We start from the raw sequence: 56600 nt of genomic DNA, 5'->3' as shown, positions 1-56600 counted from the left end.
CTGGGTGCGGTAGAAGTTGCGCATCGAGTTCGCGCCGGGCGTGTCGTCGAAGAACATCTTCTGGTAGAAGTCGCGGCTGAAGTCGCTCCGCCAGTAGGTGTGCGTGTCGTCCGCGCCCGGCTGCTGGATCTGGTTGTGCTGCGGGCCCGGGGTGCCGCCGTAGCGCGGCTTTCCGTTGTACAGCGTGGAGTTGTCGACCTGGTCGCCGAACTGGGCCAGGATCACGAACACCTTGTCCGTGCGCTGGTGCGCGAGCTGGACGTAGTCGTTGCCGATCTTCACCTTGGCCGGGGTGGTGCCCTTGTCGCTCTTGGCGACCTTGCCCTGGTTGACCTGCTCCATGGCCTGCGTCTTCAGCGCCTGCCGGGCCTTCTCCTGGGGCGGCAGCGGGGACGGCGGGGCCTCGCGGCCCTCAGTGCTCAACGGCGTTGCGGGGGAAGACGGTTGGGCGAACGCCGGGACGGCGGTCAGCGCTATCGCGCCGGTGGTCAGCGCAGCCAGGAGGGCTGTGGGGAGTCTGCGCAAGAGACCCGCTCCTTAGCGGAAGGAAAGGTAAAGGGATGGTCGGTAATATTTCACATGTCATGCTTCAGGTGGAAGAGGTCATCCCCAACTCCCCGCGCAGGAAGTCCAGTTCCACCGCCGCCACCCGCTCCAGCTCCCCGTCCGGCAGCATGTGGCTCACCCCCGGCAGCGGCAGCACCGCGTGCGGTCGGCCCGCCCGGGTCAGCGCCTGCGACAGCAGCATCGTGTGCGAGGGGTGCACGTTGTCGTCGGCCAGCCCGTGGATCAGCAGCAGCGGACGGGTCAGCGACGGCGCGTCGGCGAGCAGACAGTCCGCCTCGTACCCCTGCGGGTTCTCCTGCGGCAGCCCCAAGTACCGCTCGGTGTACGCCGTGTCGTACAGCCGGAAGTCGGTCGGCGGCGCACCCGCGCTCGCCGCGTGGAACACGTCCGGACGGCGCAGCACCGCCAGCGCCGCGAAGTAGCCGCCGTACGACCAGCCGCGCACGCCCACCCGGGACAGGTCCAGATCCGGGTGCGCCGCGGCCAGCGCGTGCAGGGCCGCCACCTGGTCGTCGATCGCCACCTGCGAGAAGCGGCGGAAGATCGCCCGGGTGAACTCCGGTGACACGAAAGGCGTTCCGCGGTTGTCGACGGTCACCACCGCGAAGCCCTGGTCGGCCCACCACTGCTTCAGCTGCCAGCGGCGCGGCTCGTTCGCGACCGCCTGGTAGCCCGGGCCGCCGTACACGTCCAGCAGCACCGGCAGCCGGCGCCCCGCCACGTGCCCGCGCGGGTACAGCACCGCCGTGGGCAGCCCGTGCTCGGTCACCCGGGCCAGCAACGGCTCCGGCCGGTAGGGGAGTTCGGCCGTCAGGGCGGGCAGCTCGCCGGTGCGGACGCCGTGCTGGCGGAATTCACGCCGGACGCCGTCGAGGGTGGCCGAGACGAGCAGCAGCACGCCCTCGCCGTGTGCGGCCACCGCGTGAACGCCCGGGCCCTCGGTGAGCCGCTCCGGGGCGCCGCCGTCCGGGTCCAGCAGGTACACGTGCTGGTCGGCCGGGTCGCCGTCGCCCGCCTCGACCAGCAGGCCGCCCTGCCACGGTCCGACCACCCGGCGCACCTGCAGCCGCTCGTCCGTCAGCGGCTTGCCGTCCAGCGCCAGCCCGCGCGCCGCCGGGGTGTCCGCCGAGGTCAGCACCCGACCGTCGGGCAGCCGCAGCGGGGTGCCCGGCAGCGGGTCCACCCAGAACTCGTCCTCGGTGCACGAGAGTTTACGCGTGATGCCGGTGGCCGGGTCGGCGCTCAGCAGCAGCACCCGCTGCTGCAACCGGTCCGCGACGGTCAGCAGGATCTCCCCGTCGCCCTCCCAGTCGGCCGCCAGCAGGTACGGGAACTCGGCGTCGTCCCACCGCAGCTGGGTGCGGGCGCCGGACAGGCGCAGCACCCACAGCTGGACGTCCGCGTTCGGGCCGCCCGCCTGCGGGTAGGCGAACGAGTCCGGCGTCCGCTCCGGGTGCGCCAGGTCGCCCAAGTGCCGCAGCGGCAGCGCCGATTCGTCCACCCGGGCGGCCAGCAGCGCGGTGCCGTCGGGCGACCACCAGTGGCCCCGGGAGCGGCCCAGCTCCTCGGCCGCCGCGAACTCCGCCACGCCCCAGCGCGCCCCGTCCGCCGGACTGAGCCGGCCGCCCGGCGCCAGGTACAGCGCGTCGTCGGCGACGTACGCGACCAGCGAACCGTCCGGGTTCGGTCGCGGGTCGAACGCGGGCGCCGAGACCGGGAGTTCGGTGCAGGCGCCGGTCGCCGTCTCGCAGCGGAAGAGCCGGCCGTCGAGGGCGAAGACCGCCGTGGCGAGATCGGCGGTGGCCGCGAACGAGCCGATGCCGGGCGCCCACAGCCGGATCCGTTCGCGCAGGCGACGCTCCAGCGGAGGCAGGTCCGCGACCGCGCCGGTGCGGGCGGGAGCGAGCGCCAACGGGTCTGCCACCAGGCGCTCTTGATGGGTCGTCAGGTCATAGCTCCACAGTCGCTCGACCGGGTCGGTCGGGCCGGTGGAACGCAGGAACAGGGCGCGGCTCGCGTCGGCGGCGAGGGTGACCGCGCGGGGCGAGCCGTAGCTGAAGCGGCCGGTGGCGGCGCTCAGCGCGAGGAAGGAGTCGGTGTGGGTCACCTGCCGATGGTGGCCGGGGAGGGCGCGATTCGGCTAGAAGTATGACGTGTGAAATGTCACACAGCATCAGTGCTCGCGGCGTTCGGCCCAATCCGGGGGCGGTTCCTGGAGGTGTACCCGGAGGGCGGAAGAGGCCGAGCCGAACGACACGGTCAGCGTGGTGTGCCTGCCACTCGCCCTCGCCGAGTCCTGATCCGGGCGGACCGGGCGGACCGGGCGGACCGGGCGGGCCGGGCGGACCGGGTGGGCCGGGCGGACCGGGCGAGCCCGGCGGGCCTGGCGGGCCTGGCGGGCCTGGCGGGCCGGGCGGGCCGGGCGAACTGCGTGACCGAACACCACTGACGGGCCATCCGGATGGGAGCAGGGTGGCCCGTCGGGGGGTGGTCAGTGGGACGCGCGGAGCTCCTCCAGCAGCATGCCCTGGTCGGCGAGCAGCTCGGTGAGTATCCGGCGTGCGGTGCGCAGCAGTTCGGCGACGTCGGCGCCGGCCAGCGCGTAGACCACGGTGGATCCCTCGCGGGTGGCGGTGACCAGGCCGGAGCGGCGCAGGATGGCCAACTGCTGGGAGAGGCTGGACGGTTCGATCTCGAGCTCGGGCAGTAGGTCGCGGACGGGCGTCGGCCCCGCCTGGAGCAGTTCGAGCACTCGGATCCGGACCGGATGGCCGAGCATCCGGAAGAACTCGGCCTTGGCCTGGTACAGCGGTACGGGCATGCTTCCTCCCCTTTGTCGCCGGCGGCCCGCAGGCCGCCGCCCGCGCTCAGACCTCCAGGGACGCCTCGATCCGCTTCAACTGGTGCCGGGCCATTGCCAGGTTGGACCGGCTGCGGTTGAGCGCGAGGTAGAGGAACAGTCCTCGCCCGCCGGCCGTGGTGAGCGGGCGGATCAGGTGGTACTGCCCGGTCAGGGTGACCAGAATGTCCTCGATGCCGTCGTCGTGGAGGTTGAGCATCTCCATCGCCCGCATCTTGGCACGCACCAGGTCGGTGTTGGCAGCGGCGGCGACATTCAGATCGATCTCCCCGCCGTCGCCGAGAGTGCCCAGGGCCATCCCGCTGCCGTAGTCCACCAGGGCCACCCCGATGGCACCTTCGATGGTCATGGCTTCCTTGAGCGAGGTCTCGAGATTCGCCATCGCCTGTCCTCCTGTCGTGGGGTTCGGTGGCACGACTGTAGGAACCGGATCGCACTGCGGCCATCTGCTGATCGCAATCGTCCGACTCTGGTCGGAAGTCGATCGAGCGAGGCCGATTCGCTGACCACATGAAGACATTTGCAACTCTGGATGTGAACAGTTCACGTGAGTGCGATTTCCGCAGCGGCTCCGGCTGATCACGTTCGAAACCGCCGACCAGATCATCTACGCGCGGATCATCTCCGCATAGATCAACTCGTGGGAGCCGCCCGAACCGCTCACCCCGTGCGACGCGGCCGCCCCGAAACGAGACGCACCCGCGCCCGAAACGTGACGGCGCACCTGGCCCGCGAAACGTGACGACGCGCCCGCCCCCGCGACGTAACGACGCACCTGCGCTCGAAACGTGCCGGCGAACCCGCCCCCGCGACGTAACGACGCACCCGCGCCCGAAACGTGCCGGCGAACCCGCCCCCAAAACGTGACGGGGCCCGGGAGCGGTATCCAGCTCCCGGGCCCCTGCGGTGCCACCCAATTGCTCTGCGCCGGCACGTTTAAGGCCGAGGGTCACTCTCACAACGTCGTGCTTTGCCATTGAAGCTACCGCGCCGCGGAGAGGCGCAGGCGGGAGTCGAACCCGCATCCGACGTTACCGGCCCTCGACCGGTCGATCCGGCGCTCGGCGGCGAATGCTGAGACTTGAGCGAGAGTCTGAGATTGACGGGGCTGCCTCTGCCAAGTTGGGCCACCCCGACGCGTGTTGGTGCCGGGGGGAGGACTCGAACCTCCACCTTGTACCCCGAAGTCAGCTTCAACTTCAGTGTCAGCTTGCGCTTTTCGCGCCACCCCCGGTCTCACCCGGGGGGCTCGTGGGGCTACCCGAACAGGTAGCCGAAAACGGCGTCGCCGACCCGGCGGTCGGTGACCTCCGCGGCGTTCGCCTCCTCGCGGGCGAACTGCACCGCCTGCTGGAGCTTCTCCACCCGCTCCAGCAGCTCGTTCACCCGCCGCGCGGGCAGTGCGCCGGAGAACTTCACGGTCGTCCAGTACCCGATTGCGACGTCCTCGTAGTAGACCTCGACCTGCGCCGGGTGCTTCTCCGTCGCCTCCGCCTTCACGTGGTTGCGCGGCACCTTCTTGGTGCGGATGGTGCGCACCGCCTCGGTCTTCCACGCGTCCGAGGACGGGTCGTGCGACCAGGACTCGGCGGCGTCCAGCACCGGCAGCTTGCGGACGAACGTCCGCAGGTCGGTCAACTGCTTCTCCAGGAACAGCAGGTAGGTGACGGGCGCACCGGCCACCAGCGTCCGCCCGTCCACCACCACGTCCGCCCGGGCCTCGGTGTTGGCCCAGTCCTTGGTGGCTGTCACGTCGAACAGCCGGGTCAGCGTGGTGGCGGTGGCACGCAGCACGTCCTCCGCCTTGACCTGCACCCGCGTCGACTCGGGCGGCAACTGCTCGCCCTCCTCGTCCTTCGGCTGGTACGACCGGGAGATACCGGCCAGCAGCGCGGGCTTCTGCAGATCCTGGTGAGCCTGCGTCAGCTCCTGGAACGACTTCGACTTGACGCCTTTTTCCACGGCGATGATCTGGTTCAACTTGGCCACGGCGAGGACGCTAGCGGAACGTGAGTTCGACCCGCACCCGGTTTTCCGAACCCGCCGGGACACCCCGCCGGAACCCCACCAGGACCCCGCCCCGCACCCCGTACAGCCCGATCCGCGCGCCCCGCCTGCATTCCACGCCACCCGATCCGCGCGCCCCGCGTGCATTCCACCCCATCCGATCCGCGCGCCCCGCCTGGATTCCACCCCATCCGATCCGCGCGCCCTTTCCCGATCACCCCCGGCACCCGTCCGATCACGCTTCGCACCGCCCGCCCGCAACCCGTTTCAGCTGCCGGAAAAGTCTGATGTTGATGTCACTCCAGACGGGTAATCTCAGGCTGAGATGCTCGATCACCACACCCCAAGCACCCGCCGCGCCCCGTCGCCGTCCCAGGCCACGGCCCCGCAGCCGCAGGCGTCGCCGTCTGCGCCCCCGTCCAGCCACACCCACGGGAAGAAAAGGTGACGCCAGTGCACGGCAACCCCATGCCCGAAGAGCAGCTCAGCCCCGCCGAGCGGTACGCGGCCTCCCGCGAGCGCGCCAAGGAGCAGGCAACGGCCCTCTACGGCTTCCAGCAGTTGTACGACTTCCCGCTCGACGACTTCCAGATCCGCGCCTGCCAGACTCTGGAGAGCGGCAAGGGCGTCCTGGTCGCCGCCCCCACCGGCAGCGGCAAGACCATCGTCGGCGAGTTCGCCGTCCACCTGGCGCTGGCCGCCGGCCGCAAGTGCTTCTACACGACGCCGATCAAGGCGCTGTCCAACCAGAAGTACGGAGACCTGGTCAAGCGCTACGGCGCCGCCAAGGTCGGCCTGCTCACCGGTGACAACTCCGTCAACGGTGACGCACCGGTGGTCGTGATGACCACCGAGGTGCTGCGCAACATGCTGTACGCGGGGTCCAGCGCCCTCGACGGCCTCGGTTACGTGGTGATGGACGAGGTGCACTACCTCGCCGACCGGTTCCGCGGCGCCGTCTGGGAGGAGGTCATCATCCACCTCCCCGAATCCGTGATCCTGGCCTCGCTGTCCGCGACCGTCTCCAACGCCGAGGAGTTCGGCGACTGGCTGGACACCGTGCGCGGCGGCACCGAGGTGATCGTCTCCGAGCACCGCCCCGTCCCGCTGTGGCAGCACGTGATGGCCGGAAACCGGATGTACGACCTGTTCGCCAGCCCGGACCGGGACGGCCGCCCCAAGGGCAGCCTGAAGAACCCCGCCAAGGCGGTCAACCCCGAACTGGTGCGCCTGGCCCGCTCCGAGAGCGACCGCGGCCGGGACAGGTTCGCCCGCGGCCGCGGCCGCTCGATGCCCGCCGGCCGCCCCGGCCGGGTCTGGACGCCGGGCCGGGTCGACGTGATCGACCGGCTCGACGCCGAGGGCCTGCTGCCCGCGATCACCTTCATCTTCAGCCGGGCCGGCTGCGAGGCCGCCGTCCAGCAGTGCCTCAACTCCGGCCTGCGGCTGAACCGGGAGGCCGACCGCCTCACCGTCCGCCAGTTCGTCGAGGAACGCTGCCGCGACATCCCCGACGAAGACCTCAACGTGCTCGGCTACTTCGAGTGGCTCGACGGCCTGGAGCGCGGCATCGCCGCCCACCACGCCGGCATGCTGCCGCGGTTCAAGGAAGTCGTCGAGGAACTCTTCGTCAAGGGCCTGGTCAAGGCGGTCTTCGCCACCGAGACGCTCGCCCTCGGCATCAACATGCCCGCCCGCTCGGTGGTCATGGAGAAGCTGGTCAAGTGGAACGGCGAGACCCACGCCGACATCACCCCCGGCGAATACACCCAGCTCACCGGCCGGGCCGGCCGCCGCGGCATCGACATCGAGGGCCACGCCGTCGTGCTGTGGCAGCGCGGCCTCGACCCGGAGGCGCTGGCCGGCCTGGCCGGCACCCGCACCTACCCGCTGAAGTCGTCGTTCCGCCCGTCCTACAACATGGCCGTCAACCTGGTCGGCCAGTTCGGACGGCACCGCTCCCGCGAACTGCTGGAAACCTCCTTCGCGCAGTTCCAGGCCGACCGCTCGGTCGTCGGCATCGCCCGCCAGGTCCAGCGCAACGAAGAAGGCCTGGACGGCTACCGCGAGTCGATGACCTGCCACCTCGGCGACTTCGGCGAATACATGTCGCTGCGCCGGGAACTCAAGGACCGCGAGAACGAACTCGCCCGCGAAGGCTCCTCGCAGCGCCGCGCCGCCGCCATCGACTCCATCGAGCAGCTCAAGCCCGGCGACATCATCCACGTCCCCACCGGCAAGTTCGCCGGCCTCGCGCTGGTCCTCGACCCCGGCCTGCCGCCGGACGTCCGCGGCCGGCACGGGCGCAGCGGCCCCCGCCACCCCGACTACCAGGACGGGCCGCGCCCCGTCGTGCTCACCGCCGAACGCCAGGTCAAGCGCCTCGCGATGATCGACTTCCCGCACCCGGTCGCCGCCATGGACCGGATGCGCATCCCCAAGTCCTTCAACCCGCGCAGCCCGCAGTCCCGCCGCGATCTCGCCTCCGCGCTGCGCACCAAGGCCGGCCACCTCGAGCCCGAGCGTTTCCGCAAGGGCCGCGCCGCCGCCGCCGACGACCCCGAGATCGCCCGGCTGCGCGCAGCCCTGCGCCAGCACCCCTGCCACGGCTGCGACGAACGCGAGGACCACGCCCGCTGGTCCGAGCGCTACCACCGCCTGCACCGCGACACCGAACTGCTGGAACGCCGGATGCGCTCCCGCACCCACACCATCGCCCGCACCTTCGACCGGGTCTGCGGCCTGCTCACCGACCTCGGCTACCTCAGCGGCGACACCGTCACCGACGACGGCAAGCGCCTGGCCCGGCTCTACGGCGAACTCGACCTGCTCGCCTCCGAGTGCATCCGCGAAGGCATCTGGGACGGCCTCGCCGCCGCCGAACTCGCCGCCTGCGCCTCGGCGTTGGTCTACGAGGCCCGGCAGTCCGACGACGCCACCGCCCCCCGGGTCCCCGAGGGCGGCGCCAAGGACGCGCTCGGCCGGATGGTCCGGATCTGGGGCAAGCTCGACGCACTCGAGGAGCAGCACAAGATCTCCACCGCCGAGGGCGTCGGCCAGCGCGAACCCGACCTCGGCTTCGCCTGGCCCGCCTACCGCTGGGCGCTCGGCCACGACCTGGACTCCGTCCTGCGCGACGCCGACATGCCCGCCGGCGACTTCGTCCGCTGGACCAAGCAACTGATCGACGTCCTCGGCCAGATCCAGGACGCCGCCGGCGACAACGTCGAACTCCGCCGCACCGCCCGCAAGGCCGTCGACGGCATGCGCCGCGGCATCATCGCCTACTCGTCCGTCGGGTAACCACATTTTCGACACCCCGGGCCCGGCCATTCGCACAAGTGGCCGGGCTCGCTCGCGTCGGGGGCGCCTCGGTTCGACGTCAGGCGTCGGGCGGGAGGACCGTGTACGGCAGGGGGTCGAAGCCGTTGAAGCCCTGGGTGAGGTAGCTGACTGCGTAGGCGCCGCTGGAGAGGATCCAGACCGGGTCGCCGGAGGCTGCCGTGCGGGGGACGGGGACGCGGCCGGTGGTGTGGCCGTGGGGGAAGGTGTCGTCGCTGTCGCAGGTGGGGCCGGCGATGACGGCGGGGACGCGGTCTTCGTCGGGGTGGGTCGGGAAGACCAGGCGGTACTGGACCTGGTCCATCTCGTACAGGCCGTTGAACTTTCCGCAGGCCAGGTAGAGCCAGTGTTCCCGCTCGCCGTCCGGCTGTTGGCGGTCGGTGAGGCGGTAGACGTGGGTGCGGATCGCGCCCTGGTCGGCGACCAGGTGGCGGCCGGGCTCCAGGACGAACCGCAGGCCGCCGCCGTGCAGTCGGCGCAGCCGGTCGAGGCCGTGGCGGACGGTGTGGAAGATCTCGTCGAGCGGGGGTTCGAGGGCGGCGCCGTAGCGGTCGACGTAGCCGAGGGCGGGCAGGCCGCCGCCGAGGTTGACATGGTCGAGGCGGATGCCGTCCCGTTCGAGTTCCACCATGACGTCGGCGAGCAGGTCGAAGGCCGCCGTCCAGGCTTCGGCGGTCAGTTGCTGCGAGCCGACGTGCACCGAGAGTCCGGCGGGGGTCAGTCCGGCGGCGCGGGCCGCGGTCATCACGCGGACGGCGTCGGCCGCCGAGCAGCCGAACTTGCGGCTCAGGCCCCAGAGCGCGCCCGTGCCACTGGTGGCGAGCCGGCAGAACACCCGGGCGCCGGGGGCGTGTTGGGCGATCGCGGCGACGTCCGCGAGGCTGTCGGTGGCGAAGTCCCGGATGCCCAGGCGGTGGGCCTCGGCGATGCCCCGGTCGGACTTGATGGTGTTGCCGTAGTGCACCCGCTCGGCGGGGACGCCGGTGCGCAGGGCCTGGGCGATCTCGTTCGGGCCGGCGGCGTCGAAACCGGCGCCGAGCGCGGCGAGTTCGGTCAGCACCTCGTCCACCGGGCAGGCCTTCATGGCGAACCGGACGGCGACGCCCGGGAGTTCGTCCCGCAGCGCGGTGTAGCGACGGGTGATGCCGCCCAGGTCGTAGAAGATCCGGTCGTCGCCGGACGCCGCCAGGGCGGAGCGCAACGCCGGGCTGAGGGAGGTGAGTTCGGCGGTCAGGTTCACTGTCCCCGGTCCTTGCCGCACGAGGGTCGTTGCTGCTTCGTCACCGCACGGACGGCGTCGCGCAGTTGGTCGCGGTTCGGCTGCAGGGCGCGGTCCAGTGCGGGGGCGAACGGCAGGACGGTGCCGTCCGGGCGGGTGATCCGCCGGGGTGGGGCGATCAGGCGCATCTCCTCGGCGGCGGTGGCGATGATCTCGCCGCCGATGCCGCAGCTGCGGTTGGAGTCGTCGATGACGACCAGCCGGCCGGTGCGTTCCAGCGAGGCGGCCAGCGCCGTCCAGTCGAAGGGGTACAGGGTGCGCGGGTCGAACACCTCGACGGAGACCTCGGGGGCGAGCTCCTCGGCGACGGCCAGCGCGTCGTGCACCAGGTGGCCGACGGCGACCACGGTGACGTCGGTGCCCTCGCGGTGGATCCGGGCCGAGCCGAGCGGGATCGGCGCGAGCTCCCAGGTCACGGTCTCGCGCACCGGCAGGGCGCCGGCGGGGGCGAAGACGACCACCGGGTCAGGGTCGGCGATCGCCGAGCGGAGCAGCCCGTAGGCGTCGGTGGGCGTGGCCGGGACGACGGTCTTCATCCCGGCGTGCGCGAACAGGCTGTACGGGTGGTCGGAGTGCTGCCCGGCCCAGCCGTCCCGGGAGCCGGAGCCCGGCACCAGGCAGGTCAGCGGGACGCCGGTCTGGCCGCCGGTCATCAGCGAGAACTTGTGGGCCTGGTTGACGAGTTGCTCGAAGACCAGGAACAGCAGCGAGGGGATCTGGAACTCGATCACCGGCCGCCGCCCGGTCAGCGCGGCGCCGATCGCCATCGAGGTGAACGCCTGCTCGGAGAGCGGGGTGTCGACGATCCGGCCGGGGCCGAAGCGGTCGAGCAGGTTGAGGGTGGGGCCGGCCATGCCGGCGCCGATGTCCTCGCCGAACACGCATACCGCCGGGTCCTCGGCGAGCGCGTCGATGAGCGCCCGGTTGAGCGCCTTGGTGTAGGAGAGCCTCATGCCCCGGACCCCGCCCTCGGACGCAGCCCGTCCGCGTAGAGGTACTCCAACGCGCCATCAGGGGACGGGAGTTCGGAGCCGAGCGCGAACTGCCGGGCGGCGGCCAGCTGTTCGGCCACCGAGGCGTCCAGCCGCTCGGCCAGACCGGGCGGCAGGAGCGCGGCGGCGCGCGGCAGCGGGTCGAGGCCGCGCCAGCCGGCGACCTCCTCCGGGGTGCGGTAGCGCAGTTTCATCAGCCGTTCCATGGTGTGGTGCCCCTCGAAGCGGTAGGTGCGGCACTCGAGGAAGCCGGGTCCGCCGCCGGCCGCGGCCCGCGCGACGGCTTCCGCGGCTGCCGTGCGGACGGCCTCGGTGTCCATCCCGTCCACCTCGACGGCGGGGATCCCGAAGGCGGCGGCCCGGCCGGTGGCGCTGCCGGCCACCGCGGTGGCGGCCGGCAGCGTGGTGGCGTAGCCGTTGTTCTCGCAGACGAACAGCACCGGCAGCCGCCACATCGCGGCCAGGTTGAGGGACTCCAGCAGGACGCCCTGGTTGAGCGCGCCGTCGCCGAAGAACGCGACGGCGACCCGGTCCTCGCCGGCCTGCCGGGCCGACCAGGCGGCCCCGACCGCGATCGCACCGCCGGCGCCGACCATGCCGTTGGCGCCCAGGATGCCGAGCGAGAAGTCCGCGGCGTGCATCGAGCCGCCCCGTCCCCGGTTCAACCCGCCGGTGCGGCCCAGCAGTTCGGCCAGCAGCCGGTCCGGGGCCGCGCCCTTGGCGAGCACGTGGCCGTGGCCCCGGTGGGTGGAGGTGATCCGGTCCTGCGGGCGCAGCGCGGCGCAGACGCCGACCGCCACCGCCTCCTGCCCGATGTACGGGTGGATGCCGCCGGTGATCTCCCCGGACTTCACCAGGCCGAGCGCGAGCTCCTCGAAGCCGCGGATCAGCCGCAGCATCCGGTAGCGCCCGGCGGGGGAGTCGAGGTCGACCGGGTCGAGGTCGTGGTCGTGGTCGTGGTCGCGGGGGCGGTCGTGGTCGTGGTCGCGGGAGCCGGGCAGGTCCGGCGTGGGCCGGTTCGGCGTGGGCAGGTCCGTCACCGGGCTCCCCGCCAGATGACCGGGCAGATCTCCGGGTCGGCGTAGTCGGGGCGGCCGTCGGCGGTGCGGCGGACCAGCACGTCGTGGTTGTACGCGGCGGGGGAGCCGTCCGGGCGGGTGGCGTGGCGGTACTCGTTGGCGCCGTCCTGCAGGTGCAGCGAGATCGCCCGGCGCGGGAAGTCGGCCAGGTTGGCGCCGCTGCCGTGGTAGGTGCGGCAGTGGTGGAAGCTGATGTGCCCGCGCGGGATCACCACCGGGACCTTGCGCACCTCGGCGCCGTTGTGAGCGGCGTTGGCGGCCAGGATCGACTCCAGCTCGAAGCGGTCGCGCTGGGCGAAGTGCCGGGTGGCGTCCTCCTCGGAGGGCAGCTCCTCCCAGCGGTTGCTGCCGTCGACCATGGTGATGGTGCCGTTCTCCACCCCGCAGTCGTGGAACGGGATGAAGGCGGTCAGCATGTCGTCCGAGGTCGAGGTGTGCCAGTAGTGCTTGTCGAAGTGCCACGGCACCTGGTTGGAGGGCTCCTCCGGCACCGGCGGCTTGAAGATCAGGGTCGACTGGAAGATCCGGATCTCCTCGGCCCCGGCGAGCACCGCGGCGACGGCACCGACCAGCGGCTTGCGCAGGATCGCGGCGATCGCGTCGCTCTCGTAGTGCACGTAGTCGTTGTGCCGCTGGACCTGCCCGTGCGCGGGCTCCCAGGCGGCCAGCCGCGGCGGGCGGACGGCGAGGGTGCGGTCGCGCCGGCCCTCGTAGTAGTCGTCGGTGGCGGCCTGGAGGGTGTCGATCTCCTGGTCGGTGAACAGCTTCCCGGAGAGGTACCAGCCGTGCTCGCGGTAGCCGGCCACCTCCTCGGGCGTGGGCAGCAGGGCGGTCTCGGCCGGGGTCAGGACGAACTCGGGTGCGGCGGTCACGGGGTGCTCCTCCTCGGAGGACGGGTGCGGGGCGGGTGGGGCAGGCGTCAGGCGTCAGGCGTCGGGCGTCGGGCGTCAGACGGAGGCGGCGGCGCGCTGGCGCTCGACCGCCTCGTACAGGGCCTTGATGTTGGCGGTGCCGAAGGTGCCCGCGCCCTGGCGCTCGATCAGCTCCAGGAAGAAGGTCCGCCGTGGGTGGGTGGAGCGGGCGAAGATCTGGAACAGCTGGCCGCCGTGGTCCTGGTCGACCAGCACGTCCAGTTCGCGCAGCGTCCCGAGCGGGATCGCGGTGTCGCCGAGCCGTTCGGCCAGGCCGTCGTAGTAGGCGCCGGGGGTGGTCAGGAACTCGACGCCGTGCGAGCGGGCCGCGCGGACGGCGGTGGCGATGTCGTCGGTGCGCAGCGCCAGGTGCTGGACGCCCGCGCCGTCGTGATCGGCGAGGAAGGTGTCGATCTGTCCGGCCCGGCGGCCGGTGTCCGGCTCGATCAGGGTGAAGGTGACGTCCCCGGAGGGGCTCTGCACCACGCTGGAGTCCATCGCCTGCTCGCCGACCTCGATGTACTCGCCGAAGATCAGGCGCATGCCGAGCGCGGCCTCGCAGAACCGCACGGACTCGGCGAGCCGCCCGGCGGGCACGCAGATCGCGACGTGGTCGAGGGCGTCCAACAGGTCGCCGCCAACGGTCTCCGGGCCGCCGTCCGGCAGCGGGACGAAGCGCAGCGCGGTGTCGCCGAACCCGGCGATCAGCGCGCCCGCGCGGTCCAGCACCTCGGCGCCGTGCCGCTCGGCCCGCTCCAGCGCCGCCGCCGGGTCGGCGCAGCCGAGCGCCAGCACGGCGACGCCCTCGCCGTGCCGCTCGACCCAGCGGGCCACCGGGTGGTCGGTGAGCTCGCTGGAGAGCAGCCGCAGCCGGATGCCGCCCTGGATCAGGTGGACGGCCCGCAGCCCGGGCTGCCACACCGGCTGCTCGGCGTCGCGCCGGAAGCCGAAGCCGGCCTGGAGCTCGGCGGCGGTCTGCGCGACGTCGGCGCAGTGGTACTCGACATGGGTGATCGTCTGGATCGACAACTGGACTCCCTGCAAGCGGAGTTGAGAAAGGAGATGGCAGGCCGCAGCGGGCTATTTGACGGTCCTGGTGGGCGTCGGCCCGAAGATCAGGCTGGTGTTGTGGCCGCCGAACGCGAAGGAGTTGCTGAGCGCGGCCCGCAGCCGGACCGACCGGGCGGCGCCGCGGACGTGGTCCAGGTCGCACGCCGGGTCGGGCTCGTCCAGGTTGAGGGTCGGCGGGAGCAGGCCGCGGGCCACGGCCAGCGCGGTGACGGCGGCCTCCACCGCCCCGGCCGCACCCAACAGGTGGCCGGTGGCGCCCTTGGTGGAGCTGACGGCGGGCCGGTGTTCGCCGAACACGGCGTTCAGCGCGGCCGATTCGGCGATGTCGCCGAGCTTGGTGCCGGTGCCGTGCGCGTTGACGTAGCCGATGTCGGACGGGGCCAGGCCGGCGTTGGCGAGGGCGGTGCGCATGGCGTCGGCGGCGCCCGCGCCGTCGGGGCGGGGCATGGTCGGGTGGTGGGCGTCGGTGCTGGAGCCCCAGCCGATCAGTTCGGCGTACCCGGCCGCGCCCCGGGCGGCGGCGTGTTCGGCGCTCTCCAGCACCAGGACGGCGCTGCCGTCGCCCAGCACGAAGCCGTTGCGGCGGGCGTCGAACGGCCGGGACGCCTGCGTCGGGTCGTCCCAACCAGCAGCCAGCGCACGAGCGTTGGCGAAGGCGGAGACGATCGTCGGGTGCAGCGAGGCGTCCGTCCCGCCGCACACCACCACGTCCGCGTCGCCGGCCCGGATCAGCCGCAGCCCCTCGGCCACCGCCTGCGCGCCGGCCGCGCAGGCCGTCACGATCGCGGTGCTGAAGCCCCGGATGTCGTGCTTGATCGCGATCCGGGCGGTCGCCATGTTGGAGAGCATCCCGGGCAGCATGTACGGGCTGACGCCGGGCCGGCCGCGCTCCTGGCGGCGCTGCGCCTGCTGCTCGTAGGTCTCCAGGCCGCCGCCGCCGGTGCCCAGCACCACGGCGGTGCGGCGGGCGTCGACGTCGCGGCCGACGACCAGCCCGGCGTCGGCCAGCGCGTCGTCCGCGGCGGCCATCGCCAGCAGCGCGAAGCGGTCGACGCAGCGGGTCTCGGTCGGCGGCAGCACCTCGCGGCCGTCGATGTGCGGGGCGATCCCGGCGGCGGGCAGCCAGCCGTGCGCGACGTGGCCCTCCGGCACGGCGGTGATGCCGCTGAACCCGGAGGTCAGCGCCTCGAAGACCTCGCCGGGCTTGCGGCCCAGCGAGGTGACCACGCCCATGCCGGTGACGACGGCGCCCGGCCGTCCGACGCGGGTCATCGGGCGGCTGCCGAGCGGGCGGCTGCCGAGCGGGCGCCGGCCGGGAGGGCGCCGGCCGGGATGGCGGCCGCCGGTGTCATTGCGGTGAGGTGGCGCTCGCGCAGCAGGACCTTGCGGACCTTGCCGGTCGGGCCGAGCGGGATGTCCGCGTCGTTGACCACCAGGACCGCGCGGACGGTGGCGGCGGTGTGCTCGTCCAGCGCGGCGACCACCTCCGCGGTGCGGTCGACGGCCCGGTCGGCGCCGTCCGCGAGCAGCAGCAGCACGTCGGTGACCACCCGGCCGCCGTCCTTCACCGCGACGACCGTGCAGTCCAGCACGCCGGGGACGTCGGCCAGCACCCGTTCCTCGGACATCGCGGTGTACAGCCGCCGGCCGCCGCCGAGGTCGACCGAGTCGACCAGCCGGTCGACGTGGTAGTAGTAGCCCTCCTCGTCCCGGTACATCAGGTCGCCGGTGAGGAAGCGGCCGCGCAGCCGGGTGCGGTAGGTGGTGACCGAGTCGTTCCAGTAGCCGGGCGCCAGGGTCGGGGAGGCGGTGGCGAGTTCGCCGACCTCGCCGGGGCCGAGCGGCTCGCCGTCCGGGCCGACCACCTCGCAGTCGACGAAGGTGTGCGGCCGGCCCACGCAGCGGCCGTACTTCTCGGTGCCGGGGGCGTGGGTGATGTGGAAGTGCGAGTGGCCCATCTCGGTCGAGCCCAGGCCGTCGACGAACACCGAGCCCGGCAGGCGGACCCGGCCCTCGCGGGTGACGGTCGCGCGCGAACCCTGGGCGATCAGGCGGCGGATGTGCGCCTCGTGCGCGCAGTCACCGGTGTTCCACCACAGGCCGACCGAGGACAGGTCGCGGGCGGAGAGGTCCTGCCGGGCCAGGTCGGCCCAGCTGGTGGCGAAGCCGAACACGCTCTGCGGCTGCCAGCGTTCGATCGCCTCCAGCACGGCCGGGCCGGTCTGCTGGGAGATCAGATGCAGTTCGGAGTCGAAGCTCAGCGCCAGGTTGAGCGCGATCAGCGTCGCGGCGTGCGCGGCGGGCAGCGCACTGAGCACCCGGTCGATGCCCTGCGGCCGGGGCAGCGTGGCGCGGTGCCGGATCGACGCGTACAGGCTGGCGTGCGAGTGCACCACGGCCTTGGGCATCCCGGTGGTGCCGGAGGAGTGGGTGATCGCGATCGGGTCGTCCGGGTGGTGGCGGTACGGGGCGGGCGCCGCGTCCGGGTCGCCGGAGCCGAGGTCGGCGGCGTCGGCGAGCACCGGGGCCGCCGGGTCGTACCCGGCCAGTTCGGCCCGGTGCGCGGGGTCGGTGAGGATGCCGACGGCGCCGAGACGGGCGATGTAGCGGGCCGCGCGCTCGCCCTCCACCCCGGGGTTGAGCAGCGCCGGGATCGCGCCGAGCCGGGCCAGCGCCAGGAACGACAGCACCTGGTCGGCGGCGGCGGTCGTGTACACCACCACCACGTCCCGCCGGCCGACCCCGAGGGCGTGCAGCGCGGCCGCCCGGGCCCGGACGGCGCGGTCGGCCTCGCGCAGGGTGAGGGCCTCGCGGGCGGCGTGGCCGTCCACCGGGGTGTCGAAGGTCAGCCGCGGGTCGTCGAGACCGATGCCCAGGGCGATCCTGCTGGTCAGCACGTTCCCGGCGCCGACGTCCGGGTCGTTCGCCAGGAGGCTGCGGATGCTGCGGATGCTCACGGTGATGGATCCCTCCCATGGTGCTGACCATGCGGGTGCGGTGCGGCGTCCGGGGACGCGTACGGACGGGGTGTCGGAAAGCGGGTGCGCGCGGACGAGCGCTCAGGCGGCGGTGACGGCGATGACGGCGGTGGTGGCGGTGACGGCGGTGACCAGGACGGCGGTGGCGTGGCCGGTGCCCGCGGCCTCCCCGGCGGCCGGCTCGGTCTGATCGGCCTGCTCGGTCCGCTCGGCGGTGTGCTCGGCCTGCTCCGCGGCGATGACCAGGACCTGCTCGGCGTCGCCGTCCGCGAGCAGCAGGGCGGCCAACTCCAGTGCGTCCGGCGGCACTTCGCCGGGCGCGGCGGCCACCGGGGGGCTGATCGCGACGACCGGGCCGGTCAGGCCCCAGCGGGCGGCGATGTGCCCGAGGACGGCGTTCGGGTTGGACTGGAAGAACAGCAGCGGAGGCATCCGGCGCCCCGCCGCGCCGGTGTGGATGGCCAGCGCGGTGGCGCGGTCGCCCCCGGCGCTGGCGAGCAGCAGACCCGTACGGCGCGGCTCGCCGGGCTCGCCGTAGTGCGCGGCCAGGCAGCGTTCGGCGACGGCCGCGACCAGCGGGTTGAAGGTCGAGGCCGAGAAGCCGGGCAGCGGGGGCGGCGGCTCACCGTCGGTCCAGCTCGCGGTGGCGAGCGTGCGCAGGTGGTTCACGCGGCGGCCACCAGGAGCGCGGTGTTGGCGCCGCCGAACGCCGAGTTGAGGCTCAGCGCGTAGCGGGGACGGGCGTCCACAGGGCCCAGCACGAGGTCCAGCCCGATCTCCGGGTCCGGGCCCCGCCAGCCGGCGTTTACCGGCAGTCGCCCGCTGCTCAACGCGCCGATGGTGACGGCGAGTTCGAGCAGCGCGGAGGCCTCCAGGGCGTGCCCGTGGACGGACTTGCTGGAGCTGACCGGCAACCCGGCCAATGCGTCGCCGAACACCTCGCGCAACGCCCGCGCCTCCGCCAGGTCGGACATCGGCGAACCGGTGCCGTTGGCGTTGACGTAGCCCACCTCGGACGGGGCGACGCCCGCCCGGGCCAGCGCGGACCGGGCCGCCAGGGCCACGCCCGCGCCGTCCGGCCGCGGCCGGCACACGTGGTGCGCGTCCCCGGAGCGTCCCCACCCGGCCAGCCGGGCCAGCGGACGGGCGCCGCGCCCAGCGGCGGCATCCGCCGCTTCGACCACCACGGCCACCGCGGCGTCCCCGAGCAGGGTGCCGCTGCGCCCGGTGCTGAACGGCCGCAGCTCACCGTCGCGGGCCAGCGCCCGGCCCGCGTCGAAGGCCGCGAAGACACCCGGCTCCACCAGGTGGCCGGCCGCGACCAGCACCCGGGGATGCCGGCCGGAGCCGACCATGGCGGCCGCGTCGGCCACCGCGGTGGCGGCGGCCACGCAGGCGCCGGTGTAGACCCGGGTCACCCCGGCCAGGCCGAGGGCGACGGCGCCCTTCGACACCTCCGCAGCGACCTCGCGGGTGCGCAGGTCACTGTGCAGGGCGAGCAACAGCGGTGCGCCGGACGGGAGTTCGGACTGATCGCAGGCATCGGCGACGGCGCCGAGCACCGCGTCGGCGAGCGGCGGCGGGTCGGCCAGCAGGGCCGCCCGCTGGGTGCCGCGCCGGGCGACGTCGAAGCGGGTCACCTCGGCGAACCCGGCCCCGCCCGTCGCCGTCGCGGCGGCCAGCGGGGCGAGCCCGGCGCCGAAGGCGCTGAGCACCCCGAGGCCGGTGAACACCGGCCGTCCGACCGGCGGTGCGCTGCTGCTCATGACCGGGCGACCCCGCCGGTGTCGGACGCGTCGGTGCCGGGGGAGGGCGCGGCCGCGAGCACGGCTTCGCGCAGCACCGCGACGGCGTCGTCCACCGTGCGGACGGCGGCGAACTGCTCGTCCGAGAGGTCCAGCTCGATGCCGTAGCGCTGCTCGAACTCGGCGGTCAGCCAGGTGAGTTCGAGCGAGCCGAGGTTCTCGGGCACGCTCTCCGCGGCCCGCTGCCCGAACGCCGCGAGCATCGCCACGACCTCGGCCCGGTCCGGCAGCACGGTCGTGCTCACGCGGCGGTACCGGAGGTGGCGGCGGTGGCGGCGGTGTTGGCGGCGATCCGGCGGGCCACGTCGGTGGTGAACTGGTCGAGGGTCATCAGCGCGGTGGTCTCCATCTCCTCCACCTCGAACTTGACCCCGAACTCGTCCTCGACCTGGACCGAGAGCTCGGCCAGCGCCAGCGACTCGAGGTCGAGGCCGGCCGGGCCGAGGTCGGTGTCGCCGGTGATCCCGTCGACGTCGTAGTTCATCCCGGCGAGTGCCGCGACGACGAACTCGTGGATGCGTTCCTGCATGGTGGTGCTCCTCGTACTGATTCGGGGTCGGGGTTCGGTGCGTGCGGTGCGGTGGATCAGGGTGCGGCGCCCGCGGCGGCGCGCAGCGCGGCGGTGTCGCGGACGAGCTTGCCGGTGGCGGTGCGGGGCAGCGCCGGGAGGAAGGTGAGCTGCCGGGGCCGCTTGAAGGCGGCCAACTCGCGGGTCAGCGCATCCCGGACGGCGTCGGCCGGGTCGTCGTCGGCCCGGCCGCCGGCTCCGCCGGCTCCGCCGGCTCCGACGGCTCCGGCGGCTCCGCCGCCTGCGGCGGTCTCGGTGGCCAGGTAGGCCTCGATGGCGCCGTCCGCGAAGACCACCACGGCCTCGCGGACCTCCGGCAGGGCGGCCAGGGTGTGCTCGACCTCGTTGAGGTCGACCTTGAGGCCGCCGATCGAGACCTGCGAGTCGCGCCGGCCGAGCACGGTGATCCGGCCGGTCGCCGGGTCGACCCGGCCGGCGTCGCGGGTGTGCAGCCGGCCGTCCGACCAGCGGGTGGCGTCGGTGAGGCCGGGATACGGGGAGGCGGCCATCGCGATGTGCAGTTCGCCGCCGTCCTCGCGCAGGTCCATGCCGTGGACGGGCGCGGCCTCGGGGTGCAGGGTGCCGTCGAGGTCGGTGGCGATGACGCCGAGCTCGGTCATCCCGTACATGGTGCCCAGCGGCACGCCGTACCGGTCGGTGAAGGCGGCGGGCAGGCCCGGGCGGACCAGCTCGCCGGCGACGATCATCCGGCGCAGCTGCGGCAGCGGGGGCGGGCTGGTGGCCCCGGCCAGCAGTTCGGCGTGGAACGGGACGCCGATCACGGTGGTCGGCCGGTCGTCCGCGGCGATGGTGGCCAGGATGCCCGCCGTGGTCATCCGCTCGGGGACGGTCAGCGGCACCCGGGCGTGCAGGCTGTTGAGCAGCCCGCCGACCAGGCCGAGGACGTGCACCACCGAGGAGAGCAGGACGACCCGCTCGCCGGCCTTCGGGAACGCCTCCAGCCGTGCGTAGCAGTCGAGTTCGCGCAGCAGGTCGGCGGCCGTGCGGGCGATCACCTTGGCCGGGCCGGTCGAGCCCGAGCTGAGCTGCACCAGGGCGTGGCCGGTCGCGGCCGGGCGGCCGTTCGGCAGCGCCACCGGCACCGGGTCGGTCTCGGCGAAGCCGCGCATCGCCGCCGCCGGGCCGTGCGCCGACTCGACCAGCACCTCGGGCGCCAGCCGTTCGACGGCGAGCGCGACCTCGTGGTCGGTGAGCCGGTGGTCCAACAGGACGGCCTGGGCGCCCAGTTGCCAGCAGGCGAGCAGCGCGGCGACGTAGCCGAGCGAGGGCGCCAGCCGCAGCGCGGCCGTGCCGCCGCGGTGCAGACCGGCGGTGGTGAGCCGGGCGGCCTGCCCGGCGACCAGGGCGCGCAGCGCGGCCCGGTCCACGGGGGCGCCGAAGCGCAGGCACTCCTGGTCGGCGGGGCCGGCCAGCAGGTAACGGTCCACCCAGTCGTGCGGGGCCTCGGCGGCCTCGTACGGCTGGGCGGGGAGAGCGGGATATCCGGTCAACGCCACTCCACGAAGGGGAGGTTGGAAGGACGCCGTTCACGACTCACGGGGTCGGTTCGGCTTTCCGACGATTACACAGGCGTCCGAGCCGAGCAAGGTCTAGACCAGCGGGGGCATGGCCTCCTACGCTGCCGGGCCGGAGCGGGTCCGACCGAGGCCTGCCCGGAAAGGCAGACCCTTGGACGCACTGGAACTGGCGGACTTCGAACGCGCGGCCCGCGACCGACTCCCCGCCGAGATCTGGGACTTCGTGCAGGGCGGCAGCGGCGCCGAACGAACCCTCGCCGCCAACCGGGCCCGGTTCGAACAGTGCGGGCTGCGCCCCCGCACCATGGTCGACGTCTCCGCCACCGACCAGGGCCTCACCCTGCTCGGCAGCCGACTGGAGACCCCGATCGGCATCGCCCCGATGGCCTACCACCAGCTGTTCCACCCCGAAGGCGAGGTCGCCACCGCCCGCGCCGCGGGCCGCGCGGGCGCCCTCATGGTCGCCGGGATATTCGCCAGCCGCACCCTGGAATCCATCGCAGAGGCCGCCACCGGCCCGCTCTGGCTCCAGCTGTACTGGCTGCGCCGCCGCGACGCGCTGGCCGCCCTGGTCGAACGCGCCGAAGCCGCCGGCTACCGCGCCCTGATGCTGACCGTCGACGCCCCCCGGATCGGCCGCCGCCTGCGCGACGCCCGCAACGGCTTCGCGATCCCCGCGCACGTCCGCGCCGTCAACCTCGACCAGGCCGTGATGGCCGCCAGCCACCGTGCAGGGCACGGCAGTTCGGGTATCGCCGACCACGCCAAGGAGCAGTTCGATCCCACCCTGACCTGGGCCGACCTCGCCTGGCTGCGCGAACGCACCCGCCTGCCGATCGTCCTCAAGGGGATCCTCACCGCCGAGGACGCCCGGCTCGCCACCGAGCACGGCGTCGACGCCGTCCTGGTCTCCAACCACGGCGGCCGCCAGCTCGACGGTGCCCTCCCGTCCCTCGCCGCACTGCCCGAAGTGGCCGCCGCCGTACCGCCGAACCTGCCCGTCCTCCTGGACGGCGGTGTCCGGACGGGCACGGATGTTGCCCTCGCGGTCGCCCTCGGCGCCCGCGCCGTCCTGATCGGCCGACCGCTCCTCTGGGGCCTCGCCGTCGACGGCGAGCGGGGCGCCGGGCAGGTCCTCGACCTCCTCAAGGCCGAACTCGACGACACCCTCGCCCTGTTGGGCCGCCCTCGGCTGGCCGAGCTCGACCGCACTGCGGTCGTTCCCGAAGCCCGCTGAAGTGTTTTCGCACCCCAATCCGTACCGACCCCCAGGAACGTCCCTTGCCACTGCACCCCCAGGCCGAGGCCATGCGCGCGCAGCGCGCCGCCGCCGGTACGCCACCGCTGTACACCCGTACTCTCGCCGAGGCTCGCGCCGCGGATCTCGCCGACATCCGGGCCGCCGCCGGGAATCCGGAACCGGTCGGCTCGGTCGAGGAGTTGACCGTCGACGGCCCCGGCGGCCCGCTGCCGCTACGGGTCTATCGCCCCGAGGTCGACGCTCAACTTCCGGTCCTGCTCTACCTGTTCGGCGGCGGCTGGACCCTCGGCTCGCCGGACACCAGTGACGCGATCTGCCGTCGCCTCACCAACGCCGTCGGCTGCGTCACCGTCTCGGTCGGCTACCGGCTCGCCCCCGAGCACCCCTTCCCGGCCGCCGTGCACGACGTGATCGCCGCCGCCGAGTGGATCGCCGCGCACGCCGCCGAACTGGGCGCCGACGCCGAGCGGATCGCGGTCGCCGGCGACAGCGCCGGCGGCAACCTGGCCGCCGCGCTCACGCTGGCCGCCCGTGAGCGCGGCGGCCCGGCGATCAGGCACCAGCTGCTGGTCTACCCCAACACCGACCACGCCGCGGACACCCCGTCCGTCCGCGAGCACGACGACCCGCTGCTGTTCAACCGCCGCTCGGTCGCCTGGTACTGGGGCCATTACCTCGCCGACCCGGCCGACGGCGCGAACCCGCTGGCCTCCCCGCTGCGCGCCCCCTCGCTGGCCGGCCTGCCGCCCGCGACCGTGATCACCGCCGAGTACGACCCGCTGCGCGACGAGGGCGAGGCGTACGCCGAGGCCCTGCGCGCCGCCGGCGTCCCCGTCGAACTGCGCCGCTACGAAGGCATGCCGCACGGCTTCTTCGCGATGGCCGGCGTCCTGGACGACGGCAGTGACGCCCAGCACTACGCCGCCGACCGACTCCGCGAGGCCCTCCGATGATGACAACCACCACGCTCCCGCTGGGCGAGCTGCACGCCAGCCTCGCCGACCCGCTGCTGGACGCGATGACCTTCCTCAACGAGGTCACCGAGCGCTACCCGGACGCGCTCTCCTTCGCCCCCGGCCGCCCGCACGAGGGCTTCTTCGAGCCCGAGGACGTCCACACCCATTTGGGCATCTACCTCGCCCACCTCGCCGAACGCGGTCTGAGCGGCAGCGCCGTGCGCACCGCGCTGTTCCAGTACGGGCCGACCAAGGGCATCATCGCCGACCTGGTCGCCCGCACCCTCGCCAACGACGAGGGGCTGCACGTCGCCCCCGAGTCGCTGGTGCTGACGGTCGGCGCCCAGGAGGGCATGCTGCTGGTGCTGCGCGCGCTGTGCGCCACGCCGGACGACGTCCTGCTGGTCAGCTCGCCCTGCTACGTCGGCGTCACCGGCGCCGCCCGGCTGCTCGACCTGACGACCGTCCCCGTCCCGGAGGGCCCCGACGGCGGCCCCGACCCGCAGGCCGTGCGCGAGGCGGCCCGCGCCGTCCGCGCCTCCGGCCGCCGCCCGCGCGCGCTCTACGTCGTCCCGGACTTCGCCAACCCGTCCGGCACCAGCATGCCGGTCGCGGCGCGGGCCGGGCTGCTGGAGACAGCGGCCGAGGAAGGGCTGCTGGTGATCGAGGACAACCCGTACGGCTTCTTCACCCGCGAGCCCGGTGCGCCCGGCGAGCGCCCCACCCTGAAGGCGCTGGACCGGCGCCGCCAAGTGATCTACCTCGGCTCCTTCGCCAAGACCTGCTTCCCCGGCGCCCGGCTCGGCTACGTCGTCGCCGACCAGCCGGTACTCGCCCCGGACGGCCGGACGACCCTGCTCGCCGACGAGTTGGCCAAGCTGAAGAGCATGACGACGGTCAACACCCCGGCGCTCAGCCAGGCCGTGATCGGCGGCATGCTGCTCCACCACGACTGCCGACTGCGCGAAGCCAACGCCCCCGCCCGCGCCCACTACGCAGCCAACCTGGCAGCCCTGCTACGGGAGTTGGAGCGACACTTCCCGCCGGCCGAACGGGCCCGGCTCGGCGTCTCCTGGAACGAACCGGAGGGCGGCTTCTTTGCCGTGCTCCAGGTGCCGTTCACCGCCGACGAAGCAGCAATGGAACGCTGCGCCCGCGAACACGGCGTGCTCTGGACGCCGATGGCCCCGTTCTACCCGGCGGGCGGCGGCGAGCGCCGCCTGCGGCTGTCGATCAGCGCCCTGAGTAAGCGTCAGATAGCGGAAGGAGTGGCCCGGTTGGCCGACTTCATCCGGGCCGCCGCGAGCTGAACACGCCGAACCCTGAAGAACGACTGTGCTGGAGCCAGCTCAGGAGCGGTTCACGAAGTCCCGCCCGATCCGTGTGATCGGGCGGGACTTCTGGTAGTCCACCCAGCTGATGCCCTTCCCCTTCCGTGCGTTCGCGGCTACCGGATCCGGGCCGAGAACAGCCTGGCCGAGTAGAACACCGCCGCGGTGGTCAGCACCGCGACGATCAGCAGCCCCTGCCAGACCACGCTGTCGCCGGGGTGCCCGGAGAACAGCGCCCGCATGCCCTCCACCGCCCAGTAGAAGGGGTTCCACTCCGCGACCCGTTGCAGCCACATCGGCGCCAGGGCCAGCGGCAGCAGTACGCCGGAGAGCAGGCCGATCGGCTGGGCGATGGTGTTCACCACCGGCGCCATCGCGGCGTCGTTGGGCAGTGCCAGCGCGATGCCGTACGAGATGGCGGAGGTCATCAGGGCCAGCAGGGCGAGCAGGACGTAGGCCAGCAGCAGGCTCAGCGGGTCGACCCGCAGGCCGAACGGCAGCGCGACCAGCGTGATGATGACGGCCTGGACGAGCAGTCCGACCATTTCGCGCAGCGCCCGGCCCAGCAGCAGGGCGAGCCGGCTGACGGGGGTCACCCGGGAGCGTTCGATGATGCCGGCCTTCAGTTCGCCGAGCAGGCTGAAGCCGGTGTAGAGGCCGCCGAAGATGCAGAGCACCGCCAACAGGCCGGGGACGTAGATCTGGTAGGCCTCGGCGTAGCTGGTGGCGCCCATGGGCGCGAGGACCTTCTTGAGCAGCGGGGCGAACAGCAGCAGGTAGAAGACCGGCTGGGTGATGCCGATCACGATCCAGATCGGTGTGCGCCACATCAGCAGTACTTGCCGCTGGAAGACCAGCCAGGTGTCACGGGCGAGCTTCACGAAAGGGACCCCAGGGATTTCTCGTCAGGACTGTTCGATGGAGCGGCCGGTGCGGGCCAGGAAGACGTCGTCCAGGCTCGGCCGCTGGAGCTGCACCGTCCCTGGGACGATGCCCGCCCCGTTCAGGACGCTCAGCACCTGCGGGATCGCGGCCGCGCCGTCGTCCAGGTAGAGCCGCAGGCCGTCCTCGCCCGGTTCCAGCCGGTGCAGGTAGGGCTGCTCGCGCAGGGCCTCGGCCGCGGGCCCGGTGTCCCCAGTGGCGAGGCCGAGCAGGACGACGTCGCCGGAGATCTCGCGCTTGAGCGCCTCGGGCGTGCCCTCGACGACGATCTGGCCGTGGTCGACGATGGCGACCCGGTCGCAGAGCGCGTCGGCCTCGTCCAGGTAGTGGGTGGTCACCACCACGGTCATGCCCTCGGTGCGCAGCCGCTTGATCTCGGCCCACACCTGGCCGCGGCTGGCCGGGTCGAGGCCGACCGTCGGCTCGTCCAGGAACAGCACCTTCGGGGAGTGGATCACGCCGAGGGCGATGTCCACCCGGCGGCGCTGGCCGCCGGAGTAGGTGCTGCAGTGGCGGTCGGCGAACTCGGTGAGGTCGAAGGCCTCCAGGGCGTCCTCGGCCTGCCGCAGCGCGTCGGCCTTGCGGCTGCCGTACATCCGGGCCTGCATCACCAGTTCCTCGCGGCCGGTGACCGCGTCGGCGGTGCCGCCGCCCTGGGCGACGTAGCCGATCCGGTGGCGGACCCCGGCCGGGTCGGCCAGCAGGTCGGCGCCGGCGATCAGGGCTTCGCCGCCGTCCGGGCGGATGAGCGTGGCGAGCATGCGCAGCGTGGTGGTCTTCCCGGCGCCGTTCGGGCCGAGGAAGCCGAAGATCTCGCCCGCCCGGACATCCAGATCGATGCCGCGGACGGCGTCGACGACGGTGCGGCCGTGCTTGCCGGACGGATAGGACTTGCGAAGTCCCTTGGTCTTGATCAACCAGAACTCCCGGGCTGGGACGGTGTGTGGGGGCTCGCGCTCGCCAACCCCCGTGCGAAAAGCAGGAGTTGGCGGGCGTGAGGCGGTATCAGGGGGCGACCAGCGCTTCCATCCGGTCGGCTGCGGTCAACGCCCCACCGCCGGACAGCAGTTGACGACCGATCGACTCGGCGGCCGTCCGGTGGGAGGGCTCGTCGAGCACCCGCCGCAGCCGCTCGGCGATCACCGGCGGACTGACCCGGGCGAAGGGGACCCGGAGGCCGGCCCCGGCCTCCACGACCCGCTGCGCCACGAACGGCTGGTCGTTGCGGATCGGCGCCGCCAGCACGGGGACACCGTGCGCCAGCGACTCGACCACGGTGTTCATCCCACCATGGCAGAGCACCGCGTCCAACCCGCCCCTGGACAGCAGCTCCAGGATCGGTGCCCGATCGACCACCACGACGGAGTCCGGAAGGGCAGCCGGCAGTGCCCCCCGGGGCGAGGCGATCACCGCCCGGACGTCCCCGAGGTGCGCCAGCGCCTCGACGGTGCGGTGCAGGAAGTCCGCGCCGACCGCGTCCGACATCGTCCCCATGGTGACCAGCACGGTGCGCCGGCCGTGCTCCAGCCGCTCCCGCTCCAGCCTCTCCCACGGGAACGCCGGATCCGCCGGACGAGCGGTCAGCACCGGTCCCACCAGCGCGAGTTGCGGCAGCGGCGGCAGCTCGCCGAGCAGCGCCCGGCCGGTGGTGGCCAGCAGCAGGTGCGGCGAGAAGCGTGGGTCCGTGAACTCGTCGGCGGGCAGCTGGGCCCGCTCCCACAGCCCCGCCAGCAGGCCCGCCGTCCAGGCCTCGACCTGCGGCAGGTGCCGGTACGGGCAGCCCAGCTCCATCGCCCCCGGCGCCAGCGTCGCCCACGGCAGCCCGTGCCGGTGCGCAACCAGCGCGCCCGCCGGGGTGTGCTGGTCCACCAGCAGCGCGTCCGGCCGGAACTCCCGCACCACCGCGTCCAACGGCTTCAGGGTGAACCTGGCGTACGGGACGACGAAGCCCTCCCACAGCGAACGCAGCGAGGCCAGGCCGTGGCCCCCCATCGCCCGGAACATCCGGTTGCCGGTGCCGAAGATCCGGGCGTCCGGGCCGAGCAGCGGCCGCAGCATCGTCTCGGTGCCGGTCCAGGCCACCTCGTGGCCGCGCGCGGCCAGCTCGTCCGCGATCCCGGCCGCCGGATTGACGTGCCCGGCCAGCGGGGGCACCACCAGCAGGAAGCGGCTCATCGGCGCACCAGCTCCGCCAGGTCGCCGACGGTCAGGGCGCTCAGGCCGTCCGGGCCGAGGCCGGCCCGCAGCGCGCCCAAGTCGGCACCGAAACGGTCCCGCAGCAGCGCGTCCAGGGCGGCGAACTCGCGCTCGTCCAGGGCGAGATCACCGTCGAGTCGGTCCCCGGGGGCGAGCGACTCTGCCCATTCGGGCAGAGCGTCGGCGGCCTCGGCCAGCGCGGCCAGCAGCGCCGGATCCAAGGCGCCGGGCGGCCCGGAGGCCAGGCCGGAAACGGTTTCTGGGTATACGGATGAATGCTGAGGATCAGTCATCGGAAGGCTCCACCGGCTCGACGGCAACGGGGGTGAGGGAGGGGGCTCCAGGGCGGTGATCGCTTGTGCGACCCGCGGAGCGTGGGAATACTAACCGGCGTGACCGCACTGGAGGCAGTGGCCGTCCACCTCCCCCCACGACTCGAATCGATCGAGGACGTGGGCGCCCGGATCGGCCTTACCCCACGTCAACTCCGACTCTTCCGCCGCTTCCACGGCCTGGACCAGGTGCGCCTGGACCCGGACGGGACGCTGCTCGACCTGCTGGACGCCGCCGTCCGGGCGCTGCCCGAACTGCGCGGCAACGAACACCGCGTCCGGTACCTGCTGCACGCCCGCAACACACCGGTCGCCGTGCCCTACCCGCTCAACCCCCTGCACCAGCTCCAAGAACGCTTCGGCCTCACCCACGCCGACGCGTTCACCGTCACCCAACAGGCCTGCGCCGCCTCGCTGCTGGCCGTCGACCTGGCCGGGCGACTGCTGGCCGACGACGGCGACCCGACGGCGCTGGCCCTGGTGGTGGCGGGGGAGAAGACCTTCACCCGGGACGCCCAACTGGTCCCCGACACCACGATCTTCGCCGAGGCCTCGACAGCCTGCCTGGTCAGCCCCGACGGCGACCGCAACCGGGTGCTCTCCTACGCGGTCCGCCAGCGCCCCGAGTTCTACGGCCGACCCGCCGAGGACCCGGAGCTGCTGGTCCGCTACCAGCGGGAGTACCAGCCCACCATGATCGAGACCGTGCAGGCCGCGCTCGACCAGGCAGGCCTCGACCTCTCCGACATCGCGCTGCTGCTCCCGCACAACGTCAACCAGGCCTCCTGGCGGATGATTTGCCACCAACTCGGCTACCCCGTCGAGCAGGTGGTCCTGGAGAACGTGCTCACGGTCGGACACAGCTTCGCCGCCGACGCCTTCATCAACCTCCGCACCGCCACCACCGGCGGAGCGCTCCGGCCCGGCGACCACTACCTGATCGCCGCCGCCGGCATCGGCGCCACCTTCGCGGCCATGGTGCTGCGGCACTGACGCATCCTTGTTCCTCGCCACCCACCACCGGACGGTCCACCCATGTCAGAATCCACCCTGCCCACCACCGAGTCGGTCGACCCCGAGGCACGCGGCCGCATCCGGCGCGGCATCGAGGACGTCCTGCCGCGCGTCCTGGGCGTCGAGCTCGCCGACATCCCCGCGAACGCCTGCTTCTTCGACGACTACGGCCTCACCTCCTCCGGCATCGTCGAACTGGTCCTGGACATCGAGGAGACGCTCGCCATCCAGGTCGACGTCGAGCACCTCGCCATCGACGACATCCGCACCATCGACAGCCTCACCGACTACGTCGTCGGGCACTACGCCGACGAGGACTGACCGATGCCCGCCGAGACCCGCGGCCTGCGCGTGACCAGGGCGGTCGCCGCCGGATTCGACGGCCACTCGGCCGCCGCGCTCCACCCCGACCTGCGGACCTTCACCGCCGACCTGGTCCGCCCGTACGGCCTGCCGCTGCGCGAGGACCTGCTGACCGAAGGCGCCGGGCACGACTACGGCGCGATGGCCGCCGGCCTGTTCGAACAGGCCCTGCCCGGGGGCGAACCCGCCGACCTGCTGATCCTCGCCTTCTCCTCCCCGGACGTCCGGCCCGCCGCACCCGCCTCGCTCCAACTCAGCCGCCACTGCCCCGGGCAGCCGACCGCCTTCGCCGTCTGCGACCAGGGCAGCGCCACCGCCTTCACCGCCCTGCGGATCGCCGCCGCCCACCACCGCACCGGTGGCTGCCGGCGGGCCGTGATCGTGCTCGCCGAACAGAGCGCCCTGCACTACGAGCCCGTCGAGCCCGTCGAGCTGCCCGCCGAGCACCGCGCCGTCGTCCTGGTCTGCGAGGAGGCCCCGGGGGAGGGCCTGCGGGTACGTCAGCAGGCCGAGCCGGACGGCGCCCGGGCGCTGCGCTCCGTCTGCGACGAACACCGCCAACTCGGGCCCGGCGCCGGGCTGTTGCTCGCCGCCGAGCTGGCCTCGCACGGCAGCCCCGAAACCGCCGGGGCCGCGAGCCCCGGACAGCCGTTCACCGGCGTCTGGAGCCTGCTCGCCGACCGCCTCGCCGAGCGCCTCGCCGACCGCCTCCCCGGGCACGGCGCGCTGCTGGTCGCCGACCACGACCGGCGCCTCGGCTGGCTCAGCACCCTGACCCTGCCGTGAGCACCGCCACCGCAACCGCCACCACCGACGTCATCGCCGCCATCGCCGCCATCGCCGCCACCGACGTCATCGCCGCCACCGCCGCCGCCGACGTCATCGACGTCATCGACGTCTGGAGCATCCCCACCGACCAGCCCCCGGCCGTCGTCCGCCGGCTCTACGGCCTGCTCGACGCCGAGGAGCGGCAGCGGGCCGACCGGGCCCACGACCCGCGGCAGGGCGAACGCTTCACCGTGGTCCGGGGCGCCGTCCGGCTGCTGGTCGCGGAACGGCTCGCCGTCGCGCCCGCCGACCTGACGTGGCGTCGCGGCCCGCACGGCAAGCCCAGCCCTGCGGGCGGCGGCGGGATCGACGTCAACTGGTCCGCCTCGGGCGCCCTCGCGCTGCTCGCCATCGCGGACGGGCGCCAGGTCGGCGCGGACGTCGAGCAGCTCCGCCCGCCCGGCGTCGGCACCCGGATCGCCCGCCGCCACTTCCCGCCCGCCGACGCGGCACTCGTCCTCGACGCGCCCACCCCGGCCGACGGCGCCGAGCGCTTCACCCGGCTCTGGTGCCGCCGCGAGGCCTGCGTCAAGGTGTACGGCGGCCGGCTCGCCCAGGGCCTCGGCCTCCCGCTGGCCGGGCCCTCCCCGCTGCGCCTGCCCGACCCGGGCCCGCTCGGCCCCGGCCCGCTCCGGCTCGCCGACGTCCCCGTCCCGGGCCCGTTCCGTGCGGCGGTCGCCGCCGACGAGGACCGCCCCTTCACCGTCCGCCGGCACTACTGGGCCTGACCGACAGCGGCAAGGGCCCGACCGGCAGTCAAGCCGGTCGGGCCCAGAACGCACCGCCGTCAGCCCAGGGACTTCGACATGTAGACCGCGCGCCGCCCGTAGGACGCGGGCACGGCCACCTCCCGGTGCGCGCGGTAGCCGTAGAAGCGCAGCAGGATGTCGGAGCCGCGCACCGCGACCATCGAGATCTTCGCGAAGCCCGCCGCGGCGGCCCGCGCGTGCGCGTGCTCCATCAGGTCCGCGGCGAGCTCCCGGCCGCGCAACTCCTCGGCCAGTACCAGGTCGTGCACGTGCAGGTTGTCCGACTCGAACGCCCCGGCCTCGGCCACGGCGAGGTCCGGGCACCGCAGCGGCGGGTACGGCAGGCTCAGCAGGTAGCCGCGGACGGTGCCGTGCTGCTCCAGCACGTAGCAGGTCTCCGGCGAGCAGCGGGCCCGGGACTCCAGCGCCTCCCGGCCCTCGGAGAGGCCGTCGGCCGCGTAGGCGTCGTGCTCCAGCGCGACCACGGCGTCCCAGTCCCCGTCGGCCAGCTGCCGGATCAGGAACTCCTCGTTCACCCGGCGAGCCCCCGCTCGCGGGCGGCGGCCACCATCGGGGCCCAGGCCTCGATCAGCACGGCCCAGCGCTCGGCGTCCTCCCGGGCCTCGTCCAGCAGCTGCTGCCGCTGCCCGGCCACCACGTCCGCCAGCTCGGCGTACTTGCCGCCCAGCTTGCGGTACAGGCGGTCCACCTCGTCCAGGCACTGCTCGTTGACGTCCCGGTCCAGGTCGAAGGTGCTCCGCACCAGGCCGAGGATCGGTTCGACCTTCAACTCGTGCCGCTCGTCCAGCAGTCCGGTGCCGAGGTCGATCATCTGGCCGTAGACCGGGTACAGGTACAGCATCGAGAGCAGCATCTTCACGAAGCGCAGCTGGTACGAGAGGAACCCGGCGCCGATCCGGCGTTCGGGCGTGTAGTAGTTGACGATGTGCCGCTTGTGGATGACGGCGGGCAGCTTGGAGTGCACCAGGGCGTGCAGCAGCGCGTAGTCGCTGCCGATGGTGCGCAGCGAGGGGACCAGCGGCAGCACCTCGTAACCCCGGTGGTCCAGGGCGACGTTGCACATGTAGACGTCCCAGATGTCCGGCACGCCGAGCACCGAGTCGGCGCTGTCGAAGGTCTCGTGCTCGGCGCCCTTGAAGGAGATGTCCACCATGGCGTCCTGCTCCTCCCGCGTCCATACCCGCGGCGTCCACAGTCGCACCAGGTCCCGGTAGACCTCCGGGTCCAGCTCGTTGATCTCGCCGATGTCCACGTTGAGTTCGCCCATGAAGGCGGCGCTGACCAGCATCACCGGCTTGTCCGCGTCCGCCGGGTCGAGCTCGGAGCGGGCCACCCCGGCCAGCGCCTCCCCGGCCGGCTTGCCGATCGACAGCAGCTCGTGGTGGATCGGGAACATCTTCTTCCCGTCGACGACCTGGTAGTCGAAGTCGTCGTTGCGCAGGTGCGCCGAGGTGCAGCCCAGGGCGGCGGCGCCCAGGAAGATCCGGTTGACGCAGGAGCCGTACGCGACGTCCGACGGCAGCATCAGGTCGAGCAGCAGCCCGGGGTCGGCACCGCCGGAGCGCTCCGCCACGTCGCGGAAGAACTCGCGCTGCGCCTCGTTGCCGAGGTGGTGGACGAACACGCCGGGGACGGGGGCCAGCGCGGCCACGGCGTCCGCGTTCTTCGCGAACTCGGCGTCCTCGGTGGTGTCGAGGACCAGGAGGTGGACCTCGGCCCCGAACGTCTCGACGGCGTAGGCCGCCTCCTCGACGAGGTCCACGATGGTGCCGGGGCAGGCTCGCATGGTGGGCAGGGCGAGGCAGACTCGTTGCATGGTGTGGGGATCTCCGTCTGATCGTCAGATTCGTTGCGGCGCCTGGCAGTCGAGCGAGGAGAAGGTGCCCCGGCCGGCCCGCCGTACCGTCCTGGACGGGCTCGCCGGCGGGGGCGGAGGGCTGTGGCGGCAACGTGGATGGCCTGGTCTCACCACAGTGGACTGGACCAATGCGGGGTGTCAACGCACCGCCCCCGGCCCGTCCCCGCCGCCCGCCGACACTGCCCGATGGGGCAGCCGGCCCTGCCCCGGGGCGAAATGCTTCCAGTGAGCCGCGGAGCCCTCCGGGTGAACGGAGAACGCACGCGCGGAATCCGGCCGGGAATCGTCTACGGCAGGCACGACCCGACTTCCGTACCCGAAGTCCGGTGCATCGGAGCCCGGCCCGACCGATTGATCTCCGGAACGCCTATTCGCCGCCCGGGTGCCCGCTTCGAAATTGATTCGTGATGATCGTTGCGCACCCTGCGCCGAATATCTCGGGAAGATAACGGATTTGCGATGGAGATGCTCCCGAGTCGGCGAAGGCCCTCGAATTCGGGCCGCCCCGGAAGGCCCGGCTACGCCGGACAGGCCTGGCCGCGGTCGCGCTCCCCGAGGTCGAAAAGCGCCCGCCCCATGGCGGCCGCGGCGTCCGCCCGGCGGTGCTCCAGGCCGACCTTCCGGGCGATCGCCAGCGCCTGCTCGGCCGCCTCCAGCGCCTGGGCCGGCAGCCCGGCGGCCCGGCAGGACTCGGCCAGGCCCACCAGCACGCCCGGCATCCGGTCCCGGGCACCGAGCGCGAGCAGCGCCCCCAGGCACTCCCGGTAGTCCGCGCACGCCGCCTCGTACCGCCCCATCCCGTGCAGCGCCGTCGCCCGCGCGTACAGCATGTGCACCTGGCCCACGAAGTCGCCCAGCTCCCGGAAGGTCGCCAGGCTGCGCTCGGCCCGGCGCCGCGCCGACTCCGGCCGGCCCACGGCGAGGTCGGCCAGCGCCGCCATCCCCTCGACGAAGGCGTGCGAGGACGGGTTGCCCAGCGCGGCGCTGAGCGCGATCGCCTCGTCGCACCAGGCCGTCACCTCCTCGTCCGTGCAGTGCGGGAGGCCGGTCAGCGCCTGCACGACCAGCGCGCCGGGCAGCAGCGCCGTCTGCCCCGTCCGCCGGGCCAGCGCGACCACCCGGCCCGCCTCGGACCGGGCCTGCCAGGTGCGCTGGAACTCCCGCTGCGCCCACATCAGCGTGTACCGGGCCCGGGCCTCGCTCTCCGGCAGGCCTGCGGCGTGGGCGGCCTCGGCGACCCGTCCGGCCAGGTCGCACAGCTCCGGTACCGCCATGCCCAGGTCGATCAGCTGGATCAGCACCAGCGTCAGGTCCGCGACCACCGCCAGCGGGCCGTCCGGATCCCGGGTGGCCTGCTCGGCCACCGCCAGCACGGCGGCGATCTCCTGCCTGGCCCAGCGCAGCCCCTCCGCGGGCCCGTCGAAGGCCGGCTCGGCGAACTCCGGCTCGGCGAGGGCCGGCTGGGCGGCCTCCGGCTGGGCGGCCTCCGCCGCCACCAGGTCCGCGAACGGGTAGCCGGGCCGGACCACCCGGTACAGGCCGGCCACCGTCGCCAGGTAGTGCCGCAGCAGCCGCTCGACGGGGGCCCGCCCGGCGGCGTCCCCGTCCACCTCCCGGACCAGCTCGCGGGCGAACAGCCGCAGCAGGTCGTGGTACTGGTAGCGGCCCGCGAACGGGCAGGACAGCAGGCCCAGGTCGGTCAGCGCCTCGGCCAGCCGTTCGGCCGCCGGCTCCGGCAGCTCCAGCAGCACCGCGGCCGCCGCCGAGGACACGCCCGGGCCGTCCGCCAGCGAGAGCAGCCGGAACGCGCGGGCGGTCTCCGGGTCGAGCTGGTCGTAGCTGAGCCGGAACGACGCGGCGACGGCCAGCTCCCCGGTCTCCAGCTCGGCCAGCCGCCGCCGCTCCGAGGCCAGCCGGTCCGCCATGTGCGACAGCTGCCAGGTCGGGCGGGCCGCCAGCCGGGACGCCGCCGTGCGCACCGCCAGCGGCAGGAACCCGCAGGCCTCCGCCACCCGCCGGGCCGCCGCCGGCTCGGCCGCCACCCGGGACACCCCGGCGATCGCGGTGAGCAGCCGCACCGACTCCTCCGAGGTCAGCGGTTCCAGGGCGACCTGACGGGTCATCGGAATCCCCGACAGCCAGGCCCGGCTGGTCACCAGCACCGCGCAAGAGCGGCTGCCGGGCAGCAGCGGCCCGATCTGCCGGCTGTCGCGGGCGTCGTCCAGCACGATCAGCACCCGCAGACCCGCCACCCGGGACCGGAACAGGCCGGCCCGCTCCGCCGTCCCCTGCGGGATCGCCGCGTCGGCCACGCCCAGCGCACCGAGGAAACCGGCCAGCACCTCGCCCGGATCGGCGGGGAACGCCCCCGCCCCCTGCAGGTTCACGTACAGCTGGCCGTCCGGGTACTGCCCGCCCACCGCGTGCGCGACGTGCACCGCCAGCGCCGACTTGCCGACCCCGCCCAGGCCCGACACCCCCACCACCGGCACGGCCGGACCGCCCGGCGCGAGGTCCGCGCACAGCGCCGCGCAGAGCTCGTCCCGGCCGGTCCAGTCGGAGATGTCGGCGGGCAGCTGGGCCGGCGCGACCTGCACGGATGCGACCGGCCCGCCGCCCGGCCCGCCCGCCGGCGCGGTCACCGCGGCCGGCGCGGCCAGCAGCGGATCGCCCGACAGGACGCCCAGGTGCAGCTCGCGCAGCCGCGGCCCCGGCTCGACCCCCAGCTGCTCCAGCAGCGTGCGGCGGGCGTCCGCGTACACGCCCAGCGCCTCGGCCTGCCGCCCGCTGCGGTACAGCGCCAGCATCAGCAGCTCGCGCATCGGCTCCAGCAGCGGGTACTGGCTGACCCACACGGTCAGTTCACCGATCACGTCCGCGTGCCGTCCGGCCTCCAACTCGGTCTCCAGCCAAGCCTGGACGGCGTTCAGCCGGCGCTCGACCAGCCGGGCCCGGTGGGCCTGGGCGAACGGCCCCGGCAGCCCGGCCAGCGGCTCGCCGTGCCACAGCCCGCACGCCTCCCGCAGCAGCCCGAGCGCCCCGGCGACGTCCCCCAGCGCACGGGCCCGGCCCGCCGCCGCGACCCGGTCCTCGAACACCTCGGCGTCCACGCACTCCGCCGGGAGCCGCAGCACATAGCCACTGCCCGAGGAAACCAGCACCGCCGGGCGCACCCGGTCCAGCTCCAGCACCCGCCGAAGCCGCGACACGTACGTCCGCACGATGGCGGCGGCCCGGGCCGGCGGCTCCTCCCACAGCGCGTCGAGCAGCTCGTCGACCGACACGATCCGGCGCGCCCGCAGCGCCAACGCGGTGAGCAGCGCCCGCTGCTGCGGCGGACCGAGCTCCAACTCGCGCTCCCCGCACCAGGCCTGCACCGGCCCGAGCAGACACAGGCGCAGCCCCTCCCCACCGTCCGGCTCCGGGGCCGACGTGCCGTGGGGCTCTCCGATTTCCGTCATTGTCAGAAGGTAGCGGTTCGGACCGGCCGACTGCCGCGCCGGGGCGGACGCAATTCCACCGCCACGGACGGAACCCGGTCGGCCACGCGCCCGCGCGCATTCGATTCCGCCATGCCCGCTCGCGGAAACGGCCGCGCCGCGGATCGCCCGCCCGGCGGGCCCGGAAAAACTTTTCCCGCCGAACGGGAACCGATGACGCGGATGCGGATCCGTCAATCTTTTATTGACCGGCGGCGGATAGCTTGCACTCGGTGCACATGTCCGCCGGCCCTCCGGCGGACACGGGAGCTCCCGCGGACCAGCCGGGCCGCAGGAGGAGGAGAGACGGCGTCTCGTGCGGACGACGCCAGCCGACCGGTTCCGACGGTGCGCCACCGCTCGTGGGGGGCGGTGGGCGCACCGCCAAGCGCAACGAAAGGAATCCAGCGCCGTGCTGCAGTACGCCGACGACGTCCGCGCGACGACCACCCGAACGATCCCGACGCAGACCGCCAGAACGATCCCGGCACAGACCGCCCGGCCGATCCCGGTCGCCGTCCACGCCCTGGACCCGCTCTCCCGGGCCGGAGTGGTCAGCTACCTCCGGCAGTGCCCGGAGATATCGCTCGTCGAGGAGGACCACCAGCCGGCCGGCACCGGCGTCGCCCTGCTGGTCGCCGACACCTTCGACGAGGCCGCCCTGGCCGGCCTGTCCCGGCTGGTCAAGGCCGAACGGACGCACGTGGTGCTGATCCTCGACCGGATCCAGGAGCCCGAACTGCTCAACGTCGTCTCCCTCGGCGTCACCACCATCCTGTGGCGCCGCGAGGTCACCGGCGAACGCCTGCGCCAAGCCGTCCGCACCGCCGTCCGCGGCCACGGCGACCTGCCCCCCGACCTGCTCGGCAAACTGCTCGGCTGCATGGGCCGCCGGCGCACCGGCGACGGCCCCGACAACAGCCCCGCCGACCACGGCATGCAGCCCCGCGAGGTCGACGTCCTGCGCCTGGTCGCCGACGGCATGGACACCGGGGAGATCGCCGTCAAGCTCCTCTACTCGGAGCGGACGATCAAGAACATCATCCACACCGTCACCACCCGCTTCCAACTCCGCAACCGCGCCCACGCGGTGGCCTACGCCCTGCGCGAGGGCTACATCTAAGCCGTCCCGTCACGGAAGGGCGCCCACGGCCGTGGGCGCCCGACGGCAGGTGGGATCTAGCGGGCCGCCAGCACCTCCAGAACCCGGGTCAGGGAGGTGCCCAGATTCCAGCGCTCGGCGAGCGACTCGAGCGCCATCGGGTCCCGCGGCTCGCGGGGCAACTGCGGGTCGAACGGCGGGAGTTGGATGTCGGTGGCGACCCGGACCACGGTCGGCGCGACGTCCAGGTACGGGGCCGCCTCGAGGAGGTTCCTGCGGCGGGCCGGCGTCAGCTTCGAGGCCGGGTCGGCGGCGGCCGCGCGGACGGCCGTCAGGTCGCCGTAGGTCTGGATCAGCTGGGTGGCGGTCTTCTCGCCGATGCCCTTCACACCCGGCAGGCCGTCGCTCGCGTCGCCGCGCAGCGCCGCCAGGTCGGCGTAGGACGAACCCGGGACGCCGTACTTCTCCAGCAGTGCCGCGTCGTCCATGCGCTGCGCCGCGCCGATGCCCTTCGCCGGGTACAGCACCGTCACCGCGCGGGCGTCGTCGACCAGTTGGAACAGGTCGCGGTCGCGGGAGGCAGAAGTTTCCCAACCCGCGAAACCCGGTCTGACCTGCGAGGATTCGGACATTCTCAGAGCCGTTGTCGGTGCACGCGTCAGCGTGGTCAAGGGGTCCGAGAAGGTCTCGCACCTGGTGTAGAAGGAAGCCGGCCATGGCTACGTAGCTGGCTCGCGCCCGATCACGCTGGACATTGCAGCGCTCCTGCGCTGGAGTCAGCGTGGGCGGACCATGGCGGTGAGCCGGGGCGAGTCAGGTGAAGGCTGCTGGCTGTTGATGGCCTGGTATCCCCAGGACTCGTACAGGGCCTGGACCTTGCCGTCCCCGGCGAGTGGATTGACCATCAGGGTGACGCGGTCCTCGGCGCGGTGGGCGAGGAGTTCGTCGTGGATGCGCCGGGCGGTACCGGTACCGCGCCAGGGGGTGCGGACGCCGATCTCCTTGATGATCAGCACGGGGGTGTCGGTGAAGCCGTCGGGCAGCGGTTCGGTCATGCGCTTCCAGTACCGGTCGTCGGCGTCGGCGGTGTTGCCGTAGGCGTAGCCGACCGGGACGTCGCCGTCGTAGCCGAGGACGAGTTCGAAGCCGGGCTCGGCGGCGTGCCGCTCGAGGCGCTCGGCGAATGTCTGAACGCGGTAGTTGGCCAGGTGCAGCAAGGGTGCTCGCACGTCGGCGTAGACGTCCAGCAGGTCCTGGCGGGCCTGTGCGGTGAGGTCGGTGTGGTGGCGGAGCTCGATCGTCACGCGGTGGTCCTCCTGGCGTTGTATGCGTACTCGGCCCAAGAGCGGGCCAGGTTGCTGCCATCGGCCAGGTCGCTCAGCTTGGCGCCGAAGGCGTTCAGCATGCCGGTGACGCGGGGGTGGGCGGAGACCTCCGCCGGGACCGACATGGCGGTGACGACAGCGGGTTCGAGGTCGCCCTGGCCGAGCTGGGCGTGGGCGAGGCGGACGGTGGTGATCGCGTGCGAGCGCTGCATGGCGCCCCGGCGAAGCGCCATACTGCGGTGCGCGTGAGCTTCCGCTTCCTCCCAACTGCCGGCTGAGAGGTAGGCGGCGAGGGCCAGGGAGTCGAGTTCGGCCTGGTCGTAGAAGGCTGTTATCCACAGTGGGCGGGAAGCGCCGGAGTCGGCTCGGTCAAGGGCCTCCTGCGCGCGCCCCAGGGAGCGTCGCACCGCATTGGTGTCTCCGGTCAGGCCGTGGATGGCTGCGTGGCGGGCGTGTCCGAGGGAAGCGAACAACGGGTCGCGCCGGGCGATGGGCAGGTTGCGGGCCACGTCGTTGGCCGCGAGCGCGTCACCGGGCCGGCCGAGATGCCGGTAGAGGCTGCCGGCGTGGGACCAGATGCGGAACTGGATGGACGAGTCACCGGACATGGCTGCCAGGGAGGCGGCCTTCTGATGGTGCTGGAGAGCGGCGTCGAAGCGGCGGCCGTCGATGGCGGCCCACATCGCGCTCGACATGAAGGAGGCCGCGCTGGCATACAGCTGAGCTCTGATCCGCTGGGTAGCGGTGCCGCGCTCCTGGAGGGCGAGGGCTTCGTCGGCCAGTTGGCCGGCCCGGGTTTCGATGCTGAGGCGACCGCCGTGGCGGTGGTCGCTGGCGACGACCTCGGCGAAGCGGGCCTGCAACTGTTGGACGTCGCCGATCCCGATCCGACGCGGTCCGGCCGCGGCGCCCGTGAGTGCGGCCACGGCGGTGCCTCCGGCGGCTGCTACGAAGTCGCGTCGCCTCACGTCTTCCTCCGATGTGCTGCTTCGGGCCCGTCCTGTGGGGACGAAGCCCAGTTCCTCGGGCGGGCAGTCGAATACTGCCGTGAGCGCAAGGCGGATCTTCGCAGGCGGCCAACGGGTCTGACCAGTCAGCCAGTTGTGGACCGTGCGCTCTGACACCGTGCCGAGCTTCCCGGTGAGGATCTCGACCTCGGCGTTCACTTCGCGGGCTAACTCTGCCTTCGTCATGCGGCGTTCGGCCATCCGGAGGCGGAGTGCGACGTTGGCCACCATGCGATCAACGTAGTTGCGGTGTGACGTGGTGTGCAGGGGGTCGGGTAATGAGGCGGTCAAGTTTTCCGGTCGCACCCGGACCAGAGGCACTCGTACTTTGCCTCACCGGCCCGTAGCTGACGGTCGTTCACTGGTTACGCGAGGTCGTCCTCCTCTCGGGGACGGCATCCGGTGTCAGGCCCGTCCTGTGTTCCGAGCCTGGCACCGGCCAACCCTCAACCACACTCCAACCAGGAGTTCCGCCATGGCCTTCACTGCTGGCATGCCTTCGGGAGCCGAGCCAACGGCCGCCGTGACCGCAGCCACCAGCGGTACCGAGTCGGTCGGCGTGGACCTGCCTTATCGGGCCGAGTCCGTGTCTGCCGCTCGTCGGCTGGTGCGCGGGCAGCTTGCGGTCTGGGGCCTGGAGCACCTGGTCGAGGACGCCCAGGTGATTGTCTCGGAGCTGGCGACCAACGCGGCCAAGACCGGCTGTCGGCTGCGGATGCGGGTCGAGATCGAACGGCTCACCGAGAAGGCGGTCCAGATCCGTGTCACCGACGGCTGCCGCATCCTGCCGGTCATGGTCAAGGCCGACGGGCAGGACGAGGGCGGTCGGGGTATCGCGCTGGTCCACCACCTTACCGGCGGCCGTTGGGGCGCTGACCAACTGCCGAACGGCAAGACCGTTCACGCCGAACTTGGGGCCGTGGCATGAGCGCCCAGCACCGCAACCCCGACCGTGACCTGCTCGGCGACACCCTGAAGGCCCCGGTGGTGTCCGGCCACCTCGTCGTGCTCGGTCTGCTCGGCTACCTGGTCGAGCATTAGCCGCCTCAGTACCAGCCGCTCACCGCCAGCGCGCCGGACGCCGACCCGGCCACCGAATCCCTCTGACCGAGCGAGGAGCCAGCACGATGCAGACCCTGGCCCGATACCGGCGCCGCATCGCCCGCCGCCCGAACACGGTGGTCGTGCAGCCCGACGGCTTCTGCAACCTCAACTGCACCTACTGCTACCTGCCCGACCGAGGCCGGCGCACACCGATGCCGGTGGCGGTCGCTGAGGCGGTGGCCCGCTCGATTGCCGAGTTCGCCGACACCACGACCTCCTCGCCCATCGAGATCCTGTGGCACGCGGGCGAGCCGCTGGCCGTGGGGCGGCAGCGCCTGGCGGAGTTGCTGGCCCCGTTCGAGCCGCTGCGGCAGGCCGGCCTGGTCGAGCACTCGGTGCAGACCAACGCGGTGCTGATCAACCCTGCCTGGTGCGACTTCCTGACCGAGTACGGGTTCCGGATCGGGGTGAGCATCGACGGCCCGGCCGCCCTCAACCGCCAGCGCGTCGACTGGGCCGGACGTCCGGCCTTCGATCGGATCATGAAGGGCATCGGGTGCCTTCGGGAGCACGGGGTCCGGTTCTCCGCGATCGCAGTCGTCAGCGCGGAGAGCATCCTCGACCCAGAAGGGTTGCTGGACTTCATGGCGGGCCTGGGATGCCACAGCGTCGGGCTGAACATGGAGGAGACCGAGGGCGTCAATACCGGCCGGACGGTGCCCACCGTCGAACAGGCCCGCGAGTTCTGGCGCCGCGCCATCGCCTGGTCGAGGCGGTATCGCGAGCTGACCGTCCGCGAGGTCGATCGGCTCGGCAGCTACCTGCGGTCCGCCCGTGCAACGGGTCTGGCCGCGTGGGATGACGCGCTGATCGACCCGATCCCAACCGTCTCCGCTGCCGGGGACGTGGTCCTGCTCTCGCCCGAGCTCGCCGGCATCAGAGACCCGGCATACAACGACTTCCGGGCCGGCAACGTCCTGGAGCTGACCATCGGCTCCATGCTGGACCGCGCGCACCACCTGCGGTACGTGCGCGAGTTCCTGACCGGCCTGGACGAGTGCGAGGCCCGGTGCGAGTTCTTCGGCTTCTGTCGGGGAGCCCAAGCCGGCAATCGCTACTTCGAGAACGGGCGCCTGGACACCACCGAAACCAACTACTGCCGCGTGTCCAGGCAGGCCCTCGTCACCGCACTGTCCGATACCGTCCGAGAGGAGCAAGCAGCATGACCATCCTCGAACTGCTGGCCGTCACTGATTCCCCCGTGGTTGCCCACCTGACGTCCAGTCACCCGATCGCGGTCGCCAAGTTCGACAACCGGCCGACCTGGGACAACGTCGGCTCGTCGTTCGACAACCGGCCGACCTGGGACAACAAGACCAGCAAGTAGCACCACCTGAGCACCCGGGCCCGCACCGCGCGGTGCGGGCCCGGCCCGACAGAGCGGAGCCCCACCCGTGGACAGCATCACCTTCGGCCGCGTCACCGTCACCCTGCCCACCCTGGACGAGCCCGGCCTCTACCTGTCCAACGTCGCGTCCCTGGACTCCGCCCGGGGCATCGTCCAGGACTTCCAGTACGGCGACGCCGACCTGCGGGACCTGGACCTGTCCGACACCAGCCTCATCACCGGCCGCGTCAGGGGGCTGCGGGCCGATCGCGTCCAGCTCGACAAGGTCCGCCTGGACTCCGTCGAGTTCGACACCTGCGACCTGGCCACCGCCCGCATCGCCGACAGCAAGCTGTCCCGCGTCGTCTTCCGGAACTGCAAGATCATGGATGCCAGCCTCACCGGCGTGGCCCTGGACAACGTGCTCTTCGAGAACTGCAAGCTCGACTACGCGAGCTTCGAACAGGTCCGGGCCACCGGGCCGGTCGCGTTCTCCAAGTGCGCGCTCACCGAAGCCTCGTTCACCGGCTGCGACCTGACCGGAGTGGTCCTGGACGCGTGCACGCTGCGGCTGGCGGAGTTCGGGCGGGGCAAGTACCAGGGCCTGGACCTGCGGGGCAACGACCTGACCTCGCTGCGGGGTGTCACGCACCTCGCCAAGGTGGTCATCGACCGGTCCCAGCAGGCCGAGCTCGCCGAAGCTCTGATCGCGGAGCTGGACGTGACCTTCGGCGACACCCTGAACCAGCACCGGTGACCCGAACCGGGAGGAGCCCGGATTGCACCTCGCCATCGCCCACACCGACCCCGCCGCCCTCATCGCCCGTTGCGAGACCACCGGGGTCCGCATCGCCGGCAGTGAGCCGGAGTACGAGCCAGGGGCTGTCCTTCCGGCCGGCCCCTGGCAACCCCTGACGGCCGACCTGGCCGCACGGCTCATGCCCAGCGCCCAGACCGCCGACGACACGCTGGTCGAGTTGGTCAAGCTCCCCGACGGTCCGGTGCCCGCGAGCCTGGCGGCCTTGGCCGACCCGCTCGGAGATCCGGACGCCGTTCACCTCGGTCAGGCCGCCAGCCCCGCCAAGGCCCTGACCACCACTCCCAACTACCAGGACGGCCGCCGCATCGGACTGCACGTCGACAACTGGGACCGCCTGGACTACGAGTCCAAGCACACCGGCCGACGGCGCCTGTGCTTCAACCTCGGCCCCGGCACCCGCTACCTCCTGCTCGCCGACCTCGACATCCGCACCATCTGCCGCACCCTCTACGCCGACCCTGCCAGCCGCTACCCCCACACCGACGACCTGCGGGCCTACGTCGCCGGCCGGCAGCCGCTGCGCGCCTTCCGCATCCGGCTGGCCCCGGGCGAGGGCTACATCGCCCCCACCGAACTACTGCCCCACGACGGCTCGACCGAGGACCAACCCGAGCCGTCCACGGCAGTGTTCTGGCTTGGCCATTGGCCGCGCGGCATCCTCCCCGCTGTGGTCTGATCTCCGGTAAATGGAAGCGGGTAAGCCGGGGGCATGCCCTTCCTGTACGGTCCTCCGGGGCGCCGAGTGCCGCTGCATAGGTTGGCCGCTTTGCGGCGTAGGTGACTCCGTCGAACGCGAACGCCCCACTGCGCGAGATCGGTACGGCGATGGGCACGGTGACGTCGGTCGTGGAGTCGACCACTCCGAAGCCCATCGCCGGGCGGAACGACGAGGCTGTCGACGTTGCAGTGCGGCGAACCGTTCCGATCTCGAAGCCCCAGAGGTGGATTCCTGCAACGACCGCAAGGCCCAGATCAGAGATGACTGCGGGCCAGCACGGACACGGGCCGGCTGTTGGAAGCCGTTGTCTTTCCGAGAGTGACGGGTGCGTTTCCGCTGGTCAGGCATAGTGCCGGAGATTCGGTGGCAGAGTCGGGGTGTCGTGTCCTCTCTTCGGCGTACAACTGCGACAACAGGGCCTCTTGGCGCACTCGAGGTCCCGACAACCCCGAGCTGCACCAGAGGCGCTGTCTTCATGCTCGGCACGCGGCAAGATCACCCGACCGAGCTGTTCCAGTCGAACCCACGTCCACCAAGACCGGTACGACAACGGCTTCTGATTGTCAGTGAGCTGTACGGCTCCCGTTCGGGTGCGCATGTGCTGTGCGGTCGGCAAGGGGGTCGCCGGACGCCGGTGTCCTGCCGATCCTCGTCAGCGGGTGGCCGCGAGGGTGTCGAGGAGGCGGGTGAGGGAAGTGCCGAGGCCCCAGCGGGTGGAGAGCTCTTCCAAGGCCATGGGGTCGAGGGGTTCGCGGGGGAGGGCGGGGTCGAAGGCGGGGAGGGGGATGTCGGTGGCGACGCGGACGACGGTCGGGGCGACGTCGAGGTAGGCGGCGCCTTCGAGGAGGTTCCTGCGGCGGGCTGGGGTGAGCTTGGAGGCGGGGTCCGCAGCCGCGGCGCGGATGCCGGCGAGGTTGCCGTACTCGCGGATGAGCTGGGTGGCGGTCTTCTCGCCGATGCCCTTGACGCCGGGCAGGCCGTCGCTGGGGTCGCCTCGCAGGGCGGCCATGTCGGCGTACTCGGGGCCGGTGACGCCGTACTTGCCGAGGAGGGCGGCCTCGGTGATGACCTCGGCGTTGCCGACGCCCTTGACGGGGTAGAGGACCTGGACGCCGCGGGCGTCGTCGACCAGCTGGAAGAGGTCTCTGTCCCCTGTCACGATCAGGACGCGTGCAGATTGGTAATCTGCAGTCTCCCGGTCGCCAGTGACGATCTCGACCGGGCCGGTGGCACGAGTGGCCAGGGTGCCGATCACATCGTCGGCCTCGTAGCCGGGGACGCCGACGCGGGCCAGGCCGATGGCGTCCAGCACCTGCTCGATCACCGGGACCTGCGGGGCGAGGGTGTCCGGCACCTCCTCCTCGCCGGCGGTCGCGGCCTCCGCCACCCGGTGGGTCTTGTAGGTGGGGATCAGATCGACCCGCCACTGCGGGCGCCAGTCGGCGTCCATGCAGGCCACCAGGTGGTCCGGCCGGTGCTCCTGGACCAGGCGGGCGATGAAGTCCAGCAGCCCGCGCACCGCGTTCACCGGCTCGCCCTGCGGCGAGCGCAGCGAATCCGGCACGCCGAAGTAGGCGCGGAAGTAGAGGCTGGCGGTGTCGAGCAGCATCAGGCGCGGTGCGGTGGGTGCGGTCACCCCCCGATCATGCCGCATGCCGGTGACAGCCGGGCCCTGCCGAGAGGTCCGGGCCGGCACTTGCACGGCCTCAGTGCGGGTGCGGCCCCGAGCGGTGCACCGGCCCGTGCGCGTCCGCGCAGTGCTCGCGGGCCTCCTCCTCGGCGGCCGCCGCCGAGGAGCTGGACGAGATCTGCAGCAGCCCGTCCGCGCCGCTCTCGCCGACGTGGTCGACCTGGAGGGTGGCGTGGGTGATCCGGTACTCCTCGCGCAGCCGCCGCTGCAACTCGTGCTGCACGGCGTGGCAGTCGCCGCCGGGGGTGACCAGGATGTGCGCCGACAGTGCGGGCTGGTTGGAGGTGATCTCCCAGATGTGCAGGTCGTGGATCTCCTCCACCTGCGCGGTGGCCACCAGCCGGTCCGCCACCTGGTCCGGGTCGATCCCGGCGGGCGCCGCCTCCAGGAAGATCCGCGCCGAGTCCCGCACCAGCCCGATGCCGGCCCGCAGCATCAGTGCTACCACCACCAGCGAGGCGATCGCGTCCGCCCGGACGAACCCGGTGAGCAGCACCACCGCACCCGCCACCGCCGTCGCGATGAACGCGTACAGGTCGGTCAGGACGTGCTGGAACGCGCCTTCCACGTTCAGCGAGGACCGGTTCGCCTTCGACATGCACCAGGTCGCCGCGATGTTCACCACCACGCCCACCAGCGCCGTCACCAGCACCAGCGACCCCGTCACCGCCGGCGGCGCGATCAGCCGGGCGACCGCCTCGTAGCCCAGCCACGCCGACAGCACCAGCAGCGTCACCCCGTTCGCCTGCGCGGACAGGATCTCCGCCCGCTTCAGCCCGTACGTGTAGCCGCCGCGCGCCGGACGCGCCGCCAGCCGCATCGCCACCAGCGCGAGCGCGATCGACGCGGCGTCGGTCAGCATGTGCGCCGCGTCCGAGATCAGCGCCAGCGACTGCGCGGCGAAGCCGACCACCACCTCGCCGGCCATGAACACCACCAGCAGGATCAGCGCGCTCCACAGCCAGCGCCGGTCCGCGTCCGCCGAGACGGCGTGGCTGTGGCTGTGTCCGCCGTGGCCGTGGTCGTCCTGGTGGTCGTCGTGGTCGTGCCCGTGCTTGGCCATCGAGGTCCCTCCGCTCCGGTGTCCGCACCGGAAGTGAACCCCAATTCGGAGGAAGATCCAAAGGCTGCACTGGTGACCGTTGTCGTTCCCTTGTAGGCCATTCGGGTCAGGTAGGGTGCGGCCCGCATCCGCGCAGGTCGCGCGGGTGTTCGGGCCGTTGAACGGGAGATGGGGGAGCGATGACGGAGCAGGTGCCGCTGACGGTGATCGCCAAGGAGTGGGGCCGGATCGGCGCCCTCGGATTCGGCGGGCCGCCCGCGCACATCCTGCTGCTGCGCCGGCTCTGCGTGGAGCAGCGCGGCTGGCTCGCGGCGAGCGAGTTCGAGGACGGTATCGCCGCCACCAACCTGCTGCCCGGCCCCGCCTCCACCCAGCTGGCGATCTTCACCGCCTGGCGGGTGCGCGGCACGGCCGGTGCGCTGGTCGGCGGCGCGGCGTTCATCCTGCCCGGACTGGCACTGATCCTGCTGCTGGCCGCACTGTTCCTGGCCGGCAACCCGCCGCGCTGGGTGCTCGGCGCCGCCGCCGGGGCCGGCGCGGCGGTCGCCGCCGTCGCCGCGCAGGCCGCGACCGCGCTCGTCCCGGCCAGCCTGCAACGCTCCGGCGGCGGCCCCGCCCGGATCCGCTGGGCCTGCTACCTGCTGCTCGGCGCCGCGGCCGCGATCCTCACCGGCCCCTGGCTGGTGCTGGTCCTGCTGGCCACCGGCGCCGCCGAGATCGCCTTCCGGCGCGGCGCCCGCCGAACCAGCCGAACGGGTGACACCGCCGCCCCCGCGACGCGCCGACCGGAGGGTGACACCCCGCCGCGTACGGCGCTCCCGCTGCTTGTCCCCGGCCTGGCCGCGACCGGCGGACTCGGCGCGCTCGCCTGGGTCGCCTTCAAGGTCGGCGCGCTGTCCTACGGCGGCGGCTTCGTGATCATCCCGCTGATGCAGCAGGACGCCGTGCACCGCTACCACTGGATGACCGACGGCCAGTTCCTGAACGCCGTCGCCCTCGGCCAGATCACCCCCGGCCCGGTCGTCCAGACCGTCGCCGTGGTCGGCTACGCCGCCGCGGGCATCCTCGGCGGACTGCTAGCCGCATTCGTGGCCTTCGCCCCGTCCTTCGCGCTCGTCCTGCTCGGCGCCGCCCACTTCGACCGCCTGCGCGCCAACACCGCCGTCCAGGACTTCCTCACCGGCGCCGGCCCCGCCGTCATCGGCGCGATCGCCGGCTCCGCACTCCCGCTGGCCCTCGCCCTGCACCACCCCTGGCAGTACGCGATCCTCGCCCTCGCCGCCATCTGGCTGCTCGCCCTCCGCCGCGGCGTCGTCCCCTGCCTCCTGGCCGCCGGCACTCTCGGCACCCTCGCCACCCTGTCCGGCCTTCCGCTTCCGTAGCCGGGTTCCGTGGCGTGTTGCACGGCGGAAGGGCGCCACAGGTGCGTACCGTGACGGCCGGATGACGGAACGTCGACGAAGGAGTGCCCCCGAATGGCCGCCACGACTCGCAAGCTCGCTCTCGCCGTGCTCGCCGCCCTGCCGCTGGCCACCCTGGCCTGGGCGGCGCCGGCCACCGCCCGCCCCGCAAGCATGTGCGGCGACGCCGTCGCGCAGACCCGGCAGGACCTGGCCAGCGCCGGCGCCCCCACCGACGACACCGACTGGCAGGACGTCCGCGACGACGCCCAGCAGTTCATCGACGACCACCCCTGGAACGGCGGCGCCACCGAGGCGCTCAAGCGCGACATCAACGAACTGAACAGCTACTGCGCGCCCTGACCCGGCGGGTGCCGGTGTCAGACGGCCGGGACGCGGACGGGCGCCCGGAGGAGGCGGGTGGCGTGGACGAGGGCGCGGGCGACGCGGAGGTCCTCGCCCTGTTCGGGGTGCCACTGGACGCCGAGGGTGAAGCCGGCGCCCTCGACGGCCTCGACGGTGCCGTCGGCGGCGCGCGCGCAGACGGTGAGGCCCTTGCCGAGGCGGGCGACGGCCTGGTGGTGGTAGGTGGGGACGGTGACGGAGGGTTCGGGGAGCAGGTCGGCGAGCAGGGTGCCGGGGACGGGGTGGATCGCGTGGCGGCCGTACTCGGTCGGCGCGCCGAGGTGGCTGAGACCGTCGCCGACGACGTCCGGCAGGTGCTGGATCAGTGAGCCGCCGCAGACCACGTTGAGCAGTTGCATGCCCCGGCAGATGCCCAGCAGCGGGGTGCCGGAGGCGAGCGCGGCGCGGATCAGCGCGGCTTCCCAGAGGTCGCGTTCGGGGGCGTTGGCGACCGTCAACGGGTGGGCGGGTTCACCGTAGAGGGCGGGGGCGACGTCCTCGCCGCCCGCGATCACCAGGCCGTCGAGGCGGGCCACCGCGTCCGCGGCGTGCTCGGGTGCGTCGGGCGGCAGCATGACGGCGATCCCGCCGACCTCCTGGACGAGGGCCGGGTAGCGCTCGGGGAGCAGCACCGACCGCATGGCGTCCCACCGCCCCCATCCGGCGTTGGTGAGGAAGGTGCTGATGCCGATCACGGGGCGAGAGGTCATGGCGCGGATTCTGTCGCCCGGCCGCGCCCCCGGTAGTGCGACGCACCCACCGGCGTGCCCCCGCACGCCCCGGCCGGCGTATCCGGACCACCCGAACGGCGGTTGTGCGCGATTCTCACCCGAATCTCATCGCCGGAGCCCGATTCCGGCCGCCCGCTGATTTCCCGCTTATCCGGGGCCGCTTAGGGTCATGGGTGTGACCGAGCAGCAGATTCCGGCCGGGTGGTACCCGGACCCCGTCGACACCGACAGCGACCCCCGCCCCGAGCGCTGGTGGGACGGCAAGGGCTGGACCGCCAGCACCCGCCCGGCCTCGGCAGCCCCCGCCGACACGCCCGCGGACACGCCCGCCGAGGCCCCGGCCGGCGGGCCGGCCGGCGCCGAGGACACCAGCGTCCTGGAGGGCACCGTGCTGGACGCCTCCGGGCAGGCCGTCCACTACCCGCCGCTGCCGCCGTACGCCGAGCAGCCGCCGGCCAAGCCGCGCCGCCGTGCGTCCAAGCCGGTGCTGATCGCGGCCTCGGTGGCCGCGCTGCTCGGCCTGGCGGTGGGCTCCGGCGTCACCTACCTGACGATGGACGGGCACTCGAACAAGTCCGCGTCCGCCGAACGGTCGCGGAACGGCCAGCTCCACGGCGACGGCCAGGACGACGGGCAGAAGGGCGGCGACGGCCTGCCGGGCCTGCCCGGCCAGGGCAATGGGAACGGCCAGGGCAACGGGGACGGCAAGGGCGGCAAGGGCAAGGGTGGCGGCGCGAACGCGAACCTCGCCATCGACCTCATCAACGGCGTCTCGCTGCCGATCCCCAGCGGCTGGAAGGGCGGCACCACCAAGGACGGCTTCGCCAGCGCGTACGTAGGCGAGTACACCTGCGTCGACGGTTCGAACACCTGCACGCTGGGCGGCGTCAACACCAGCAAGATCACCGGCACCGACGCCAAGCAGGCCGCGCAGCAGGACATCGAGGCCGCCGCCAAGGAGTCCTACCCCGACATCACCGGCCACAAGGAGCTGAAGAGCGAGGCGGTCACGGTGGCCGGCCGCTCCGGCTACCTGGTGCGCTGGCAGGTGGACGTGTCCAAGGGCAACGGCGGCTACGTGGAGACGGTGGTCTTCCCGACCGCCGACGGCAAGGCGCTGACCGGCGTCCGGATGGGCTTCGACATCGCGGACAAGGCCCCCGGCCTCGACCAGATGGACTCCATCGTCAAGGGCATCGCCGCCTTCCAGGGCGGCGGCCCCGTCACCGGCACCGCCGCCTGACCACCGTGGCCGCGCGGCTCAACTCCCCTCACGCAGCAGGGTGTTGAGCCGCGCGGCCTGCCGCACCAGGTGGTCCCGCTCAGCCACCGCCCCGGCCTTCGCCGCAGCCTCCGTGTACAGCCGGGCCGCCGTCCGCAGATCGCCGGAACGCTCGTGCAGGTAGGCGGACGCGGCGGTGTACCGGGGCAGCGTGCCGTCCAGCGCGGCGAGCGCCGCCAGGCCCGCCCGCGGGCCGTCCGCCTCGCCGACGGCGACGGCCCGGTTGAGCCGCACCACCGGGCTGTCCGTCAGCGCGGCCAGCTCGTCGTACCACTCCACGATCTGCACCCAGTCCGTCTCCTCGGCCCTCGGCGCGTCCGCGTGCAGCGCCGCGATCGCCGCCTGCGCCTGGAACTCGCCCAGCCGTTCGCGGGACAGCGCCAGCTGCAGGATCGCCACCCCCTCGGCGATCAGCCCGGTGTCCCACCGGGTGCGGTCCTGCTCGGCCAGCGGGACGAGACTGCCGTCCGGCGCGGTGCGCCCGGCCCGGCGGGCGTGGTGCAGCAGCATCAGCGCCAGCAGGCCGGACACCTCCGGGTGGTCGATCCGCGCCGCCAGCTGCCGGGTCAGCCGGATCGCCTCCGCCGCCAGGTCCACGTCCCCCGAGTAGCCCTCGTTGAACACCAGGTACAGCACCCGCAGCACCGTCGCCAGGTCGCCCGGCCGGTCCAGCCGCGCCCCGCTCACCGTCCGCTTGGCGCGGCTGATCCGCTGCGCCATCGTCGCCTCCGGCACCAGGTACGCCTGCGCGATCTGCCGCGTGGTCAGCCCGCCGACCGCGCGCAGCGTCAGCGCCACCGCCGAGGCCGGCGTCAACGACGGGTGCGCGCACAGGAAGTACAGCTGCAAGGAGTCGTCGACGTCCGGCACCGGGCCGGGCTCCGGCTGCTCGTCCACCAGGTCCTCGCGGCGGCGGCGCGAGGCGTCGGACCGGGCCGCGTCCAGGAAACGCCGCCAGCCGACGGTGATCAGCCAGCCCTTCGGGTCGCGCGGCGGATCGTCCGGCCAGGTCCGCACCGCCTCCAGCAGCGCCTCCTGGACGGCGTCCTCCGCCGCCGCGAAATCCGCGCCCCGGCGGACCAGGACGGCCAGCACCTCGGGGTAGAGGACACGCAGCCGCGCCTCGTCCATCACACTCACCCGGCCGTCCTGTTCGCGTTCGTTCACTCGGTGACGGTGTCCGGGTACTCGGTCAGGAACGGGCGCAGCTCCAGCCACTCGTGGATCGGCTCGCCGTTCGCGCCCGGCGCCGCGGACAGTTCGGCGGCCACCTCGAGCGCCCGCTCGTAGGAGTCCACGTCGATCGCCATCCAGCCGGCGATCAGGTCCTTGGTCTCCGCGAACGGCCCGTCGGTGACCGGCGGCCGGCCCTCGCCGTCGGACCGCACCCAGGTGCCGCGCGGGGCGAGCGCCTGCGCGTCCACGAACTCGCCGCTGGCCCGCAGCTTGTCCGCGAGATCGTTCATGTACTGGATGTGCGCGGAGACCTCGGCGGGCGTCCACTCGTCCATCGGCACGCAGTTCACTGCCTGCGGGTTGCCGCGGTAGTGCTTCAGCAGCAGGTACTTCGCCATCGTTCTCACTCCTCGGTGGTGACGCGACCCATTGTGGTCGCCTTCACCCCGGGGACGGAGCCGCGACGAGGTTCTCGACACGGCCCCCGAAGATTTTTCCGCCGGCTTCCCTACAGGAACGTATGGCCCTCGCCGCGGTACGTCGGCACCGTCTCCACCACCGCGTCGCCCTCGACCAGGTGCAACTGCGCGAAGCGCTCGCACAGCTCGCCGGCCTTCGCGTGCCGGAACCACACCCGGTCGCCGATCAGCAGGTCGTCCGCCGCCGAACCCAGCAGCGGCGTCTGCACCTCGCCCGCACCCTCCTGCGGGTCGTAGCGCAGACCGGCCGGCAGGTACGGGACGGGGGAGCGGTCCGCCCCCGCCGGGCCGGACGCCGGGTAGCCGCCGCCGAGCACCGTCACCACACCCACCCCGGGCCGGCGCACCACCGGCTGCGCGAACAGCGCCGCCGGACGGCCCCGGAACGACCGGTAGTTGTCGAACAGCCGGGGCACGAACAGACCCGACCCCGCCGCCACCTCCGTCACCGCGCGCTCCGCCGCCGTGGACTCCACGCTGCCGGTACCACCACCGTTGACGAACTCCAGATCCGCGACCTGCCGCACCCGCCGCACCACCTCGGCCCGGCGCCGCGCCAGCTCCGTCCGCGCCCTGGACTGCATCAGCCGGATCGCCGCCGAACGCACCGCCCGGCCCGGCACCGCGTCCCCGACACCCGCCACATGGCCCTCGTACGCCATCAGCCCGACCACCTCGAAGCCGCGCCGCGCGTTCACCAACTCGGCCAGCCGGCCCAGCTGTTCGGGCGTCCGCAGCGGCGAACGCCGGGCGCCGACCCGGACCCGGCCGCCCAGCAGGTGCAGCGAGGTGTCCAGCTCCAGGCAGACCCGCACCGTCGCCGAACCCTCCCGGGCCGCGTCGATCAGCTCCAACTGCGCCACGTCGTCCACCAGTACGGTGACCTGCCGCGCCAGCTCCGGATCCGCCGTCAACCGCCCGAACCCGGCCCGGTCCGCCGACGGGTACGCCAGCAGCACGTCCGAGAACCCGCTGCGCACCAGCCACAACGACTCCGCCAGCGTGAAACTCATGACCCCTGCGAAGCCGTCCCGCGCCAACACCCGCTCCAGCAACGCCCGGCACCGCACCGACTTCGACGCCACCCGGATCGGCTTCCCCGCCGCCCGCCGCACCAGATCCGCCGCATTGGCGTCGAACGCCGCCAGATCGACGATCGCCAGCGGCGCGTCCAGATGCGCGGTCGCCCGGTCGTACCGGGCGCGGTCGGAGACGGCGCCGCGAGTCGCGGTGGTGTCAGCGAGAGCCATGGCCGCAGACTGCCACATCCCCCTACCGGGCGGTAGGTCCTCCGCCCGGGCAATCCATCTCGCAGCCCGCCGTTCGACGGCAACGGGCCCGCTGAGGAACTCCAGCCGGGCCCGTGGCCGGACCACATCCGCGCGCGGTCCGGCCCGCTCGATGGAAGGCCGTGGCCGACGTCGCGCACGCCATCGCCCGGCGAACGACCTGCTGGGGCCGCCCCCGCGCCACCTGCCCGCAGCCACCCGGGCTTCAGCCGGCGTGCAACACCCGCCACCGCCCGGGCTCGGCCGGGTCGCGGTCGACGGCTCGGGCCGGCGCCCACGCCCACTGCCACTCGCCGATCCCCGCCACCCGCCGGGGCTGCGCCCGCGCCCGCCTGGGCTTCAACCGGTGTGCAGCACTTGCCATCGCCCGGGCTCGGCCGGGTCGCGGTCGACGGCTCGGGCCGGCGCCCACGCCCACTGCCACACGTCGATCCCGCCGAGGCAGCGCCCCCATCCGCCACACGTCACCTGCCCCGGGCCGCTCGCGTCTCAGCCGGTGTGCAGCACCCGCCACCGCCCCGCCCCCGCCGGATCGCGGTCGGCCACCTGGACTGGCGCCCACACCCACTGCCACACGCCGATCCCGGGCACCCGCTCGAACCGGATCGGCCCCCGGCTGCCCGTCACGCGCACGCCGGACCAGTCGGCGTTGCCCGAACGCGCCATCGCGGCCAGCACGGTGACGGTGTCCCAACCCTCGAACGCGACGAACGACGGCTCGCCGCCGAGGCGTTCGCGCAGGGCGTCCGCGACTCGCGCACCGGACGGGGCGAGCCGCTCCGGCAGGTAGCGCAGGAACGGGACCCCCGCACCCTCCGCGCCCAACAGCCGGGCCCACTCGGCGAATTCGGGCTGCCCGGCCGGGGCGCCGATCAGCACGTCGGAGAGCCGCCGGTCCCGGCGGACGGCCCGGACGAGCGGCACGGCCGGCTCCGGGAAGCCCGTCAGCAGCAGGACGGCGCTCGCGCCCGTGGCGGCCAAGGCATCGGGCACGTCGGCCGGGCCGAGCTCGACCACGCTGCCGCCGTCCGCCGACAGGCGCTCGCGCAGGATGTGGGTGCCGGACTCCCAGTACGCGCCGCCCTGGGTCACCACCGCGATCCGCCGGTGCCCGGCGGCCAGCAGGAAATCCGCGTACACCCGCCAGCCGTGCGACTGGGCGGGTGCCAGCCGCGCCACCACGTCCGTCGGGTGGTCGGTCAGGGCGTCCAGCACCGCCGACGAGCAGAGGAACGGGAGCCCGAGCCGGTCCGCCTGCGTCGCGGCCGCGCGGGCCGCCACACTGTGGAACTCACCTGCCAGTGCGGCGACTTGGAGTCCGGCCAGCTCGGTCACCGCCGCCGCGGCCCGCTGCGGGTCCGCGGCCGTGTCCCGTACCAGCAGCTCCACCGGCCGCCCGTCCACGCCGCCCGCCGCGTTGATCTCCCGGACGGCCAACTCCATTCCGCCCAGCAACTGTTGACCCGCCTCGACCCAACCCGGCCGGCTCAGAGGAACCAGTACGCCGATCCGCAACCCACCCATGCCCGCACCGCTCCCGCCCGTCCGACGACTCGCCCACACCCGGTGGGCCGATCCGATCATCATGACGGGAGTCGGGGCCTCGCCCGGGAGGGATCAGCGAACGGCGCTCGCCGCGCCGCCGGCCTTCCGGATCTGCTCGCCCAGCTTCGTGGCGGTGGCGACCGCCTCAAAGACCAGCTTGGCCGCCTCCGCGGCCTGCGGATCCGCGGTCAGCCCCGGCAGCGCCTCCGCCTGCTGGCGCAGCAGGTCCGACAGGGCGGTGGCCAGCTTCGACATCTGCTCCAGCGAATTGGCGGCGTCCGCCGGCCGGTCCCATCCGGTGTGCCCGGCAGCCACGTCCTTTGCTGCTTCGGCCATCGCCTGGGCCGCCGTGCGGACCGCGTACATCGGGTCGTAACCCACGATCTCCCCTTCCACCAGTACCGTCCCGCCCAGCGTGCCGCACCGGTGCCGGGCCCGCGGCGAAATCCGCCGGGCCCACCCGAACGGCGGCGGCCCCCGCACCGCCGACCGCCCGGACGTAAACGTGGCATACGCTCGACGGGTGGACCGCAAGAACATCCCCAACCCCGGATTCGCCGAGGACGACGGCACTGCCGACCCCGTCCTCGCCGCCGCCCTCGCCGCCTGGCAGCAGGACCCGTCCGCCGAGGGCGAGTTGCTGACCGTGCTGACCCGAAGCCGGCTGATGGTGCCGATCGTCGCCGTGCTGGGGGAGGTGGAGTACGACGAGAACGGGCACAAGCGCGAGAAGACCAGCGACATGGCGGTGCCGGTACTGGAGGCCGCCGACGGCCGGCGCGCGCTGCCCGCGTTCACCTCGATGGAGACCATGGCCAGCTGGCGCGCGGACGCCCGCCCGGCGCCCGTGGCCGCCCCGCAGGCCGCGATGGTCGCGTTCTCCGAGCGCGCCGACATCCTCCTCGTCGACCCGGCCGGCCCCGTCACCTACCAGCTCGGCGGCGCCCGCCTGCGCGCCATCGCCGAGAACCGCCCCTACCTGCCGCCGCGCACCGACCCAGAGGTGCACCGCGCGCTGCGCGAACTGCTGGCCGCCGAACCCGAGATCGCCGCCGCCCACCTCGCCCCGGCCGCCGAGGCCGACGCCACCCTGGCCCTCGTCCTCGCCGACCCCACCGCCGACCCCCGCCCGCTCGCGTCCCGCCTCGCCCAGTCCCTGGCCGCCGACACCACCCTGCGGGTGCGCCTCGACAACGGGCTCCAGCTCGCCTTCCTGCCCCAACAGCTGGACCAGAAACCGTTCTTCACTCGCGACTGACCTGCGCTTCTCACACGAATGGGTGAACTCGCGCAAGGGCGGTTCGCGCCCGGAGTGTTGCTCCGCCGAACGGGGGACGGTCCCCTACGTTGAGGTCTCCCGGACCGGGCGGCAGCAGGCCGTCCACCGGCCGGCTTCGCACAAAGGGGAATCCGTGTTCTCGAGGACCAAGAGGGTCGTCTGTTCGCTGGCCACGGCGTTCGCGGCAGCGGTCGCGTTCACCATCACCGTGCCGAGCGGCCACGCGTTCGCCATCGACCACATCCAGTGCGTCGGTGGCGAGAACTTCCTGAAGATCTGGTCGCACCTCGACGGCCGGGACAGCGTGGACTGCTACGCCAACGGCGGCACCACCGACTTCGGCGGCTGGTGGGTGGACCGCATCTCCACCGGCAACAACGACCTGATCTACTACGACGTCAACGGGGACTCGGTGCGCATCGACCGCTGGACGGACATCACCTTCCCCAACAACCCGCCGCGGGTCCGGTCCATCCAGATCATCTGAACTGCCGTGCGGCGCCCTGTCGTTGACACAAGGCCAACGACAGG

The 56600-nt window shown here is 73.1% G+C and carries 53 protein-coding genes and 1 pseudogene (1 of these 54 only partly in view); 19 read left to right on the top strand and 35 right to left on the bottom strand.

The window, feature by feature from the left end:
* From ACGFWJ_RS00855 to ACGFWJ_RS00835, 5 genes are all read right to left on the bottom strand, one after another.
* A protein-coding gene (locus ACGFWJ_RS00855) for an immune inhibitor A domain-containing protein (protein ID WP_392943900.1) crosses the window boundary here: on the bottom strand, positions 1 to 525 show its 5' portion. It extends 1821 nt beyond the left edge of the window; 525 of the gene's 2346 nt are visible here — the first part of the coding sequence; it begins with the start codon at positions 523 to 525; its stop codon lies beyond the left edge, outside the window.
* 64 nt (positions 526 to 589) lie between these two features.
* Positions 590 to 2674, bottom strand: coding sequence for a prolyl oligopeptidase family serine peptidase (locus tag ACGFWJ_RS00850; RefSeq protein WP_392943898.1), 2085 nt, complete (start codon positions 2672 to 2674; stop codon positions 590 to 592).
* Positions 2675 to 3058: 384 nt separating this feature from the next.
* A complete protein-coding gene (locus ACGFWJ_RS00845) occupies positions 3059 to 3388 on the bottom strand; it encodes an ArsR/SmtB family transcription factor (RefSeq protein WP_387633916.1) in 330 nt (109 codons plus the stop codon).
* Positions 3389 to 3434: 46 nt separating this feature from the next.
* A complete protein-coding gene (locus ACGFWJ_RS00840) occupies positions 3435 to 3809 on the bottom strand; it encodes a hypothetical protein (RefSeq protein ID WP_100584647.1) in 375 nt (124 codons plus the stop codon).
* Between the two features lie 875 nt (positions 3810 to 4684).
* Positions 4685 to 5416 carry a hypothetical protein gene (locus tag ACGFWJ_RS00835; RefSeq protein WP_387864650.1) on the bottom strand — a complete coding sequence of 244 codons (732 nt, stop codon included), beginning with the start codon at positions 5414 to 5416 and terminating at the stop codon, positions 4685 to 4687.
* 486 nt (positions 5417 to 5902) lie between these two features.
* On the opposite strand from ACGFWJ_RS00835, the gene ACGFWJ_RS00830 reads away from it, so the two are divergent.
* Entirely contained in the window at positions 5903 to 8737 is a 2835-nt protein-coding gene (locus tag ACGFWJ_RS00830; protein WP_392945437.1) for a DEAD/DEAH box helicase, read from the top strand.
* Positions 8738 to 8816: 79 nt separating this feature from the next.
* On the opposite strand, the gene ACGFWJ_RS00825 is transcribed toward ACGFWJ_RS00830, so the two are convergent.
* The 12 genes from ACGFWJ_RS00825 to ACGFWJ_RS00770 form a co-directional block, all read right to left on the bottom strand.
* A complete protein-coding gene (locus ACGFWJ_RS00825) occupies positions 8817 to 10016 on the bottom strand; it encodes a type III PLP-dependent enzyme (RefSeq protein WP_392943895.1) in 1200 nt (399 codons plus the stop codon).
* Positions 10013 to 11008, bottom strand: a complete 996-nt coding sequence (locus tag ACGFWJ_RS00820) for an alpha-ketoacid dehydrogenase subunit beta (RefSeq protein WP_392943893.1) — start codon at positions 11006 to 11008, stop codon at positions 10013 to 10015. The genes ACGFWJ_RS00825 and ACGFWJ_RS00820 overlap by 4 nt, the downstream gene beginning before the upstream one ends.
* Entirely contained in the window at positions 11005 to 12087 is a 1083-nt protein-coding gene (locus ACGFWJ_RS00815) for a thiamine pyrophosphate-dependent dehydrogenase E1 component subunit alpha (protein ID WP_392943891.1), read from the bottom strand. Before ACGFWJ_RS00815 ends, ACGFWJ_RS00820 begins: the two co-directional genes overlap by 4 nt.
* Positions 12084 to 12998, bottom strand: coding sequence for a phytanoyl-CoA dioxygenase family protein (locus tag ACGFWJ_RS00810; RefSeq protein ID WP_392943889.1), 915 nt, complete (start codon positions 12996 to 12998; stop codon positions 12084 to 12086). The genes ACGFWJ_RS00815 and ACGFWJ_RS00810 overlap by 4 nt, the downstream gene beginning before the upstream one ends.
* Positions 12999 to 13073: 75 nt before the next feature.
* The gene (locus tag ACGFWJ_RS00805; protein WP_392943887.1) at positions 13074 to 14066 is read right to left on the bottom strand and encodes a VOC family protein; all 993 of its coding nucleotides are present in this window, start codon (positions 14064 to 14066) and stop codon (positions 13074 to 13076) included.
* Between the two features lie 51 nt (positions 14067 to 14117).
* Entirely contained in the window at positions 14118 to 15380 is a 1263-nt protein-coding gene (locus ACGFWJ_RS00800; protein ID WP_392943885.1) for a beta-ketoacyl-[acyl-carrier-protein] synthase family protein, read from the bottom strand.
* The gene (locus ACGFWJ_RS00795; RefSeq protein WP_392943883.1) at positions 15377 to 17065 is read right to left on the bottom strand and encodes an AMP-binding protein; all 1689 of its coding nucleotides are present in this window, start codon (positions 17063 to 17065) and stop codon (positions 15377 to 15379) included. The genes ACGFWJ_RS00800 and ACGFWJ_RS00795 overlap by 4 nt, the downstream gene beginning before the upstream one ends.
* A gap of 102 nt (positions 17066 to 17167) precedes the next feature.
* Positions 17168 to 17755: a hypothetical protein gene (locus ACGFWJ_RS00790; RefSeq protein WP_392943879.1), complete on the bottom strand. Its 588-nt coding sequence runs from the start codon at positions 17753 to 17755 to the stop codon at positions 17168 to 17170.
* A complete protein-coding gene (locus ACGFWJ_RS00785; protein WP_392943877.1) occupies positions 17752 to 18852 on the bottom strand; it encodes a beta-ketoacyl synthase N-terminal-like domain-containing protein in 1101 nt (366 codons plus the stop codon). The genes ACGFWJ_RS00790 and ACGFWJ_RS00785 overlap by 4 nt, the downstream gene beginning before the upstream one ends.
* Complete coding sequence (locus tag ACGFWJ_RS00780; RefSeq protein ID WP_392943875.1) at positions 18849 to 19136, bottom strand: acyl carrier protein; 288 nt, start codon at positions 19134 to 19136, stop codon at positions 18849 to 18851. The genes ACGFWJ_RS00785 and ACGFWJ_RS00780 overlap by 4 nt, the downstream gene beginning before the upstream one ends.
* On the bottom strand, positions 19133 to 19420 hold the full coding sequence (locus tag ACGFWJ_RS00775; protein ID WP_392943873.1) for an acyl carrier protein: 288 nt from the start codon (positions 19418 to 19420) through the stop codon (positions 19133 to 19135). Before ACGFWJ_RS00775 ends, ACGFWJ_RS00780 begins: the two co-directional genes overlap by 4 nt.
* Positions 19421 to 19476: 56 nt before the next feature.
* A complete protein-coding gene (locus tag ACGFWJ_RS00770) occupies positions 19477 to 20976 on the bottom strand; it encodes a class I adenylate-forming enzyme family protein (RefSeq protein ID WP_392943871.1) in 1500 nt (499 codons plus the stop codon).
* Positions 20977 to 21148: 172 nt separating this feature from the next.
* Here ACGFWJ_RS00770 and ACGFWJ_RS00765 point away from each other — a divergent pair, with 172 nt between their 5' ends.
* Genes ACGFWJ_RS00765 through ACGFWJ_RS00755 form a run of 3 tightly spaced genes read left to right on the top strand, consistent with a single transcriptional unit; the run spans position 21149 to position 24524 of the window.
* Positions 21149 to 22234, top strand: a complete 1086-nt coding sequence (locus ACGFWJ_RS00765; RefSeq protein ID WP_392943869.1) for an alpha-hydroxy acid oxidase — start codon at positions 21149 to 21151, stop codon at positions 22232 to 22234.
* A gap of 44 nt (positions 22235 to 22278) precedes the next feature.
* Positions 22279 to 23211, top strand: a complete 933-nt coding sequence (locus ACGFWJ_RS00760; RefSeq protein WP_387864624.1) for an alpha/beta hydrolase — start codon at positions 22279 to 22281, stop codon at positions 23209 to 23211.
* On the top strand, positions 23211 to 24524 hold the full coding sequence (locus ACGFWJ_RS00755; protein WP_392943867.1) for a PLP-dependent aminotransferase family protein: 1314 nt from the start codon (positions 23211 to 23213) through the stop codon (positions 24522 to 24524). The genes ACGFWJ_RS00760 and ACGFWJ_RS00755 overlap by 1 nt, the downstream gene beginning before the upstream one ends.
* Positions 24525 to 24661: 137 nt before the next feature.
* Here the strand turns inward: ACGFWJ_RS00755 and ACGFWJ_RS00750 are convergent, their stop codons facing one another.
* From ACGFWJ_RS00750 to ACGFWJ_RS00735, 4 genes are all read right to left on the bottom strand, one after another.
* A complete protein-coding gene (locus ACGFWJ_RS00750; protein ID WP_392943865.1) occupies positions 24662 to 25426 on the bottom strand; it encodes an ABC transporter permease in 765 nt (254 codons plus the stop codon).
* Between the two features lie 24 nt (positions 25427 to 25450).
* Positions 25451 to 26404: an ATP-binding cassette domain-containing protein gene (locus tag ACGFWJ_RS00745; RefSeq protein ID WP_392943863.1), complete on the bottom strand. Its 954-nt coding sequence runs from the start codon at positions 26402 to 26404 to the stop codon at positions 25451 to 25453.
* Positions 26405 to 26492: 88 nt separating this feature from the next.
* Complete coding sequence (locus ACGFWJ_RS00740; RefSeq protein WP_392943861.1) at positions 26493 to 27662, bottom strand: glycosyltransferase; 1170 nt, start codon at positions 27660 to 27662, stop codon at positions 26493 to 26495.
* A complete protein-coding gene (locus tag ACGFWJ_RS00735; RefSeq protein ID WP_392943859.1) occupies positions 27659 to 27904 on the bottom strand; it encodes a hypothetical protein in 246 nt (81 codons plus the stop codon). Before ACGFWJ_RS00735 ends, ACGFWJ_RS00740 begins: the two co-directional genes overlap by 4 nt.
* A gap of 171 nt (positions 27905 to 28075) precedes the next feature.
* Here ACGFWJ_RS00735 and ACGFWJ_RS00730 point away from each other — a divergent pair, with 171 nt between their 5' ends.
* Genes ACGFWJ_RS00730 through ACGFWJ_RS00715 form a run of 4 tightly spaced genes read left to right on the top strand, consistent with a single transcriptional unit; the run spans position 28076 to position 30948 of the window.
* Positions 28076 to 29008, top strand: coding sequence for a 3-oxoacyl-[acyl-carrier-protein] synthase III C-terminal domain-containing protein (locus tag ACGFWJ_RS00730; protein WP_392943857.1), 933 nt, complete (start codon positions 28076 to 28078; stop codon positions 29006 to 29008).
* A 42-nt stretch (positions 29009 to 29050) separates the two neighbouring features.
* The gene (locus ACGFWJ_RS00725; protein ID WP_392943855.1) at positions 29051 to 29350 is read left to right on the top strand and encodes an acyl carrier protein; all 300 of its coding nucleotides are present in this window, start codon (positions 29051 to 29053) and stop codon (positions 29348 to 29350) included.
* 3 nt (positions 29351 to 29353) lie between these two features.
* Positions 29354 to 30178, top strand: coding sequence for a hypothetical protein (locus tag ACGFWJ_RS00720; RefSeq protein ID WP_392943853.1), 825 nt, complete (start codon positions 29354 to 29356; stop codon positions 30176 to 30178).
* A complete protein-coding gene (locus ACGFWJ_RS00715) occupies positions 30175 to 30948 on the top strand; it encodes a 4'-phosphopantetheinyl transferase family protein (RefSeq protein WP_392943852.1) in 774 nt (257 codons plus the stop codon). Before ACGFWJ_RS00720 ends, ACGFWJ_RS00715 begins: the two co-directional genes overlap by 4 nt.
* Before the next feature lie 59 nt (positions 30949 to 31007).
* Here the strand turns inward: ACGFWJ_RS00715 and ACGFWJ_RS00710 are convergent, their stop codons facing one another.
* From ACGFWJ_RS00710 to ACGFWJ_RS00700, 3 genes are all read right to left on the bottom strand, one after another.
* Positions 31008 to 31505, bottom strand: coding sequence for a GNAT family N-acetyltransferase (locus ACGFWJ_RS00710; protein WP_392943850.1), 498 nt, complete (start codon positions 31503 to 31505; stop codon positions 31008 to 31010).
* A complete protein-coding gene (locus ACGFWJ_RS00705) occupies positions 31502 to 32806 on the bottom strand; it encodes a DUF6271 family protein (protein ID WP_392943848.1) in 1305 nt (434 codons plus the stop codon). Before ACGFWJ_RS00705 ends, ACGFWJ_RS00710 begins: the two co-directional genes overlap by 4 nt.
* A gap of 560 nt (positions 32807 to 33366) precedes the next feature.
* Positions 33367 to 36309 (bottom strand): BTAD domain-containing putative transcriptional regulator, encoded by a 2943-nt coding sequence (locus tag ACGFWJ_RS00700; RefSeq protein WP_392943846.1) that lies wholly within the window; start codon positions 36307 to 36309, stop codon positions 33367 to 33369.
* 430 nt (positions 36310 to 36739) lie between these two features.
* Between ACGFWJ_RS00700 and ACGFWJ_RS00695 the strand changes: the two genes are divergently transcribed.
* The gene (locus ACGFWJ_RS00695; RefSeq protein ID WP_392943844.1) at positions 36740 to 37450 is read left to right on the top strand and encodes a LuxR C-terminal-related transcriptional regulator; all 711 of its coding nucleotides are present in this window, start codon (positions 36740 to 36742) and stop codon (positions 37448 to 37450) included.
* 56 nt (positions 37451 to 37506) lie between these two features.
* Here ACGFWJ_RS00695 and ACGFWJ_RS00690 read toward each other — a convergent pair.
* The 3 genes and pseudogenes from ACGFWJ_RS00690 to ACGFWJ_RS00680 all read right to left on the bottom strand — a co-directional run.
* Positions 37507 to 38001 (bottom strand): annotated as a pseudogene (locus tag ACGFWJ_RS00690) (5'-3' exonuclease H3TH domain-containing protein); the annotation flags it as partial.
* A gap of 204 nt (positions 38002 to 38205) precedes the next feature.
* Complete coding sequence (locus tag ACGFWJ_RS00685; protein ID WP_392943842.1) at positions 38206 to 38733, bottom strand: GNAT family N-acetyltransferase; 528 nt, start codon at positions 38731 to 38733, stop codon at positions 38206 to 38208.
* Positions 38730 to 39992: an XRE family transcriptional regulator gene (locus tag ACGFWJ_RS00680; protein WP_392943840.1), complete on the bottom strand. Its 1263-nt coding sequence runs from the start codon at positions 39990 to 39992 to the stop codon at positions 38730 to 38732. The genes ACGFWJ_RS00685 and ACGFWJ_RS00680 overlap by 4 nt, the downstream gene beginning before the upstream one ends.
* A gap of 244 nt (positions 39993 to 40236) precedes the next feature.
* Here ACGFWJ_RS00680 and ACGFWJ_RS00675 point away from each other — a divergent pair, with 244 nt between their 5' ends.
* The 5 genes from ACGFWJ_RS00675 to ACGFWJ_RS00655 all read left to right on the top strand — a co-directional run bounded on the left by ACGFWJ_RS00675 (position 40237) and on the right by ACGFWJ_RS00655 (position 43688).
* Entirely contained in the window at positions 40237 to 40689 is a 453-nt protein-coding gene (locus tag ACGFWJ_RS00675) for an ATP-binding protein (RefSeq protein WP_392943838.1), read from the top strand.
* Positions 40690 to 40888: 199 nt separating this feature from the next.
* The gene (gene amcB, locus ACGFWJ_RS00670; protein ID WP_392943836.1) at positions 40889 to 42031 is read left to right on the top strand and encodes a cyclophane-forming radical SAM peptide maturase AmcB; all 1143 of its coding nucleotides are present in this window, start codon (positions 40889 to 40891) and stop codon (positions 42029 to 42031) included.
* On the top strand, positions 42028 to 42192 hold the full coding sequence (gene amcA, locus ACGFWJ_RS00665) for a multiple cyclophane-containing RiPP AmcA (protein ID WP_392943834.1): 165 nt from the start codon (positions 42028 to 42030) through the stop codon (positions 42190 to 42192). Before amcB ends, amcA begins: the two co-directional genes overlap by 4 nt.
* Positions 42193 to 42259: 67 nt before the next feature.
* Complete coding sequence (locus ACGFWJ_RS00660; RefSeq protein WP_392943832.1) at positions 42260 to 42949, top strand: pentapeptide repeat-containing protein; 690 nt, start codon at positions 42260 to 42262, stop codon at positions 42947 to 42949.
* 22 nt (positions 42950 to 42971) lie between these two features.
* On the top strand, positions 42972 to 43688 hold the full coding sequence (locus ACGFWJ_RS00655) for a hypothetical protein (protein WP_392943830.1): 717 nt from the start codon (positions 42972 to 42974) through the stop codon (positions 43686 to 43688).
* Between the two features lie 694 nt (positions 43689 to 44382).
* Here ACGFWJ_RS00655 and ACGFWJ_RS00650 read toward each other — a convergent pair.
* Together ACGFWJ_RS00650 and ACGFWJ_RS00645 are read right to left on the bottom strand one after the other, a co-directional pair.
* Positions 44383 to 45339: a 5'-3' exonuclease H3TH domain-containing protein gene (locus ACGFWJ_RS00650; RefSeq protein ID WP_392945435.1), complete on the bottom strand. Its 957-nt coding sequence runs from the start codon at positions 45337 to 45339 to the stop codon at positions 44383 to 44385.
* Between the two features lie 97 nt (positions 45340 to 45436).
* Positions 45437 to 46483: a cation diffusion facilitator family transporter gene (locus tag ACGFWJ_RS00645; protein WP_392943828.1), complete on the bottom strand. Its 1047-nt coding sequence runs from the start codon at positions 46481 to 46483 to the stop codon at positions 45437 to 45439.
* Between the two features lie 179 nt (positions 46484 to 46662).
* Between ACGFWJ_RS00645 and chrA the strand changes: the two genes are divergently transcribed.
* Complete coding sequence (chrA, locus tag ACGFWJ_RS00640) at positions 46663 to 47865, top strand: chromate efflux transporter (RefSeq protein ID WP_392943826.1); 1203 nt, start codon at positions 46663 to 46665, stop codon at positions 47863 to 47865.
* Between the two features lie 93 nt (positions 47866 to 47958).
* Complete coding sequence (locus tag ACGFWJ_RS00635) at positions 47959 to 48246, top strand: hypothetical protein (RefSeq protein WP_392943824.1); 288 nt, start codon at positions 47959 to 47961, stop codon at positions 48244 to 48246.
* A gap of 17 nt (positions 48247 to 48263) precedes the next feature.
* Here the strand turns inward: ACGFWJ_RS00635 and ACGFWJ_RS00630 are convergent, their stop codons facing one another.
* Positions 48264 to 48998 (bottom strand): gamma-glutamyl-gamma-aminobutyrate hydrolase family protein, encoded by a 735-nt coding sequence (locus tag ACGFWJ_RS00630; RefSeq protein WP_392943822.1) that lies wholly within the window; start codon positions 48996 to 48998, stop codon positions 48264 to 48266.
* Between the two features lie 196 nt (positions 48999 to 49194).
* Here ACGFWJ_RS00630 and ACGFWJ_RS00625 point away from each other — a divergent pair, with 196 nt between their 5' ends.
* Positions 49195 to 50262 (top strand): DUF2510 domain-containing protein, encoded by a 1068-nt coding sequence (locus ACGFWJ_RS00625; protein WP_392943820.1) that lies wholly within the window; start codon positions 49195 to 49197, stop codon positions 50260 to 50262.
* 18 nt (positions 50263 to 50280) lie between these two features.
* Here ACGFWJ_RS00625 and ACGFWJ_RS00620 read toward each other — a convergent pair whose 3' ends face one another.
* From ACGFWJ_RS00620 to ACGFWJ_RS00600, 5 genes are all read right to left on the bottom strand, one after another.
* Positions 50281 to 51432, bottom strand: coding sequence for an RNA polymerase sigma factor (locus tag ACGFWJ_RS00620; protein ID WP_392945433.1), 1152 nt, complete (start codon positions 51430 to 51432; stop codon positions 50281 to 50283).
* A gap of 32 nt (positions 51433 to 51464) precedes the next feature.
* Entirely contained in the window at positions 51465 to 51875 is a 411-nt protein-coding gene (locus ACGFWJ_RS00615) for a YciI family protein (protein ID WP_387633814.1), read from the bottom strand.
* A gap of 110 nt (positions 51876 to 51985) precedes the next feature.
* Complete coding sequence (locus ACGFWJ_RS00610) at positions 51986 to 53206, bottom strand: alanine racemase (RefSeq protein ID WP_392943818.1); 1221 nt, start codon at positions 53204 to 53206, stop codon at positions 51986 to 51988.
* Between the two features lie 528 nt (positions 53207 to 53734).
* Positions 53735 to 54769: an ABC transporter substrate-binding protein gene (locus ACGFWJ_RS00605; protein ID WP_392943816.1), complete on the bottom strand. Its 1035-nt coding sequence runs from the start codon at positions 54767 to 54769 to the stop codon at positions 53735 to 53737.
* A gap of 93 nt (positions 54770 to 54862) precedes the next feature.
* Complete coding sequence (locus ACGFWJ_RS00600) at positions 54863 to 55171, bottom strand: hypothetical protein (protein ID WP_392943814.1); 309 nt, start codon at positions 55169 to 55171, stop codon at positions 54863 to 54865.
* A gap of 142 nt (positions 55172 to 55313) precedes the next feature.
* Here ACGFWJ_RS00600 and ACGFWJ_RS00595 point away from each other — a divergent pair, with 142 nt between their 5' ends.
* Both ACGFWJ_RS00595 and ACGFWJ_RS00590 read left to right on the top strand, forming a co-directional pair.
* Entirely contained in the window at positions 55314 to 56048 is a 735-nt protein-coding gene (locus tag ACGFWJ_RS00595) for an SseB family protein (protein WP_392943812.1), read from the top strand.
* Between the two features lie 154 nt (positions 56049 to 56202).
* A complete protein-coding gene (locus ACGFWJ_RS00590; protein ID WP_387633804.1) occupies positions 56203 to 56556 on the top strand; it encodes a beta/gamma crystallin domain-containing protein in 354 nt (117 codons plus the stop codon).
* Positions 56557 to 56600: the final 44 nt, after the last annotated feature.

It is taken from the genome of Kitasatospora sp. NPDC048407 (genome assembly GCF_043200475.1).
Classification (GTDB): Bacteria; Actinomycetota; Actinomycetes; order Streptomycetales; family Streptomycetaceae; genus Kitasatospora.
This window is presented reverse-complemented; position numbering and strand designations above follow the sequence as displayed.

Bases quoted from the DNA above. Each gene is read 5' to 3' on its own strand.
- ACGFWJ_RS00755 (WP_392943867.1), top strand. From the start codon at position 23,211: ATGACAACCACCACGCTCCCGCTGGGCGAGCTGCACGCCAGCCTCGCC.
- ACGFWJ_RS00700 (WP_392943846.1), bottom strand. From the start codon at position 36,309: ATGACGGAAATCGGAGAGCCCCACGGCACGTCGGCCCCGGAGCCGGAC.
- amcB (WP_392943836.1), top strand. From the start codon at position 40,889: ATGCAGACCCTGGCCCGATACCGGCGCCGCATCGCCCGCCGCCCGAAC.
- ACGFWJ_RS00630 (WP_392943822.1), bottom strand. From the start codon at position 48,998: ATGACCTCTCGCCCCGTGATCGGCATCAGCACCTTCCTCACCAACGCC.
- ACGFWJ_RS00645 (WP_392943828.1), bottom strand. From the start codon at position 46,483: ATGGCCAAGCACGGGCACGACCACGACGACCACCAGGACGACCACGGC.
- ACGFWJ_RS00615 (WP_387633814.1), bottom strand. From the start codon at position 51,875: ATGGCGAAGTACCTGCTGCTGAAGCACTACCGCGGCAACCCGCAGGCA.
- ACGFWJ_RS00705 (WP_392943848.1), bottom strand. From the start codon at position 32,806: ATGCAACGAGTCTGCCTCGCCCTGCCCACCATGCGAGCCTGCCCCGGC.
- ACGFWJ_RS00740 (WP_392943861.1), bottom strand. From the start codon at position 27,662: ATGAGCCGCTTCCTGCTGGTGGTGCCCCCGCTGGCCGGGCACGTCAAT.
- ACGFWJ_RS00830 (WP_392945437.1), top strand. From the start codon at position 5,903: ATGCCCGAAGAGCAGCTCAGCCCCGCCGAGCGGTACGCGGCCTCCCGC.
- ACGFWJ_RS00820 (WP_392943893.1), bottom strand. From the start codon at position 11,008: ATGAGGCTCTCCTACACCAAGGCGCTCAACCGGGCGCTCATCGACGCG.
- ACGFWJ_RS00800 (WP_392943885.1), bottom strand. From the start codon at position 15,380: ATGACCCGCGTCGGACGGCCGGGCGCCGTCGTCACCGGCATGGGCGTG.
- ACGFWJ_RS00775 (WP_392943873.1), bottom strand. From the start codon at position 19,420: ATGCAGGAACGCATCCACGAGTTCGTCGTCGCGGCACTCGCCGGGATG.
- ACGFWJ_RS00605 (WP_392943816.1), bottom strand. From the start codon at position 54,769: ATGGGTGGGTTGCGGATCGGCGTACTGGTTCCTCTGAGCCGGCCGGGT.
- ACGFWJ_RS00725 (WP_392943855.1), top strand. From the start codon at position 29,051: ATGTCAGAATCCACCCTGCCCACCACCGAGTCGGTCGACCCCGAGGCA.
- ACGFWJ_RS00720 (WP_392943853.1), top strand. From the start codon at position 29,354: ATGCCCGCCGAGACCCGCGGCCTGCGCGTGACCAGGGCGGTCGCCGCC.
- ACGFWJ_RS00785 (WP_392943877.1), bottom strand. From the start codon at position 18,852: ATGAGCAGCAGCGCACCGCCGGTCGGACGGCCGGTGTTCACCGGCCTC.
- ACGFWJ_RS00650 (WP_392945435.1), bottom strand. From the start codon at position 45,339: ATGCTGCTCGACACCGCCAGCCTCTACTTCCGCGCCTACTTCGGCGTG.
- ACGFWJ_RS00620 (WP_392945433.1), bottom strand. From the start codon at position 51,432: ATGGACGAGGCGCGGCTGCGTGTCCTCTACCCCGAGGTGCTGGCCGTC.
- ACGFWJ_RS00680 (WP_392943840.1), bottom strand. From the start codon at position 39,992: ATGGTGGCCAACGTCGCACTCCGCCTCCGGATGGCCGAACGCCGCATG.
- amcA (WP_392943834.1), top strand. From the start codon at position 42,028: ATGACCATCCTCGAACTGCTGGCCGTCACTGATTCCCCCGTGGTTGCC.
- ACGFWJ_RS00610 (WP_392943818.1), bottom strand. From the start codon at position 53,206: ATGGCTCTCGCTGACACCACCGCGACTCGCGGCGCCGTCTCCGACCGC.
- ACGFWJ_RS00635 (WP_392943824.1), top strand. From the start codon at position 47,959: ATGGCCGCCACGACTCGCAAGCTCGCTCTCGCCGTGCTCGCCGCCCTG.
- ACGFWJ_RS00845 (WP_387633916.1), bottom strand. From the start codon at position 3,388: ATGCCCGTACCGCTGTACCAGGCCAAGGCCGAGTTCTTCCGGATGCTC.
- ACGFWJ_RS00840 (WP_100584647.1), bottom strand. From the start codon at position 3,809: ATGGCGAATCTCGAGACCTCGCTCAAGGAAGCCATGACCATCGAAGGT.
- chrA (WP_392943826.1), top strand. From the start codon at position 46,663: ATGACGGAGCAGGTGCCGCTGACGGTGATCGCCAAGGAGTGGGGCCGG.
- ACGFWJ_RS00675 (WP_392943838.1), top strand. From the start codon at position 40,237: ATGGCCTTCACTGCTGGCATGCCTTCGGGAGCCGAGCCAACGGCCGCC.